The organism is Curtobacterium sp. 8I-2 (assembly GCF_902506155.1).
In the GTDB taxonomy this organism is placed as follows: Bacteria; Actinomycetota; Actinomycetes; order Actinomycetales; family Microbacteriaceae; genus Curtobacterium; species Curtobacterium poinsettiae.
Window position 1 is genome coordinate 1,822,033 of the sequence record NZ_LR732827.1, and the last position, 57,671, is coordinate 1,879,703.

Sequence of the window (57,671 nt, forward strand, 5' to 3'; positions counted from 1 at the left end):
ACGCCACGGCGTTCGGCTACGCCCTGGGCCAGGTCCCCGGCATGCCGACCGGCTACGCGCCGGACGCCCGGCTCGTCGAGCTCGCCATGGGGGCCGACATCGCGTGGCCACTGCGGTCGGCGACGATCGGGTCCAGCGAGGTCTTCGTCACCGAGGGCCGCGCCCGCACTCTCCGGGTCGCGTTCCCCGAGGTGGCCGCGGTCGACATGGAGTCGGCGGCGATCGCGCAGTTCGCCCACGTGCACGACATGCCGTTCGTGTCGGTCCGGTGCATCAGCGACCTCTGCGCGCCGGACGGTGCCGAGTTCCGTGAGCACCTGGACGACGCCGCGGCGCGCGCAGCGCGCGTGGTCCACGATCTGGTGCTCGGCCTGCGTTCCTGAGCCGACCCGGGCACCGGTCTGGAGGCGCGACTCGCCCCCGCCGGTCTGCCGGCGGTGATCCGGGCCTCCCGTCCGTCCCCGTGGGTCGCGTGAGCCGCGTTCCGCGGCCATCCCGCGGGCGGAACTGCGTTCGACGGACGTTCCGGGACGGATCGCGAACCCGGGTGGAAACCGCTCGTTAGCCTCCATCTCGGGGGGCCGAGGAACCACGGTTAATCACACAGGGAGATCAGCCATGAGCGCCTACACGAGCGACGAGAGCGTCGAACCAGCACGCATCACCACCTTCAAGCGCGTCCGCAAGCAGTGGCGTCGGACGGGTGAGGTCGGCTACACGCACAGCGGCAGCGACTTCTTCCGCGACGACGCGCCGGAAGCGGTCCAGCGGTAACCAGCGGCAGCGACGAAGTGCCCGTCAGGAGCGATCCTGGCGGGCACTTCTGCGTCAGCGACCGAGCTGGTCCCGCAGGTACGGCGCGGTCCGGCTGGTGGTCGAAGCGGCGACCTCGGCTGGCGTGCCGGAGGCGACCACCTGGCCACCCTCGACACCGCCGGACGGGCCCATGTCGATGACGTGGTCGGCACTCGCGACGACGTCCATCGCGTGCTCCACCACGACGACGGTGTTGCCCGTGTCGGTCAGGCGGGCGAGCTGGGCGGTCAGCAGCTCGACGTCGGCCGGGTGCAAGCCGGTGGTGGGCTCGTCGAGCAGGTACAGGGTGTGCCCGGTCCGCGCGCGCTGCAGTTCGGTCGCGAGCTTGATGCGCTGCGCCTCGCCGCCGGACAGCTCCGGGGCGGGCTGACCGAGGCGCAGGTAGCCGAGCCCGACCTCGCGCAGGGTCTCGAGTCCGCGCCCGGCTGCGGGCAGCGGCGCCAGGAACGGCGCCGCTTCGTCGACGGTCATGCCGAGGACGTCGGCGATGGACGCCCCGTTCCACCGGACCTCGAGCGTCTCGGCGGTGTACCGGGAGCCGTGGCACTCGGGGCACGGGGCCCAGCTGCCGGGCAGGAAGAGCAGTTCGACGGACACCGACCCTTCGCCCTGGCAGACCTCGCACCGGCCACCGGCGACGTTGAACGAGAACCGTCCGGCGCCCCAGCCGCGGGCCTTGGCCTCGTCGGTCTGGGCGAAGGCGGCTCGGACCGCGTCGAACAGGCCCGTGTAGGTGGCAAGGTTCGAGCGGGGTGTGCGGCCGATCGGCTTCTGGTCGACCTGCACGACCCGGTCGATGATCGGGTGCGACGTCGCGGCGCCGGGCAGGACACCACCCACGAGCGACGACTTGCCCGAGCCGCTCACCCCGGTGACCGCGGTCAGGACACCGAGCGGCAGGTCGACGTCGAGCCCCCGCAGGTTGTGCAGGGTGAGGTCACGGAGCTCGAGCGTGCCGATCGGGGCGCGGACGGCGCGGTCGACGGTCGGCTGCCGGGGTTCCAGGAAGCGGCGGGTGACCGAGGCCTCGACCTCGGCCAGGCCGGCGACCGGTCCGCTGTACAGGACCGTGCCACCGCCGCTGCCCGCCCGGGGGCCGACGTCGACGATCCAGTCGGCTCGGCGCACGATGCTCATGTCGTGCTCGACGACGAAGACACTGTTGCCGCCGGCGCGCAGGTCGTCGAGGACGTCGACGAGTGACTCGGCGTCGGCGGGGTGCAGTCCGGCACTCGGTTCGTCGAGCACGTAGACGACGCCGAACAGGCCGGAGCGCAGCTGCGTCGCGATCCGCAGTCGCTGGCTCTCACCGGGGGAGAGCGTCGGTGTGGCGCGGTCGAGCGCGAGGTAGCCGAGCCCAAGGCCGACCAGGACGTCGACGCGGGTCAGCAGGTCGCGGGAGATCGCCACGGCGACCTCGGTGTGCTCGCCGGACGACGCCCGTGACGTCGCCGCTGCCGCGTCGGTGATGCTGGCGATCGGGCGCAGGACGTCGGCCAGGCCGGTCAGCGGCAGGGCGTTCAGCTCGGCGATCGAGTGGCCGCCGATCGTGACCGCGAGAGCCGCACGGGTCAGACCCGTTCCGCCGCACAGCCCGCACGGGCCGGACTCGACGAACTGCAGCACCTTCTTGCGCTGCGTCTCGCTCTGCGAGTCGGCGAGGGTGTGCAGCACGAACTGGCGGGCGCTCCAGAACCGGCCCTTGTAGGGCTTCGCCACGCGGTCGCGCTTCGGCTGCACCTGCACGACGGGCTGTTCCTCGGTGAAGAGCAGCCAGTCACGGTCCTCACGCGACAGCTCACGCCACGGGCGCTCGATGTCGTAGCCGAGCACCGCGGTGACGTCCCGCAGGTTCTTGCCCTGCCACGCACCGGGCCACGCGGTGATCGCACCGTCGCGGATGCTCAACGACGGATCGTGCACGGCCGAGGCCTCGGTGACCTCGTGCGCGGTCCCGATGCCGTGGCACCGGGGGCAGGCTCCGGCGACGGTGTTCGGCGAGAAGGAGTCCGACTCGAGCCGGTCCGCGCCGGACGGGTAGGTACCGGCGCGCGAGTAGAGCATGCGCATCGAGTTCGACAGCGTGGTCATGGTGCCCACGGTGGAGCGGGAACTCGGGGCGCCGCGACGCTGCTGCAGGGCGACGGCGGGCGGGAGTCCGGTGATCGAGTCGACGTGCGGGGTCGAGCCCTGCGCGATCAGGCGCCGTGCGTACGGGGCCACGGACTCCAGGAACCGGCGCTGGGCCTCGGCGAAGACGGTGCCGAAGGCGAGCGAGGACTTGCCGGACCCGGAGACACCGGTGAACGCGACGATCCGGTCGCGGGGGATGTCCACGTCGACGTCGCGCAGGTTGTTCTCGCGGGCACCACGGACGCGGATGAAGTCGTCCGGCCCGGGTCGGTCGTCGGTCTTGGTCGAGCGAGGAGCGGGCATTCGCTCGATCGTAGGCTCGGCCACTGGGAGAAGCAGGGCCGCCGGCGGAACCGGGAACGACGAAGAGCCGCTCCGCCCTGATCGGCGGAGCGACTCTCCGTGTCGCGCGTGGTGCTGGTGGTGCGGTGGTGTTACTTGATCTGTGCGGTGATGGTGGCGGTGCCGACGAGGAGGCCGCGCTTGACGGCGTCGGTGCCGAAGGTCTTGTTCAGCAGGCCGGCGGCGTCTTCGCTGATGTGGACGGTGGTGCCGGTCAGGATGGCGTTGTCGCCCTCGAGCTGGAGGGGCTTGAGGGAGCCGCCGTGCAGCTCGAACAGGAACGCGTTGTTCACAGCGACCTTGCCGTTGACCAGGACGTCGCCGTAGAGCTTGGACGAGCCGGGGTTGACGACGAAGTTCTCGAGGGTGACGGTGGTGTCGCCGCCCTTGAGGGTCAGGCCGGAGTCGTCGTGGTTGAGCAGGCCCTGGACGTAGGGGCGGTAGTTGCCGTCGGGGGACCAGTAGGTGACCGATCCGGCGGTGATCGGGAACGACACGGATCCGTCGGCGAGCTTGGCGGTGCCGGAGACGCCGGGGGTGAGCTTGAGGGAGGTGAGGGCGTCGGTGAAGCCGGAGTCGAGCTTCACGGCGGTGGAGCCACCGAGGACCTCGGGCACCGAGGCGACCGGTGCGGGGATCTTCGACGACGACGAGGACACCGTGTGGATGGCGGGGGTCGCGGCCTGGGCGGAGGAGATGCCGAACGCGGCACCGCCCAGCACGAGGGCACCGGTGGTGGCGAGGGTGATGGAGGTCTTGAGGCTCTTACGCATCGTGATCAGTCCTTTGCTGTTGTCGCGCTCGGCGCGGCTGCTGTGTGCGCGCCGAACACACCCTGGTGCAGGGTGGAGAACCAGCGGTGTGCGGCTGGTGAGCGCTCCGGGTGGTTCCCGGTCGTTGCAGGTGATTCGGCACCCTCTGGCGAAGGGTTTGGACGGATCTGACGTCGTTACCGCTCTGTGACCTTTCGGCTGCTGCGGGTCAGGACGCCTTACCGGACGGGAGGCGCGGTGCCAGGCCGCCACGGGCCTCCCGTCCGTCGCGCAGTCGCGTCAGTGCTGCCCGCCGCGCAGGCGGCCGATGCCGAGCACGATGCCGACGACGACCATGCCGAGCACGAGGCCGGCCACGGCCGACACGGCCGTGTCGGCGATCCAGACGACGACGGGGCCGGCGGCATCGAGCGCGTGCTCGATCCCGTGCAGCAGGTCGTACGGTCCGTGCCAGATCGTCTCGGCCAGGTTCGCGATGACCAGGTGTCCGCCGACCCAGAGCATCGCGACGGTGCCGATGACGCTGATGACCCGGAAGACCATCGGCATCGCGCGGACGATCCTGGCACCGATCCGGCGGGTGCGGCGGACCGAGTTCTTCATCATCTGCAGGCCGATGTCGTCGACCTTGACGAGCAGCGCCACGGCGCCGTAGACGACCGCCGTCATGACCAGGCCGATCACGATCAGGGCGCCGAGCGTCGGCCAGAGCCCGAGGTCGGGGTCGAGGCCCGCCAGCGCGATGAGCATGATCTCGGTGCTCAGGATGAGGTCGGTGCGGATGGCGCCGAAGACGAGCTTCGGTTCGGTGACGGCCTCGTCGGACCCGCCCTCGTGGTGGACCCCGAACCACTCGGTCACCTTCTCGGCACCTTCGAAGCACAGGTAGGTGCCGCCGAGCAGCAGCAGCCAGGGCAGCACCCCGGGGGCGAACGCCGTCAGCAGCAGGGCCAGCGGGATGATGATGACGAACTTGTTGAACAGGCTGCCGAGGGCGATGCGCCCGACGACCGGCAGTTCGCGGGCGGGCTCCAGGCCCTGCACGTACTGGGGTGTGACGGCGGCGTCGTCGATGACGACCCCCGCGGTCTTCGCGCTGGCCTTGAGGGCTGCGGAGAGGATGTCGTCCACCACGGCGAGCAATCCGACTGACAATGTGTTCTCCACTCGTCTGACCTGTGACCGTGCACAGCGTAGTGGCCGCGGAGCATCCTGAACGCCAGCCGCGGGGCGTCCGTAGGCTCGCGACATGGCTGACTTCACCGCATCCCAGGCCGCCGTCGTCCGGATCGAGCGTTCCGAGCAGGGCCGCTGGGACCTTTCCGTGATCAGCGACGCCGGTGTCGCGATGGGCCACGGCGTCTACTTGTTCGACGCAGCGCACGACGACGCCGAGGACGAGCGGGCCGCGGCACTCGACTTCGTACGCGAGTACGGCTTCCGGTTCGAGCCGGACGCCGTGCAGGCCGATGGCCCCGACGCCTTCTGGGCGCCGCTGCTGCCGTCCGACCAGCAGTAGGCGCTGCTGCGCGCGGGACTCAGCGCGGGACTCAGCGCGCCGAGTCCTCGAACCCGATCAGCCAGGCGACCCCGAAGGCGTCACGGACGGTGCCGTCCCAGTCGCCCCACGGTCGCTGCTGCAGTGGGTCGACGATCGTGCCGCCCTCGGCGAGCTGGTCGAACCACCGGCGCAGGACGTCCGGTTCCGCGGCGCCGAGCAGTGAGAAGAGCAGCCCCGTCGCCGAGAACGGGGTGTCGCCCTCGCTCGCGTCCGCGGCGAACAGCTGCAGCTCGCCGGTGAGCTGGCCGTGCGCGACGGCGTCGGCCGGGCCGTCCGTGCGGGAGAAGTCCGCGTAGGTCGCGATCTGCACCTGGCCACCGAACACCCGCTGCCAGTGCTCGAGGGCCTGCCTGGCGGTGCCGGCGAACTGGAAGTACGGCGCGGGTCCCGTTGTGTGCATGCCCGGCAAGGTACTCCGGAGTGCGGACTGGGGAAACCCCAGGGCTCGTCAGTCGAGCAGTGCGAGTGCGCGACGGCTGGGAGACGCCGTCGTCACGCCGAGACGCCTCCGGAAACGGGGGCGTCTCGACGACTTCCCGGCGTCGGGCGGACACGACGGCGTGTTCGCACCCGGCCACGGTGCGGACGGGAGGCCCGTGGGGACGCCGCCACGGGCCTCCCGTCCGGCACCGGGGCACGCGCACGGCGCGACGTTCCTTCCCATTGCGCCTGCGCTGGAAAGCGGAAACGGGCGTACCTGGCGGGAAGTTCCTGCCAGGTACGCCCGATTCGACCAGGTACGCCCTGCGCCCCCGCGCCCCGCGGCTCAGGACGCGAGCGCGGCCATCTCGCGCACGACCGCACGGAGCCGGTCGGCGAGCTCGTCGTTGCTCCGCACGGTTTCGCGGTGCGCGACCTCGCTGAGTGCCGACATCACCAGGGTCACGGCGGTGCGGGCGGTCTGGGCGTCCGTGCGGGTGCCGACGACGCTGAGCAGGGACTGGCGCGACTCGGCCATCCACTGCATCACCATCGACGACATCTCCGGCCGGAGCACGAGCAGCTCCTTCATGCGCCTGCGGTCCTGCGAGAGCGGCACGGTCGCCGCGACCAGGGTGCACAGGTCGGCGACCAGGGCGCCGTCGGCCTCGGCGAACCAGGCCGCTGCGCGCTCCGGCACCTCGACCGAGTCGAGCCCGAGTGCCGCGTGCGCCTTCGACGAGAAGTAGTTGAAGAAGGTGCGGGGCGAGACGTCGGCGTCGGCGCAGATCTGCTCGACCGTCACGCCGTCGAGCCCGTGCGCGGACACGAGCGTCAGTGCCGCGTCGTGCAGCGCCTGCCGGGTCTGCTGCTTCTTCCGTTCACGCAGCGTGCACGGCTCCGTTGCCGCAGCCGCTGCCGGGGTGGTGATCACGTGGACTCCTGGTGGATCGATGTGGGTGGGAGGGGCGCCCGCCCGGAAAGGGGGCACGGGCGGACGCCCCGGTCGGTCACCGACGGTGCGTCGGCGCGGATCCGGTCGAACCCGAACCGGTCGGAACGGACCCGGTCATCGGGCCCGTGAACGAGCCGGCCTCGGCTGCGGCGGCGCCCGCCTCGGCCTCGAGCTGCGCCTCGGCGGACATGTCGGCCTGCTCCTGCAGCGCGGAACGCTGGCGCAACGGCGGCACCCGGAAGAACCAGGTCAGCACGAACGCGAGCAGGATGACGCCGAGACCGACCCAGTAGATCGTCACGGACGAGGCGTTGAAGCCCGCCATGAACGGCCGGGTCAGGCGGCTGTCGGCACCGGTCAGGAACGAGGTGTCGTTCGTGCTGGTGGCGCTGTCGCTCGTGGTGTTGCCGTCGTCGATCTTCTTCGCGAGCTCGGGGGTGAGCTCTTCGACCCAGTAGGAGCGCTGCGCAGCGTCCGACCAGTCGACGGACACGGTGCCGTCCTGCACGCTGGCGTGCGCCTGGTCGGCGACCTGCTCGAGGGCGGACTGCTCGGCGGCCGGCGTGGCCGCGGCGACCTGCTGGTCGATCACGGTCTGCGCTGCCGCTGCGGGCACGGCACCCGCGGCGACCTGCTGCTGCACGGCCGCGGTGACCTGCTCTGTGACCGCGGCGTCGGCGGCCTGCTTCGCCTTGGCCGAGGCGGCGTCGAGCTGTGACTGCACGGTCTTCGTCAGCGGGGTGACGACGGGCGTCCAGATCTTGTCCATGGCGCCCTGGTTGGCCTTCGCGCTGGCGACGGTCGGGTTGAGCGCGGCGTCGAGTGCCGGACCGAGGTCCTTCTGGTTCGCGGTCGCGGTCAGGATGTTCGCCGGCATCACCGAGAACAGGATGGACAGCAGCACGGCGGTGCCGAGCGTGCCACCGATCTGGCGGAAGAACGTGGCGGACGACGTGGCGACGCCCATGTCACGGGCCTCCACCGAGCCCTGCGACGCCAGGGTCAGCGACTGCATGACCGATCCGAGGCCGAGACCGATGAGGAACATGCCGATCATCAGGAACCAGAGCGGCTTGTCGATCGACATGAAGGTCAGGACGACGTAGCCGGCGGAGACGAGCGCGGTGCCGATGACCGGGAAGATCCGGTAACGGCCGACGCGGGCGACGATCTGACCCGAGGTGATCGAGGCGATCATGAGACCGCCGACCAGGGGCAGCGTGGCGAAGCCGGACTCGGTCGGGGTGAGCCCGACGACGATCTGCAGGTAGAGCGGGATCGTGAGCATCGCACCGAACATCGCGAAGCCGACCAGGAACCCGATGACGGTCGCCATCGAGAACGTGCCCGAGCGGAACAGCTTGAGCGGGATGATCGCCGCGTCGCCCATCTTCGACTCGATGAGCAGCAGACCGATCAGCCCGACGACACCGACGACGTAGCAGGCGATGGCGGCGGGGGAGCCCCAGCCCCAGATGCGGCCCTGTTCGGCGACGAGCAGGAGCGGCACGAGGGTGACGATGACGGCGGTCGCGCCCCACCAGTCGACCTTCGGCTTCGCGTCGCCGGCGCCGTGCACCTTCGGCAGGTGCAGGAACACGATGACCATGAGCAGCGCCGCGACACCGATCGGCACGTTGATCAGCAGGACCCAGCGCCAGCCGGTGATCCACAGGATCTCGGAGGAACCGGCGAGCAGACCACCGATGAGCGGGCCGATGACGGACGAGATGCCGAAGACGGCGAGGAAGTACCCCTGGTACTTGGCGCGCTCACGCGGGGCGAGGATGTCGCCCATGATCGCCAGCGGCAGCGACATCAGCGCACCGGCACCGATGCCCTGCACCGCGCGGAAGGCGGCGAGCATGAGCATCGAGGTGGACATCGACGACAGGACGGCGCCGAGGATGAAGACGACGATGCCGAAGATGTAGAGGGGACGGCGGCCGAAGATGTCGGAGAGCTTGCCGTAGATCGGCGTCGCGATCGTCGAGGTGATGAGGTACGCGGTGGTCACCCAGGCCTGCTGGTCGAGCCCGTGCAGGTCGTCGCCGATCGTGCGGATCGCCGTGCCGAACACCGTCTGGCCGAGCGAGGACAGGAACATGCCCGCCATCAGGCCGTAGATCACCAGGAGGATCTGACGGTGGGTCATCAGCGGCTGCTGGCCGGCGCCTCCGGAGGCCGCGGGGGCCTCGGCGGTGTGCCGACCGTGCTGCACCGAGACGGGTGCGGTGGCGGTCATCGAACTCCTTTTTCTGGCTGTGAAACTTTGCAGACCGCGCAACGATACATCTGTTGCTTCCGGCAAGCAACTAAATGTGCCCGCTACGCTGGGCGCGTGACCGACGACCGGCGTGCCGCAGAGCGACTCCTGCGATCCCAGCTCGACCGGCTGTGGGTCCGGCAGACCCTGCGCTCCTCGCTCATCGAGTCGCGCGGCGGGCTCGACCCGACCGCCCGCGTGATCCTGCGTGCCGTGGCCGGCCACGGCCCCGTCCGGGCGACCGCGATCGCCGACGCGACGGGGTTGTCCCGCCCGGTGATCAGCCGGCGGGTGGCCTCACTGATCGAGGCCGAGCACCTGATCGGGTCGCCCGATCCCGCGGACGGTCGCGCCACGCTCGTCACGCTCGCCCCCGCCGGCCGGCGGCTGCTCGACGAGCTGGACGCCGCCGGCGCCGAGGTCTTCGACGACCTGACGGGGGAGTTCGCCTCGGACGAGCTGCGCGCGCTCGCCGAGATGCTGACGCGGCTGAACGACCGGGCGGACGCGGTCCTGGGGATCGGCACCACGCGCTCCTGACGTGACCAACGGGGCGGACAGGAGGCCCGTGGCGGCGTCGCCACGGGCCTCCCGTCCCTGCGGAGCGCGCATTCGAGATACCGTTGGTGGTATGAGCACGGACACCACCCCCACCACTGAGACCCTCGACGACGGGCCCGTGGTGACGTTCGCCGATCTCGGCCTGAGCGACGCTGTGCTCAAGGCCGTCAAGGACATCGGTTACGAGACCCCTTCCGCCATCCAGGAAGCCACCATCCCCACCCTCCTCGCCGGGCGCGACGTCGTCGGCCTGGCACAGACCGGTACCGGCAAGACCGCGGCCTTCGCGCTGCCGATCCTGTCCCGCATGGAGTCCGGCAGCAAGAAGCCCCAGGCGCTCGTGCTGTCCCCGACGCGCGAGCTCGCCCTGCAGGTGTGCGAAGCGTTCGAGCAGTTCGCGTCCCACATGAAGAACGTCCACGTCCTGCCCGTCTACGGCGGCCAGGCGTACGGCGTGCAGCTCTCCGCCCTGCGCCGCGGCGTCGACGTCATCGTCGGCACCCCCGGTCGCATCATGGACCACCTGGCGAAGGGCACGCTCGACCTGTCCGAGCTGAAGTACCTGGTCCTCGACGAGGCCGACGAGATGCTCAAGATGGGCTTCGCCGAGGACGTCGAGACGATCCTCGCCGACACCCCGGACGACAAGCAGGTCGCGCTCTTCTCGGCGACGATGCCCGCGCAGATCCGCCGCATCTCGCAGCAGTACCTGACCGACCCGGCCGAGATCACCGTCAAGACCAAGACGAAGACCGCCGCGAACATCACGCAGCGCTACCTGATGGTCTCGTACCCGCAGAAGGTCGACGCGCTCACCCGCATCCTCGAGGTCGAGGACTTCGAGGGCATGATCATCTTCGTCCGCACCAAGAGCGAGACCGAGACCCTGGCCGAGAAGCTCCGTGCCCGCGGGTACGCCGCCGCCGCGATCAGCGGTGACGTCGCCCAGGCCCAGCGTGAGCGCACGGTCAACCAGCTGAAGTCGGGCAAGCTCGACATCCTGGTCGCCACCGACGTCGCCGCCCGTGGTCTCGACGTCGACCGCATCACGCACGTCGTGAACTTCGACATCCCCGTCGACATCGAGTCCTACGTGCACCGCATCGGTCGTACCGGTCGTGCCGGCCGCTCGGGTGACTCGATCAGCTTCGTCACCCCGCGTGAGCGTCGCCTGCTCGCCGCGATCGAGCGCCACACCAAGCAGCCGCTCACGCAGATGCAGCTGCCGACCATCGACGACGTCAACGAGACGCGCCTGACCCGCTTCGACGACGCCATCACCGCGGCGCTCGAGGACCAGGGCCGGATCGCCGCGTTCCGCGACGTCATCGCGCACTACGTCGAGCACCACGACGTCCCGTCGGACGACGTCGCTGCCGCCCTGGCGGTCGTGGCGCAGGGTGACTCGCCGCTGCTGCTCACCGCAGCCGACGACGCGCTCCGCTCGCAGATGGAGCGTGACGCCCGCCGCAGCGAGCGCGACGACCGTGGTGCCCGCGACGACCGCGGCGGCCGCAACGACCGTGGTGCCCGCGACGACCGTGGCGGCGACCGCGACCGTGGCGACCGCGCCCCGCGTCGTTCGCAGCCGATGTCCCCGTACCGCATCGAGGTCGGACGTCGTCACCGCGTCGAGCCGCGCCAGATCGTCGGTGCGCTGGCCAACGAAGGTGGCCTGCGCCGCGACGACTTCGGTGCGATCCAGATCCGTCCGGACTTCTCGATCGTCGAGCTGCCGGCCGACATGGACCCCGGTGTGCTCGACCGCCTGACCGACACCCGGATCAGCGGCAAGCTCATCGAGATCCGTGCGGATCGCCGTGGTGGCGGACGCCGTGACGACCGCGACGAGCGTCCGGAGCGCAAGCCGCGCTACTGAGACGTGCCGCGTTCGAGACGCGACCCCCTTCGGACGGGAGGCACGGTGCCAGCTGGCACCGTGCCTCCCGTCCGTCGTCGGTGCGCGTTCCGGGCCCGCGAGACGCCGTCGTGTCGCTTCCACGCCGCCGAGTCGGCGAGACGCCGCCGGATTCCGCGGCGTCTCGGGAACGCGACGGCGTGTGCGGGGCTACCAGGCGGCATCTTGCGGTGCGGGGAACCGCACATCCCGCCCGCAACCGTTCCCCTGCGGTCGGCACGGTGCTGTGATACCCGGAGCCGTGACGCAGGGAGCCGCGGAGAAGGCAGGGGAACATCGTGCACCGAGCACTCATCACCGCGGTCGCCGCCGCGGCGCTCGTCTTCGGAGGTGTGGCGCCTGCGACGGCGCACACCTCCTGGTCGTCGGTGCCGGGAGCACCGACCGCCGTCCGCGTCACCGGCGACGCCGACAGCGCCACGCTGACGTGGCGTGGCCCGAAGCACGGCGCGAAGGTGACGGGCTGGAAGGTCGCGGTCGCCGCCGTCGCGAACCGGCACGACCGTCAGGTCGACCGACTCCACCAGCGTGCCCGCTCCGACCGCTTCGACGAGCTCTCGCCCGCGACCACGTACCGGTTCTCGCTCCGTGCCCTCGGACACCGGGGGACCGGCCGCACGATCACGCTGCGCTGGACGGCACCACCCGCACCCGAGCCGGAGACGACGCAGTCGCTGTTCGGGCTCGACGGCAACGGTGACGTCGTGCGGTTCGCGGACTCCGGCAGCGGTGCGAAGACCGTCGTCGCGAGGGACGTCGAGGGCTTCGCCGCGAATGCCGACGGTGACGTGTTCACCCCGACGGCGGACGGCACCGCGATCCTGCTGCACCCGGCCGACGGCGGCGGGATCTCGGTCATCGCGTCCGGCCTGCACCTGACCCCGGACCTGCGGGCGGACGTCGCCGGCAACCTGTACTGGACGGACTCGGTGACCGGCGCGGTGCAGCAGTTGCCGGTCGGCACCTCGACCCAGAAGACCGTGCTCGACCTGGGTGGCAAAGCCGTCGGGAGCGATCAGCGTTTCTGGACGGTCACCCCGGACGGCAAGGTCGTCGTGCTCGGCGGAACGGTCAGCCAGCCGTACGTCAAGGGCACCGGCATCGCACCCCGCACGTTCACCGGGCCGAGCGGCATGATCGTCGGCTACCCCGCCGGTGTGCTCGCGGACTCCCAGGGCAACGTCTACGTCGACATCCGATCGACCGGTGCCGCCGGGTCGTGGATCTGGTACCAGCTCAAGCCCGGTGCGACCGAACTGACGAAGATCGAACCGCGGTACGCGTTCGACTACGCCGCCGCGAACGCGGATGGCTTCTCGCTCCTGCAGTCGGCGCAGTTCTGCCCCGCCCCGTCGGAGTACCGGCCGGGCGGGTGCACGATCGACCGCGGCATCCCGGACAAGCTCGTGGTCGGCAGCGGCGGGACGTCGACCGTGCCGGTGACCGGGCTGACCGCCGGGTCGCGTGGCGAGCACCTGGGTGCCGCCTCCGCCGACGGGGACGTGTTCGTCTCGATCGAGAGCGGCCCCTCGGTCGGGCTGTGGAAGGTCCCCGCCGCGGGTGGAGCTGCGCAGCAGCTCGACGTGGCGCAGTACTCGAGGCTGCTGGTGATCTGACCGGCGGTGCGAGGCGGAAGGGGGTGGGACGCAATGGTGCGTCCTACCCCCTTCCGTGTGTGGCTCGCGGTCAGGCCACGCCGGCGGCCGTGCGGCGGCACACCTCGTCCCACGGGGTCGGCTCGATGCCGAAGCGGGTGCGGCTCTCGGCGTCGTCGACCACGTACGGCGCGGTCCACTGGTAGGTCAGGTCGGCCAGCTCGCGCAGCATCGGCGACACGAGGGCGCCGACGCGGAACAGGGCCGCGGGCATCCGGCGTACCGGCACCGCGGGCTTCCCCGTCGCCGCGAGGACGTCGGTGAGGGCCTGGCGCTGCGTTCGCGCGGGGTTGCTCGGCACCATCCACGTGCGGCCGTGGGCGCTCTCGTCCTCGGCGGCGGCCACGAGGGTCCGGGCGACGTCGAGCACGTCGGTGAAGGTGTGCGGCAGGTCTGTGCGGCCGACCATCCACACCTCCCGGCCCCGCAGTGCCGCCGGCAGCACGCGCGTGACGTGCCCGTTCGCGCCGATCCCGGGCCCCAGGTAGTCCGAGGCGCGGACCTCGACGGCGCGGATCCGGCCCGCGTCGTGCGCGGCGAGGGCGTCGGCCCACATCCGCGCCCGGAGCACGCCCTTGCGGTCCGTGGCGGCGTCCGGCAGTCCCTCGTGCATCGGCCCGTCGACCGGGCCGTACGGGTACAGGTTCCCGGTGATGGCGTACGTCGCACCGGTCCGTTCGGCCGCGGTGAGCAGCGCTGCGGCGAGCGGGGGCCAGGTGCGTTCCCACTGCGTGTAGTCGCCGGGGTTCGCGCAGTTGTACAGGACGGCCGCTCCCTCGGCGGCGCGGGTGAGCGCGTCGGCGTCGGAGGCGTCGAGCGCGAGGTGCTCGACCCCGGCGACGCCGGTGCTGCGCCCGGAGCGGGAGACGACGGTGACGCGGTCGCCCCGGGCGTTCACGAGTCCGGCGACGTGGCGGCCGACCGGGCCGGCGCCGATCACGATGTGGTGGGACATGGTCTCCTGCTTCCTGGTCGATGCGAGAGCAGTGCTCTCGGAAGCGAGCATGACCGCTCCTGCGCGGAAAAGCAAGAGCACTGCTCTCCTTTGTGTGCGCTGCTCTCTCGTGCCAGGATCGACGGATGGCACCCACCGCCCGAGCGCTCGCACGGCAGACGGTCACCGCCGACATCCTGGCCGCGGCACGCACCCGTCTGACCGACGAGGGTCCTGCGGCCCTGAGCCTGCGTGCCGTCGCCCGTGACGTCGGGATGGTCTCGTCGGCCGTGTACCGGTACTTCCCGAGCCGCGACGACCTGCTGACCGCCCTGCTCATCACCGACTACGACGAGCTCGGTGCCGCGGTCGAGGCCGCCGGTGCGGCAGCCGGACCCGATGCCGGGTCGCGCTGGGTCGCGATGTGCCGGGCGATCCGTGACTGGTCGATCGCGCACCCGGGGGACTTCGCGTTGCTCTTCGGCTCGCCGGTACCGGGCTACGCCGCGCCGCGCGAGACGGTCGCACCCGCGACACGGACGACGCTCGCCCTGGTGCGCGTGGTCGCGGACGCCGTCGGCTCCGGTGCGCCCGGTGCGTCGGGTGCGTCGGGCGGATCGGGTACGTCGGGCTCGCCCGTCACGTCGACGCCGGGGACGGCCGGGAGGCCCGGATCACCCACCGCGCCCACGGCGGCTCCCGGGGTGGCCGGTCCCGCCGTCGCGGACGGGGTCGCCACCCTGCGCTCGTTCGGCATCTCCCTGCCCGACGAGGTCCTGGTCCGGACGCTGATGGCCTGGACGACGGTGTTCGGGACGATCTCGTTCGAGCTCTTCGGGCACTTCGTGGGGTCCGTGTCCGACGGTGCGGCGTACTTCGACCAGGTCATCGCACGCCTGGCCGACGACCTGGGGTTCACCGCCGTCTTCTGAGACGCCGTGTCCCCAGATCGGGTGAGCAACCTGACAGACTCCCCACCCGTGCGGTAGACAGGTCGTCACGCCCAGGTCGTGCCCGACGACCGAAGCGGACGACCGGCACGGTGGCCCCCGGGTCAGCTGCCGGACGGAACCACTCTCGGGCGTGCGCTGCGGCCGGGGCCCGCGGATCAGGAGGCATGCTTGCGACGCAGCACGTGCGACGGCACCACGGTCGGGGCGACCCGGTGACCGCGCTCGACGTCAGCCGACAGGACCGCCGCCGACTCACCACCGGAACGGCCCGCCGGCGCCTGGTCACCGTGCGGACCGTGGCGCTCCTGGCGTCCCTCGCCGGGGTGAACTACATCGTGTGGCGCTGGGCGGCCTCGGTGAACTGGCACTCGTGGTGGATCGCGGTGCCGCTGATCCTCGCCGAGACCTACAGCGTCATCGACTCGCTGCTCTTCGCGCTCGGGGCCTGGCGGCTCCGGGAGCGCGGCGAACCGCCGGCGAAGCCGTCCACCGACGTCACCGTCGACGTCTTCATCACGACCTACAACGAGCCGGTCGACCTGGTGGAGCGCACCGCCCGCGCGGCGAAGGCGATCACGCACCCGCACACCACCTGGATCCTCGACGACGGCAACCGCCCCGAGATGCGCGCGGCGGCCGAAGCGCTCGGCATCGGCGTCATCACGCGCGGCGCCGACTGGGTGGACCGGCCACGGCACGCGAAGGCCGGCAACCTCAACAACGCCCTGCTCGCGACCCAGGGCGAGTTCCTGCTCATCCTCGACGCCGACCAGGTGCCGGACCCGGCGATCCTCGACCGCACCCTCGGCTACTTCAAGGACCCGCAGATGGCGCTCGTGCAGACGCCGCAGTGGTTCGAGAACGTCCCCGCTGCCGACCCCCTCGGCAGCCAGGCACCGCTCTTCTACGGCCCGATCCAGCAGTCGAAGGACGGCTGGAACGCCGCGTTCTTCTGCGGGTCGAACGCGATCCTGCGGCGTGAGGCACTCATGCAGCTCGGCATCTCGCGCTACGTGGCCGAGGTCGAGGCGTCCGTGCAGCGCACCCTCGCCACGTCGCGCAAGCTCCTCGCCCGTTCCCGCGAGACCGAGACCGACCCGCGCGTGCTCGATGCCCTCGACGACGCCGAGGGCGTGGTCGACCGCGCACGCGAGCAGGTCCGGTCCGGCGAACCCCTGGGCGACGTGACCTACGCGTTCCAGCGGGGGATCGACGCCATCGCGTTCCGGTTTGCCGCCGCCGACCTCGAATCGGTGCGGAACGACCTGCAGGAGCTCGCGGCGATGTCCACCGACGCGAACACCTTCGCCGGACTCGACGACGCCGCCCTCGACGTGCTCGGGCGGCGCGAGGCCTCGCCGGTCGCCGCCATCGAGTCGATCGCCGTGCTCGCCCGTGCCCTCGACGTCAACCGTGACGACGAGGCCCAGCCGATCATGCCGCTGGCGACGATCTCGGTGACCGAGGACATGGCCACCGCGATGCGCCTGCACGGCCTCGGCTGGAAGTCGGCGTACCACGACGAGATCCTGGCGACGGGCCTGGCCCCCGAGGACCTGCCGACGATGCTCGTGCAGCGACTGCGCTGGGCGCAGGGCACCATGCAGGTGTTCTTCCGCGAGAACCCCCTGGTGCAGAAGGGGCTGTCGTGGGGGCAGCGGCTCATGTACTTCTCGACGATGTGGAGCTACCTGTCGGGGTTCGCCGCGATCGTCTACATCGCGGCGCCGGTGCTCTGCCTGTCGTTCGGGGTCGTGCCCGTGCAGGCCTACAGCGTCGACTTCTTCGCCCGGCTCATCCCGTTCCTGGTGTGCAACCAGCTGCTGTTCTGCGTGGTGGCCGCCGGCAGACCGACCTGGCGCGGGCAGCAGTACTCGCTCGCCCTGTTCCCGATCTGGATCGAGTCGGTGACCAGCGCCTTCCAGAACGTCTTCCGGGGCAAGCCGCTCGGGTTCCGCGTCACCCCGAAGGTGCGCGACGAGACCGAGCAGAAGCCGCGGTGGGACCTGGTCAAGCCGCAGCTCTGGGCGATGGGTGCCCTGGTCGCCGCCCTGGTGATGATCGTCATCCGGTACCTGACCGGTCAGGCCGAGGGGATCGCGCCGCTCGTCAACACCGCGTGGGTCGTCTTCGACCTGTTCATCTTCAGCATCGTCATCCGCGCGGTCCGGTACCGCGGCCCGGCCACCCCCGCACAGTCCGAACACGAGTCGAGCACCGCCGGAGGGCCCCTGTGAGCACCGAGACCACGTTCGAGGTCGCCGCGACGCCCGACTCCCTCAACGAGGTGCAGGACCGCTTCGCCGCGTGGTGGGACGGGCTCGGCATCGACGACGTGCGGCTCCGCTTCGCACTCGAGACCGCCCTGGCCGAGGTCGCCGCGAACATCGTCGAGCACACCGTCCGCGCCGACCGGGGGACCGGGCGCCGGTACTCCGTGCGCCTCCAGGCCACCGACCAGGCCCTGACCGCGGTGCTGACCGACAACGGGATGCCCGTCGACATCGACCTGAGCGCCGTCACCATGGCCGACGTCGAGCAGGAGAGCGGGCGTGGGCTGGCGCTCGCGATCGCCGCGCTCGACCGGCTCGAGCACCGGCACGAGTCCGGCCACAACGTCTGGATCCTCGCGTGCGACCGGTGAAGCAGCAGGTGGCCCGCGCCCTCGCCCTCCTCGTCACGATCGCCACGCTCCTGCTCGGTGGTGCGCTGCCCGCGTCCGTGGCGTCCGCGGCGTCGGCGTCACCCGTGCAGCGGGCCGCCGCCGTCGAGCCGGCGGGGGGCTCGACGTGGTTCGGCCCCGACCTCGACTGGGCGAGTGACTCGCCCGAGGGCTACGAGGGACGGCTCGGCGCGACGCCGTCGATGTACGGCGTCTCCGTCGACTACCCGCTCGACGGCCCGGCCAAGCAGGAACTCCTCCGGTCGGCGCGCGCGGCGGCGACCCAGGGTGCGGTGCTCGTCGTGAGCCTCGAACCCGACCGCAGGCTGCGGTCGCTCGACGCCGGGGACGCACGCGCCGTCAACTCCGTGTTCGAGGACCTGCACGACCAGTACGACACCCAGGTGCTCGTCCGGTTCGCACCGCAGATGAACGGCACGTGGGTCCGGTGGGGGCAGCAGCCGACCGAGTTCGTCCGGGCGTTCCGGGCGCTCGCCACGACCGTGCACGCGGGCGCGTCGGACGCGCTCATGGTGTGGTCCCCGGGGTACGGTGCCGGCTACCCGTTCGGCGAGTCCGCCGGGCGGCTGCGGGACCTGTCGGTGATCGACGTCGCGAAGGCGGACACCAACGGCGACGGACAGCTCACCGGTGCCGACGACCCGTACGGCCCCTACTGGCCGGGGGCCGAGGCCGTCGACTGGGTCGGGCTGTCGATGTTCTCGTACGGCAAGGGCGACCCGACCGAGGCCGCCGGTCGTGCCGTGCCACTCACCCGCAGCGGTGAGGTCGAGTCGCGGTTCGACGAGGACTGGGGCTACGACCAACCCCAGTCGGAGACGTTCTACGACCGGTTCGCGGTGGCCGACGACCGCCCGATGCTGCTCGACACCGGAGCCCTGTACAACCGGGAGCTGCAGGGCGACGCCGAGCTCCAGGTCAAGCGGAGCTGGTGGCGGCAGGTGCTCGCCGCCGTGCAGGAGCGTCCGCTGATCCGGGGCATGACCGTGCTCGAGGCGGAGCGCCGCGAGCCCGAAGCCGGCAACCGCGTGGCCGACTGGCGACTCACCGCGGACCCGGACGTCGCGAAGGCCTTCCGCGCCGACCTCGAGCGGTCCGGGGACTTCGCCTTCGGACCGGTCACCGACCGCGTCACCGTGCAGCAGGGCAACGCCGCGATCTCGCAGGAGTACGAGACCGGCGGCGACCAGATGGCGTGGATCGTCTGGCTGGCCGCGGGCCTGGCGATCGTCTTCCTGCTGAGCGGGGTCTTCGGGCGGCTGCTGCCGAGCTGGCGCTACCCCGACGACGGCAAGCCCGGCCGTGACCTGCGCCTCGACCTGTTCCGCGGGTTCATCATCCTCGCCGTGGTGATCACCCACATCGAGATCGGCGGACCGTACTCGTACCTGACGCTGCACGCCGTCGGGGCGATCACCGGCGCCGAGATGTTCGTGTTCCTGTCCGGCATGGTGCTCGGCATGACGTACCCGTTCGCCGTGAAGAAGTTCGGCGAGTGGGCTGCGGCGATCGGGGCGTGGAAGCGCGCACGCAAGCAGTACGTCGTCACGCTCGTGGTGATCGCCGTCGTGTTCGTGCTGAGCTTCGTGCCGTTCCTGAACACCGACGCCATCACGACCTTCACCGACCGGGGCACCGGCCTCGGTGGGGTCGACGCCGAGGGACGCGTCTACGACCTGTACCCGAACGTCATGCAGCTGCTCGCGTACCCGCCGCCCTGGTACGCGATCCGGCAGTTCCTGCTGCTCGAGATGGGGCCGTGGCCGTTCAACATCATGGGGCTGTTCGTGGTGCTGAGCCTGTTCATCCCGGCGTTCATCTGGGTGATCCGCCGCGGGTTCTGGTGGGCGCTCCTCGCCGCCAGCTGGGCGCTCTACGTGTTCCAGGCGCTCAACCCGGACTTCCGCCCGCTGAACTCGCAGTTCGAGGCGGTGTTCCCCCTGTTCACCTGGCAGGTCGTGTTCACCCACGGGCTCGTGCTCGGGTACTACCGGCGGCAGATCGTCGGCGCGCTCACCGGGCGTCTCGGCAAGGTCCTGGTCGGCATCGCGGTCGGCGGGTACGCGGCGTTCCTGGTCTACGTCTGGGCCGGTGACCACTTCGGGTTCACCCCGGTGCCGTTCCCGGCCGAGATGTACCAGTCGCTGTACAACACGGCGTACCAGCGGGTGGACCTGCAGTGGGGCCGCCTGGCGGACATCGCGTTCTTCGCGGTCGTGTCCTACGCGATCCTCACGGTGTTCTGGAAGCCCATCGCCGCCGCCATCGGCTGGCTCTGGATCCCGCTCGGGCAGGCGAGCCTGTACGTGTTCGTCTGGCAGGTGTTCTTCGCCCTGGCGATCGCGTCGATCCCCGGTGTGCCGTGGGGCGACTTCTGGATCGGGTTCGTGGTGCACACGGCGCTGATCCTGCTGGCCTGGTACATGGTCCGCAAGAAGTTCCTGTTCTCCGTCATCCCGCGCTGATCGCGCGCTCCGACGGACGGGAGGCCCGTGGCGGTGTCGCCACGGGCCTCCCGTCCGTCCTGCGGTCGCGTCTCAGGACGCGGGCAGGCGCGCACGGAGCGCGCCACGGACCGACTGCCACGCCGCCAGGCGGTCGCGGACCGCGTCGTCCTGCTCGGCGGCCAGGGCGTCCCGGTGTGCCTGCTCGAGCACCTCGTCGATGACGACCCGGCGCCCGCTGCGCGCCGACGTGATCGCGGCGTCGACCATCGTGAGGCTCATGACGTTGCCGTGCACCTCGCCGTCCGGCACCTCGCCGGAGCGGACGGCCCGGACGAAGGACGCCAGCGACCCGGCGATCTCGTGTCCCACCGACGGTGCCGTGACCGGGGACCCCGGTGTGCCGTCGAGGTCGCTCGACGGGTCGTGGTCGCCGTCCCAGAGTGCCGTGCCGGCGGCTCCGGAGGCGCGCCAGTCGCCGTTCCACGAGGTCTCCGCACCCGGCGCACACCAGGAGCCGTCGTAGACGTAGCGGACGTCGTCCTCGAACGTGAAGACGGCGGCGGCGGCCGCGTCGCCCCGGTACCAGGACCACGACGGGTTCCACGACTCGCAGTACACCGACACCGGATCGCGCTCGAGCACGTACCGCGCCGAGTCGAAGGCGTGGATGGCCATGTCGAGCAGCAGGACGTCGTCCATCTCCTCGCGGAAGCCACCGAAGTGCGGTGCCTTCGCGAACCGGGTGCTCAGCCCGCCCACGACACCGAGGTCGCGGACGTGCTGCCGGAACGCGACGAGCTGGTCGTTGTAGCGGCGGGACTGCGACACCATGAACAGCTTGCCGGTGGCCTCGGCGGCTGCCGCGAGCGACAGCGCCTCGGCGACGGTCTGCGCGGCGGGCTTCTCGCCGAGCACGGGGAGCCCGGCACGGAGCGCCTGCATGGTGACCGGGTGGTGCGCGACCGGCACGGTGATGTCGAGCACGGCCTCGGCCCCGGTCTCGGCGGCCAGCGTGGTCAGGTCCGTGCCGACCGGGATCGACGGGTCGCCGGCGTGTGCGGCGCCGGCACGCGCGGCGTCGAGGTCGAGGTCGACGATGCCGACCAGCTCGACCTCTGGGTCGGCGGCGACGGTGGCGAGCCAGGCCCGCCCCATCCCGCCGGCGCCGATCTGCAGGACGCGCAAGGGGCTCACGCCTGCGCCCCGTCGCGCTCGGCAGCGGGCGCACTGGCTGCCGGCTCGGTGACCGCGGGCTCGGCGGCCGCCGGGGCGGCCGTCTCCGGCTCGGCGTCGTCGAACGGGCCGCGGTAGTGCTGCCCGTCGAAGTACTCGCCCAGGTCGTAGCGGCGGAGCGTCGGCATCTCGCGCTCGCGCTCCGGCCGTGCCCACTCGGCGCCGTTCGCGATCACCCGGCGGACGTCCGGGTGGTGGTAGACGGGGAAGTCCTGGTCACCGGGGGAGAAGTAGAAGATCTTCCCCAGGCCGCGGCGGTACGTCATGCCGCTCCGGAACACCTCGCCGCCCGTGAAGCCCGAGATGAACACGAGCTCGTCGGGCGTCGGGACGTCGAAGTACTCGCCGTACATCTCCTGCTCGGGGATGACGATCGGGTTCGGCACCCCGCGGGTGATCGGGTGCTGGGGGTTGACGGTCCAGACGAGCTCCTGGTCGTGCTCGCTGCGCCACCGCAGGGTGCAGGTGGTGCCCATGAGCTTGCCGAAGATCTTCGACCAGTGGCCGGAGTGCAGCACGAGCAGCCCCATGCCGGAGAGCACGTGCCGGTGCACCCGGTCGACCACGGCGTCGTCGACGTCCTGGTGTGCGGCGTGCCCCCACCAGGTGAGCACGTCGGTGTCCGCCAGGACCTCGTCGGTGAGGCCGTGCTCCGGTTCCTGCATGGTGGCGGTCCGGACGACGGCCTCGGGCAGGTGCTCGCGGATGCCGTCCGCGATCGCGCCGTGCATGCCGTCGGGGTACCGCTCGGCGACGTGCTGCTCGACCTGCTCGTGGACGTTCTCGCCCCAGACGGTGATGCGGAGCGGGGTGGTGGTCATGGTGTGTGCCTTTCTGGCTGGGATGCGTGGCGGCTTCGGTCCGGTGCCGTCACTTGACGGCACCGCCGAGGGCACCGGCGGAGATGTACTTCTGCGCGAAGATCAGCAGGACGGCGGCGGGCAGGGACGCCAGCACCGAGGTCGCCATGACGGGACCCCAGTCGGTGACGTTCGAGCCGATGTAGTTGTAGATGCCGAGCGTGATCGGTCGGACCGCGGTCGTCGACGTCAGGGTCAGTGCGATGAGGAAGTCGCCCCACGCGCCGAGGAACGTGAAGAGCGCCGCGGTGACGATGGCGTTCCGGCTGATCGGCACGACGATCGACACGAACGCCCGGAAGTCGCTGGCGCCGTCGACGAGTGCCGCCTCGACCAGGCTCGGTGGGATCGACTCCATGAACGCCCGCATGAGCAGGATGGCGAAGGGCACCTGGACCGCGCTGTCGGCCAGGATCAGCCCGACGTAGCTGTTGAGCAGCCCGATGTTGTTGAACAGCGTGTACAGCGCGTTCGCGATGACGATCGCCGGGATCATCTGCGTGATCAGCAGCACGAGCAGGAACACCCGGCCGCCGCGCATCCGGAACCGTGCGAGCCCGTACGCGGCCGGTGTCGCGATGGCGAGCGTCAGCAGGACGGTGCCGAGTCCGATGATCATGCTCGAGACGAAGTTCTGCCCCTGCTGGGCGAACGCGGCCTGGTAGCCGGCGAAGGTGGGGGAGAACGGGAACCACGTGGCCGTGGCGGCCCCGGACGTCGCCTGCAGGCTGGTGTTCACCATCCAGTAGACGGGGAACACCATGATCGCGAGGAACACGCAGCCGAGGATCGTGAACGGGATCCCCTTCGCCGAACCGCGTGGCCGGGGGGCACGGGCGCTCTTGGTGGTGATCGCGCGGGTGGCGGTGACGGTCTGGTTCGCGAGTCCGACGCTCATTCGTCGACCGCCTTCCGTGAGATCGCGATGTAGACCATCGCGAAGACGAACGAGACGACGATGAGCACGTTGCTGACCGCGGCTCCGATGCCGAACTGGAAGTTGATGAACGACTGGTGGTAGGCGTTCGTGGCCAGGGTCTGGGTCGAGTTGGCCGGGCCGCCGCCGGTCAGGCCGAGGATGATGTCCACGACCTTCAACGTGTAGACGACCCCGAGCACGATCACGACGCTGACCACCGACCGGATGCTCGGCCAGGTGATGTACCAGAACGCCTTGAACCCGGTGGCGCCGTCGAGCGAGCCGGCCTCGTAGAGTTCCGGCGGCACGGACTGCAGACCGCTGTACAGGATCGTCGTGTTGAACGGGATGCCGAGCCAGACGTTGACGCCGATCACGGCGATGAGCGCCAGGCTCGGGCTGACCAGCCACGGCACGGGGGCGATGCCGACCACACCGAGGAGCTGGTTGAGCGCGCCGCTGTCCTGGTCGAGCAGCCACTTCCACACCGCGCTGGACGCGATGAGCGGCAGCAGCCACGGCAGGAGCAGCAGTCCCCGCAGGAAGCCCGACAGCGGGAAGTGCCGGCGGAAGAACAGCGCCAGGCTCAGCCCGATGACGAACTGCAGGATGATCGAGCCCGCCGTGAACAGCGCGGTGTTCACGAGGCTCGTCGTGAACACCGAGCTCTGGAACACCGAGATGTAGTTGGCGAGTCCCACCCAGGGGGCCTCGCCGGTGAAGAATGTCGCCGTCGTGTAGTCCTGGAAGGACATGACGATGTTCTTCACCACCGGGTAGCCGAAGAAGACGGCCACGAAGACCGCCGCTGGCACCACGAAGAGCCATCGGGTCACGCCGGATCGGAACCGGGCTCGTCGTTGCCCGGGTCGGGGTGTCGTCACGGGCGGGATCGTCCGTGGTCGTGTCTGTGTCGAGGCGCTCACGCCGGGGTCCTTTCCTAGTCGCCGGAGGGAGCCGACCGGTCGGCCGGCTCCCCGTGGACTACTGCTCTTGGGACTGCGCCTGCTTGAGCGCTGCCTCGGGGCTGGCCTTGCCGGTGAGGGCGAGCTGGACGGCGGTGTAGATCTTCGTGGCGGCCTTGGGCCAGTCGGGTCCGAGCTCACCGGTGCGAGCGCGAGCGGTCTGCACCGTGGTCACGAAGGACGCGACCTGCGGGTGGTCCTTCGCCCACGCGGCGCCGGCCTCGAGGTTCGTCGGCACGTTGCCGCTCACCTCGGACAGGGCCTTCTGCATCTTCTGCGTGTGCAGGCAGCCGACGAACTTGCCGGCGAGCTGCATCTTGTCCTTGTCACCGGTCTGCGGGACGGTGAACGCCTCGCCGCCGAGCGGTGCGACCGTGGCCTCGCCGGTGCGTGTCGGGATCGGGACGCTGTCGAACTCGAGGCTCTTCTTCTCGTTGAGCGCCGGGAGCTGCCAGGGGCCGTTGATCATCATCGCGGCCTTGCCGGCCAGGAACTGGTTGTTGACGTCCGCCTGGGCCCAGTTGATCGAGCTCTTGGACATCGAGCCGTCGTCCTGCAGGTCCTCGACGAGCTGCAGGGCCTGGGCGGCGTCCGCGGTGGCGATGTCCTTCTCGTCACCACCGTTCGACCAGAAGAACGGCAGGAACTGCCAGGTGCCCTCGTACGTGTTGATGTTGCTCATCGCGAAGCCGTAGGTCGAACCCTTGGTGAGCTGCTTCGCGGCGGCCTTGAGCTCGTCCCACGTCTTGGGCGGCTGGACACCGGCGTCCGCCAGCAGCTTCTTGTTGTAGTAGAGCGCGATGGAGTTCGTGTTCGACTGCAGGCCGTAGAGCTTGCCCTTGTAGGTGCTCGCCGCCTTCACGCCGGGGACGTCGCCGTCGGCGTCGAGCCCGTAGGCCGACAGGTCGGACAGCGCACCGGACGACGCGATCTGCTGCACGTCGGGGTTGTCGAGCATGAGGACGTCGGGCAGCGTCTTCGACGACGCCTGCTGCAGCACCTTCGAGATCAGGCCGGCGCCGGCGACGTGGTTGATCGTGACCGTCGCGCCGACTTCCTTGGCGCACTGCTTGTAGACCGGGTTGTAGTTCGCGTCGTAGTAGTCCTCGATCGTCAGGGCCTTGCTGCCGCCCGACGAGGCCGATCCGGAGCCGGAGCACCCGGACAGGACCAGGGGGACCGTGGCGAGCACGGCGACGGCGCCGACGAGGGCGCGGGTCCGGCGCGACTGGGAGGGGAATCTTTGCTTCATTGCAGAGCTCTTCTCTTGACGGATGCTGGGACAGGCACGCATCGACGAGGCCGCTGACGTCATCGTCGCTGTGCTCCTGGGGCGAGAAGCTAACAGATAAGCGCTTCACCTGTAAAGCGCTTTTCTGACACGGCGAGCGCTAGGATCAGCGGCATGGCCACGATGCAGCAGGTCGCCGATCGGGCGGGGGTCTCGATCGCCACCGTGTCCTTCGTGGTGAACGGGACGAAGTACGTGACCCCCGGAACCACGGCGCGGGTGCGGACCGCGATGCGCGAGCTGAAGTTCCGTGGCAACGTCGTCGCCCGTGCGCTCGCGAGCCGACGCACCCGGATCATCGCGCTGCTGTTCCCGACCACCGGCAACCGCTTCAGCCCGACCACCTCGCAGTTCTTCATGAGCGCGGCGGAGCGTGCGTCCGAGCGGGGGTACCACCTCGTGCTCTGGCCCGTGGACCCCGCCGGCGACGACCTGGACGACCTCGTGTCGGGCGGACTCGTGGACGGCGTCATCCTGATGGAGGTGCGGATGGACGACCCCCGCGTCGCCGTCCTCACCGACCTCGACGTGCCGTTCACCCTGATCGGCCGGACCCGCGACAGCAGCGGGCTGCCCTTCGTCGACATCGACTTCGAGACGACGATCGAGGACAGCCTCGACCACCTCCAGGCCCTCGGGCACCGGCGGTTCGGGCTCGTCCTCGAGGACCTCGAGGGCACCCCGATGGCCGGCTACGCACCGCACCTGCGCGTCGAGTCGACGTTCCGGCAGGCGATGGTCGAGCGCGGACTGACCGGGACGATCGTCACGGCGGGGCCCGGCAGTGACGGCGGCCGGCAGGCCGCGAGTGACCTGCTCGCGGCGGACCCCGACGTCACCGCCGTGCTCGTGATGAAGGACGACTCGTCCGCCGGCGTCCTGGTCGGGCTGTACACCGCCGGGCGGCGGGTCCCCGAGGACGTCTCGGTGCTCAGCATCGCGTCGTCCGAGGCGAACGCGGACCAGCACTACCCGCGGCTGTCGACGATGGTCGCCCCCGGCCCGGAGCTCGGCGTGCGGGCCGCCGACGCCCTCATCGAGCAGCTCGACGGCACCTCGGAGGACCTGCCGCACTTCCTGCTGCCGTGCACGCTGCGGATCGCCGAGTCCACGGCCCCCGCCCCGGCCTGACCACCCGCCGGTCCGGAGGCGCGGGTCGTCCCTGCCACGCGCCTCCAGGCCGTCGCCCCCGGCCCCACGGAGCCACCAGCGAAAGCGACAGATCCCTGCGGACAGCCCAGGCTCCGCCTGGTTGTGTGGATGCACAGGTTCGCAGCACCACACGTCGAGGAGGACGGATGGCCATCGACCGGAGGACGTTCATGCTCGGGGGAGCGGGGGTGCTGCTGCTCGCCGGCTGCTCCACCCGACCCGAGCGCACGCGGGTCGAGGACTGGCCCACCGAACCGCCCGAGGGCGAGGCGACGATCAGCTGGTGGGCCGGCCAGGTCGCCTCGAAGGACGGGGGTGACCTGCGCCGTCGGCTCATCGCGGAGTTCCAGAAGGAGCACCCGAACATCCGGGTCCGGATCGTCAGTGCCCCGAGCGACACCGACACGAACCGGACCAGCCTGACGACCCAGATCGCGGCGGGCAGCAGCACGCCGGACGTCTACCTGGGTGACGTCGCGTGGCCCGGGCAGTTCGCGAAGAACAAGCTCGCGACCCCGGTGAACCAGCTCGTCGGCGAGGACTTCTTCGACCAGTTCCCCGAGGGGCTCCGGCTCGCGGCGAGCGTCGACGGCACGTACTACATGTTCCCGCTCTACATCGACGAGTCGTTCTTCCTGTACCGGAAGGACCTGCTCGCGAAGCACTCCCTGCAGGTGCCGGCGTCGTGGGAGGAAGTGCGCGAGACCGCCGCGAAGCTCGTCGACACCGGTGACGTCAGCTACGGGTTCGCGTTCCAGGGCGACGTGTACGAGGGGCTGACCTGCAACGTCACCGAGTTCGTCGCGGACGCGGGCGGGTCGTTGCTCAACGACGACCTGACCAAGCCCGAGACGACGAGCTCCGAGACCAAGCGCGCCTTCGAGTTCATGCGCTCGCTGATCACCGAGGGGGCGTCGCCGCGGGCCACCCTGACGTACCAGGAGCAGGACACCAACGACGCGTTCTCCGGCGGCCGTGCGGCGTTCCTCCGCAACTGGTCGTACGCGTGGGGGATCGCGAACGGTCCGGACAGCCGGGTCGCCGGCAAGGTGGGTCTGGCCGCCCGGCCGACGTTCGACGGCATGGACGAGCACCACTCGACGATCGGCGGGTGGGGGAACTACATCAACCCGCACACGCAGGAGCCCGCGGCGGCACTGACCTTCGCGCGCTGGATGTCGAGCGAGACCGCGCAGCAGTTCCTGACCCGCGAGGGCGGCGTCCTGCCGGCGCGGAGCGCCTCGCTCGTCAGCGAGGACGCGAAGCGCCAGGAGCGTCCCACCTACGACACGGCGGCGGGCATCACGCTCGTGCCCCGCCCGACCTCGACCGCCTACTACCCGAAGGTGTCGCAGGGCATCTACCAGAACGGCAACAGCATCCTCGGTGGGCAGGCGTCCGTCGACGGCGGCACCAGCGCGATGGCCTCCGCCATCTCGCTGGCACTGCAGGGAGCTGCGCTGTGAGCGCCGGCACCGCGACACGTCCGGCACGGCCTGGAGGCACGGGTCGCGTCGATCCGCCGCCCCGGCCGACGGGGCGGTCGCGTCTCGACCGCATCCGCTCGCGGGGTGCGTGGGGCTTCGCGGCCCCGGCGCTCCTGGTGGTCGCCGCGGTCACGATCTTCCCGGTCGTGTACTCGGTCGTCCTGAGCTTCGCGGACGTCGAGGTCGGCTACGAGGGCTTCACCATCCAGTCGTTCGGGTTCGACAACTACGCGGCCCTGCTGCAGAGTGCCGACTGGTACCGGGCGCTCGGGTTCACGGTGCTCTACACGGTGGTGACGGTCTCGGTCGAGCTCGTGCTCGGCATGCTCGTCGCGCTGGTGCTCGAGCGGCTCGGGGCCACCCGCGGCTGGATGCTCGCGCTCATGCTCATCCCGTGGTCGCTCGTCACCATCGTCAACGCGCAGCTGTGGAAGTACATCTACGACAGCACCTACGGTGTCGCGACGTGGTTCTTCGGTCTGTTCGGGGACGCTCCGGTGATCCTCGGTGAACCGGTGCCCGCGATCACCGGGCTGATGGTCGCGGACATCTGGAAGACGACGCCGTTCGTCGCGATCATCCTGCTCGCCGGGCTGGTGCAGATCTCCGAGGACCACTACGAGGCCGCCGAGCTCGACGGCGCGAGCACCTGGCAGACGTTCTGGCGTGTGGTGCTGCCGCAGCTCACCCCGACCCTGACGATCGCGGTGCTGTTCCGCATCCTGCAGGCGTTCGGCGTCTTCGACCTGCCGTTCGTGCTGACGAACGGCGGACCGGGCACCGCCACCCAGTCGCTCGCGATCATGGGCTACAAGGTGCTCTTCCAGGACATCAACATCGGTCCGGGCGCCGCGATCGCGACCTCGACCGCGATCATCGTCGCGGCCGGGTGTCTGCTGTTCCTCCGGGCGTTCCGGAACCAGGCGAAGGGAGGGGACGACTGATGCCCCGTCAACGTGTGCGCAAGGGCTGGCGGAAGTGGGTCAACACCGTGAACGTCAGCGGTGTCGTCATCGCGGTGCTCACGGCGCTGCCGCTGTACTGGCTCGTCACGACGTCGCTCAAGCCGGCGTCCGAGATCGGGCAGTCGCCGCCCACCGTGTGGCCGCAGTCGTTCACCTTCGACAACTTCGTGGTGGCCTTCCGTGACAACGCGCTCGGCCAGTACATGGTGAACAGCGTCATCGTGTCGGTGTCGACCACGGTGATCGTGCTCGCGCTGGCGTTCCTGGCCGGGTACGCGCTGGCCGGCCGGTTCATCCGGGGCCGCACGGCGATCATGACCTCGTTGCTCATGCTGTCGGTGTTCCCGGCGATCGCGGTGCTGACGCCGCTGTACCTGCTCGAACGCAACCTCGGGCTGCTCAACTCGTACCCGGGTCTGATCGTGCCGTACGTCGCGTTCAACCTGCCGTTCGCCATCTGGATCATGCGGAACTACCTGCAGGGGATCCCGTCGACGATCGAGGAGGCGTCCGAGATCGACGGGGCCGGGGCGTGGCGCACCGTGCTGAGCGTGATCCTGCCGATGGCCAAGCCGGGCCTGTTCACGGTCGGCGTCTTCACCTTCACGGCATCGTGGAGCGAGTTCCTGATGGCGCTGACCTTCAACAGCGAGAACTCGTTCCGGACGATCCCGGTCGGCATCGCGCTCTTCGGGACGCAGTTCACGGTGCCGTTCGCGCAGATCTTCGCCGCGAGCGTGGCCGCCACGGTGCCGATCGTGATCCTGGTGCTCGTGTTCCGCCGCTCGATCGTGTCCGGTCTGACCTCCGGCGCCGTCAAGGGGTGACGGGTGTCCGGCATGCGGAGATAGGTAGAGAACTTACCTAGCTGCGCATGCTGGACATTCGTCCGAGCGTCGCGCTGACCGCCCGTACCCTGCCGTCAGGGGCTCGGTGCGCCGAGATCGACGGCTGCGACGATGCGGTCGATGATCCGCACGAACCTGGCCCGCTCCCGTTCCGAGAAGGAGGCCATCAGGTCGTGCAGGTGCTTGTTCGTGCCGTCCATCGCGCGCGTGTAGTCGCGGCGGGCGGCATCGGTCAGCTCGATGTACCGGCTCCGGCCGTCGTCGGGGTTCGGGACGCGACTGAGGTGTCCGCTGTGCTCGAGTCGGTCCACCATGCCGGTGACCGCCGGGCCGGTGAGTCCCAGGTGCTTCGACAGGTCCTTCACGCGCACGGTCCGGCCCGCTGCTTCGGCGCGGGACACGAACTGCAGCAGCGTCAGGTCGCCGCCGGAGACGCCGAGTTCGTCGCGCAGCCGCCCGCGGAGTTCGGAGACCGCGGCCTCGAGCCGGGTCAGCGCTGCGTCGAGGTCGACATCGCTCACGACAGCGCCCCCTCTGCACGGGTCTCGTCCGGGTCACGATACGCCGCAGTCACCACCCCAGCGTATCCACATAGCGCGGTTCGTGGAACGGTCCGGGTGGCGGCGTCGGGAGCAGGGCGCCGTGGCTGACCCCGTCCCGGACCCGCAGGGTGCCGACCGGGCCGGCGAACCGGTGCGGTTCGAGGTCGCCGGCGGGGACCCCTACGCCGCCGAGCGCGACCTCGCCGCCGTCCACGGTGCCGATCGGTGGTCCGTCCGGCGCATCGACGACGACTTCTCGTACCGGTACACGGCCGTCGGCGACTCCGAGGTGAGCATCCGGCGTTCGCGGCTCCGCGGTGCCGTGCGTGGCTCGGTGCCCGTCGGGGCGGACTACGTCGTGACGTGGATCACGAGCGGCACCGCGTCGCTCGACTCCGGGCGTGCGCGGATGCAGCTGCGCCGCGACGTCCCCGTGCTCCTGCCGCCCGAGGACGACTTCGTGTTCACGGCCGAGGACCACGACCAGCGGCTGGTGCACTTCGGGCGTGACTACGTGCACCGCGTCGCGTACGAGCACCTGGAGGTCGAGACGGCGCCGCTGCGGTTCGACCCGACCCGGGTACCGGAGCCCGACACCGCGGAGCGCTGGCAGGAGGCGCTCGTGGCGCTGTCGCGTGCCCTGCGAGCCGAGGGGCCCGACTCCGACGCGTGGCACGAGGCCAAGCGGTCGGCCGCCACCGCGTTCCTGGACACGTTCCCGCCGCAGGCCGACGACCTGCCCGCGGTGCTCGGTCTCCCCCGGAACGCCCGGTTGCGGGCCGCGGTGGAGTACATCCACGCCCATGCCGCCGAGCCGGTCACCGTCCAGGAGCTGTCCGAGGTCGCCGGCCTGAGCGTGCGGTCGGTGCAGGAGTCGTTCCGCCGGGTCTTCGACGTGTCGCCGCTGACCTACCTGCGCGAGGTCCGGCTCGACCGGGTCCGCGGCGAACTGCTCGAGCTCGACCCGCAGGCCGGGGTCGTCGGTGACGTCGCCCGACGGTGGGGGTTCGCCCACCTCGGCCGGTTCTCGGCGGCGTACGCGGCCCGGTTCGGCGAGTACCCGAAGCAGACCCTGCGCCGCTGACGACGACGGGTGCTCAGCGGCCTGCCGTGGGTCGCGGCGCCGGGCCGGTGCTCGCCCGCACCCGCAGGGTCGTGGGGAGCCGGACGTGGTCCGTGGTCGGCTCGCCACGGAGCATGGTCAGGAGCATCTGCACGGCGTGCGACCCGAGCTCGTCGAGCGGCTGCGACACCGTGGTGAGCGGCGGGGTCGTGGTGGAGGCCTGCGGCACGTCGTCGAAGCCCACGACGGACAGGTCCTGGGGAACGCGGAGCCCGACCTCGGCCGCGGCGCGGAGCACACCGATCGCCGACGAGTCGTTCGCCGCGAACACCGCGGTGGGGCGGTCGTCGAGGGCCAGGAGTTCCCGGGTGACGGCCGCGGACTGGTCCTCCTGGTAGCCGCCGTCGCGCAGCAGGCACTCGTCGACGGTGATGCCGGCGGCGGTCAGGGCGGAACGGTAGCCGGCGGCACGGAGCTGGGCGGACGCCAGGTCGGCGCGACCCTGCAGGTGCGCGATGCGGGTGTGCCCGAGCGCGAGCAGGTGCTCGACGGCCTGGACGGCTCCGGCTTCGTTGTCGGCGTCGACGGTGGCGTGGCCCTCCGGCCCGGTGTGGGGGTCGATCGCCACGACGGGGATCGAGGAGCTCGACAGGGCCGTGGTCGGGGTGACCACGATCGCGCCGTCGATCAGGGTGCCGGACAGTCGGGACAGCGACCGGCGTTCCCAGCCGGGTCGGTCGGCGCCGGTCATCAGGCCGGCGTAGGCGAGCAGTTCGTAGCCGGTGCCGGTGGCCGCCCGCGAGATGCCTCGGAGCAGCTCGGTCGAGAACGGCTCGAACTCGGGCACCAGGATGCCGACGACCCCGGTCCGCGAACTGCGCAGGCTCCGGGCGACCAGCGAGGTCTCGTACCCCAGGTCCTCGACCACCTGCTGCACGCGGAGCATGGTGGCGGCGGCGACACCGTCGCGCTGGTTGATCACCTTGGAGACCGTCGGGATCGAGACCCCGGCCGCTCGTGCCACGTCGCCGATCGTCACCCGGCCGGCACCGGGACGCGCGCCGAGTGCCGAGTCCATGTGCACACCGTACCGCTGCGACACCCTGCGATCGGTTAAGAAAACGTTATCGATATCGATTGACACCGCCCCCGAGCAGCAGGCATGCTCTCCGCAGCGGCAGTCGATGTCGCGCCATGTCAACGACGACACTTCAGGAGTTCCACGATGACGAGGAAGATCCGTGCCGCGGCAGCCATCGCGCTGATCGGGGCGACCGCACTGGTGGCCAGCGGGTGCTCGGCGGGCAGCGATGCCTCCGAGGACGGCGGGAAGGTCACGATGACCTTCTGGCACAACTCGACGACCGGACCGGGCAAGGCCTACTGGGCCTCGACGGTCAAGGCGTTCGAGGAGAAGTACCCGAACGTCACCATCAAGACCCAGGCGATCCAGAACGAGGACCTGGACGGCAAGCTCCAGACCGCCCTCAACTCCGGCGACGCCCCCGACGTGTTCCTGCAGCGTGGCGGCGGCAAGATGGACGCCATGATTGCCGCCGGGCAGCTCATGGACATCTCCGACTCCATCAGCGCCGACGCCAAGAAGTCCATCAGCGCGGGCACGTTCGCCGGCTACGAGAAGGACGGCAAGACCTACGCCATGCCCGGCGCGGTGCTCCCCGAGGGCATCTGGTACTCGAAGGACCTGTTCAAGGAAGCCGGCATCGAGGGCACGCCCACGACCATGGACGAGCTGAACGACGCGATCACGAAGCTCAAGGCCAAGGACATCGACCCGGTCGCCGTCGGCGCGAAGGACGCCTGGCCGGCCGCCCACTGGTACTACAACTTCGCACTCCGCGAGTGCAGCCAGAAGACGCTCGAGGACGCGGCGAAGTCCCTGAAGTTCGACAACGCCTGCTGGACGAAGGCCGGCGAGCAGCTCGAGGACTTCAACGCCACCAAGCCCTTCAACAACGGCTTCCTGACCACCGCGGCACAGCAGGGTGCCGGCAGCTCCGCCGGTCTCCTCGCCAACCACAAGGCGGCCATGGAGCTCATGGGTGCGTGGGACCCGGGCGTGATCGCATCGCTGACGCCGGACGCCAAGCCGCTGCCCGACCTCGGCTGGTTCCCGTTCCCCGCGACCGACGGTGGCAAGGGTGACCCGAAGTCGATGATGGGTGGTGTCGACGGCAACTCCTGCTCCGCACAGGCCCCGAAGAAGGCGTGCACCGACTTCCTGAACTTCATCGTGCAGAAGGACAACCAGGAGGCGTACTACAAGGCCTTCAACGCCATCCCGGTGAACAAGGACGCCCAGTCGGTCGTCGACTCGGACTACCTGAAGTCGGCCCTGGCCGCCTACCAGGACGCCCCGTTCGTCTCGCAGTACCTGGACACCCTGTACGGCCAGAACGTCGGCAACGCGCTGAATACCAGCGTCGTCGACCTGCTGGCCGGCAAGGGTGACGCGAAGGACATCGTCGAGACCACCAACCAGGCTGCGGCCAAGGGCTGAGCATGGCCCTCGACACCTCGCTCGGTACGACTCCGGCCACCGGGTCGGACACGGCCGCGGGGACGTCCCCGGCGGGGAGCGGTTCGCCGCTCCCCGCCGGTCGGCGGACCACGCGCCGCATCGCGGACTGGCGGAAGCGCGTCGAGATCGCGGTCCTCGCCGGACCCGCGGTCATCGTCTTCGTCACGTTCGTGATCCTGCCCGTGGGCCTCGCCGCCTACTACGGGTTCTTCAAGTGGCAGGGCTACGGCCCGCCCACCGACTTCGTCGGGCTGCAGAACTACCTGATCATCTTCCAGGACAAGGCGTTCCACGCGGTCCTGATGCACAACGGCTTCATCGTCGTGCTCTCGCTGGTGCTGCAGGGGCCGATCGCGATCGTGCTCGCCCTGCTGCTCAACCAGAAGATGCACGGCCGCGGGCTCGTCCGCGTGCTCGTCTTCGTGCCGTACGTCATCTCCGAGGTGATCGTCGGCACCGGGTGGAGCCTCATGCTCCAGTCGAACGGCGCCGTGAACGACCTGTTCCAGAGCATCGGCCTGGGCGGACTCCGTGCGGACTGGCTGTCGAACCCCGACATCGCCATCTGGACGCTGCTCGTGATCATCTCGTGGAAGTACATCGGCTTCGCGGTGATCCTGTTCCTCGCCGGCCTGCAGAGCATCCCCGAGGAACTGTTCGAGGCCGCCGCCATCGACGGTGCCGGCTACTGGCAGATCCAGCGGCGCATCACCCTGCCGCTCCTCGGACCGACCATCCGCATCTGGGCGTTCCTGTCGATCATCGGCTCGCTGCAGCTGTTCGACCTCGTCTACATCATCTGGGGCCAGTACATCGCCTCGACCGCGGGTACCTCGACGATGGCGACGTACATGGTCGCCAACGGCCGGACCTCGGGCAACTTCGGCTTCGGCAGCGCCGTCGCGGTCGTGATGTTCGTGATCTCGCTCGTGGTCGCCCTGATCTACCAGCGCTTCGTGCTCCGCCGTGACACCGCGGGTGCACTCACCGAGAGGAAGAACTGATGGCCACCACGAGCATCGTCGCCCCCGGGCGCCGGGCCGTGCGGGAGCGCCGGTCCAGTGCCGCGATCGGACGCGCCAACCCGCTGACCTACGTCGTCGCGATCCTGTTCGTCGCCGCCAACCTGGCACCCGTGCTCTACATCGTGCTGGGCGGCTTCCGGACCAACTCACAGATCACCACGAGCCCCGCCGGGCTGCCGGCACCGTTCGAGTTCGGCAACTACGGCTCCGTGCTGTCGAGCGGCATCTTCTGGCAGCAGCTCGGCAACTCGACGATCAGCGCCGTCACGACCACCCTCGGGGTCGTCGTGCTCGGGCTGATGGTGAGCTTCGTGCTCGCCCGCTACCGGTTCGCCGGCCGCGGGGCGCTCTACGCCCTGTTCGCCGCGGGGCTGATGTTCCCGATCACCGTCGCGATCACCCCGCTGTACCTGCTCGTCAAGGACCTCGGTCTGACGAACAGCCTGGCCGGCGTGATCCTGCCGCAGATCGCGTTCGCGCTGCCGACCACCGTGATCATCCTGGTGCCGTTCCTGCGCGCCATCCCCGACGAGCTCGAGGAGGCCGCGTCGATCGACGGGGCGAGCCGTCTCGGGTTCTTCTTCCGGATGGTCGTGCCGCTGTCGCTGCCCGGCGTCGTCACGGTCGGCATCCTGGCGTTCATCGCCAGCTGGAACAGCTACATCCTGCCGCTGTTCATCCTGAACAACGAGGCCGCCTACACGCTGCCGCTCGGGGTCCAGTCGTTCTCGTCGCAGTACTCCGTCGACACCGCCAAGGTGCTCGCGTTCACCTCGATGTCGATGATCCCGGCGCTCGTGTTCTTCACGATCTTCCAGCGCCGCATCGTCGGCGGCCTGACCGGGGCGGTGAAGGGGTGACCGCGACCGACGCGACGCGGACCGCCGGACGCGACCCGCGCCTCCAGGCCGACAGCGCGACGGACGCGACCGCGACGACCGCGACCGCGACCGCGACGGACGCGACCGCGACCCCCTCCGGCCCCCGCGCCGACGCCCTGCTCGCCGAGATGACCCTCGACGAGAAGGTCGCCCAGCTCGTCGGCTACTGGCTCGACCAGAACGGCGTCGTCGCCCCCATGCAGGGCGAGATGGCGGCCGTGCAGCAGGGCGGCACCCTGGCGGACATCACCCGCGACGGCATCGGGCAGTTCACCCGCGTCTACGGCACCCGCCCCGTCGAACCCGACGAGCGTGCCGCCTGGCTCTGGGCGGAACAGCGCCGCCTGCAGTGCGAGACCCGGCTCGGGATCCCGGCGCTCGTCCACGAGGAGTGCCTGACCGGCCTCGCCGCGTGGAAGGCCGCGACGTTCCCGACGCCGCTGGCGTGGGGCGCGTCGTTCGACCCGGAGCTCGTCGAGCAGGTCGGCGCCGCGATCGGTGCGTCGATGCGGCAGCTCGGCGTCCACCAGGGCCTCGCGCCGGTCCTCGACGTCATCCGCGACCCGCGTTGGGGGCGGGTCGACGAGTGCATCGCCGAGGACCCCTACCTGGTCGGCACGGTCGGCACCGCTTACGTGCGCGGGTTGCAGTCGGCGGGGGTCGACGCGACCCTGAAGCACTTCCTCGGGTACTCGGCGTCGCAGGCGGGGCGGAACCACGCCCCCGTGCACGCCGGGGCCCGTGAGGTCGCGGACGTGTACCTGCCGCCGTTCGAGATGGCGCTGCGCGACGGGGGCGCCCGGAGCGTCATGAACTCGTACGCCGAGATCGACGGCGTGCCCGTCGCAGCGAACGGCGAGCTGCTGACCGGCCTGCTCCGCGACCGGCTCGGTTTCGACGGCACGGTCGTCGCGGACTACTTCTCGGTGGCGTTCCTCGAGGTCATGCACGGCATCGCCGCCGACCGTGGCGAGGCCGCGGCGCTGGCGCTCGAGGCCGGCATCGACGTCGAGCTCCCGACCGGTGACGCGTACCTCGCACCGCTCGTCGAGCGGGTCCGCAGCGGGCAGGTGGACGAGGCTCTCGTCGACCGTGCCGTGCTCCGGGTGCTCCGGCAGAAGGAGCGGCTCGGCCTGCTCGAACCGGACGCCTTCGCCGAGGACGCCCCCACCGGGATCGACCTCGACACCCCGCTGCACCAGGCGCTCGCGAAGCGGCTGGCAGCCGAGTCGCTCGTGCTGCTGTCGAACGAGGGCGGCAGCGTCAGCGTCGACAGCGGCACCGCCGACGGCACCACCCCCGTCCTCCCGCTCGCACCGGGGGCCTCGGTCGCCGTCATCGGCCCGAACGCCGACCGCGCCGAGGCGCTGCAGGGCTGCTACTCGTTCGCCAACCACGTGCTCGCCTCGCACCCCGACCTGCCGCTCGGCTTCGCGATCCCGACCGTCCGCGAAGCCGTCGCCCAGGCGCTCGGTCCGGCAGCGGTCCGCTTCGCCACGGGCTGCGCCGTGACGGGGAACGACCGGGCCGGCTTCGCCGAAGCCGTTGCGGTCGCATCCGCCTCGGACGTCGCGGTGGTCGTCGTCGGCGACCAGGCGGGCCTGTTCGGCCGGGGCACGGTCGGCGAGGGCAACGACACCGAGTCGCTCGACCTGCCCGGCGTGCAGCGCGAGCTGGTCGAGGCCGTCGTCGCGACCGGCACCCCCACCGTGATGGTGCTGCTCACCGGCCGGCCGTACGCGATCGGCTGGGCGCTCGACGGCGACCAGCCGCGCCCGTCCGCGGTCGTGCAGGCGTTCTTCCCGGGCGAGGGCGGCGGGCTGGCGATCGCCGACCTGCTGACCGGCGTGGCCTCGCCCTCGGGCCGGCTGCCGCTGTCCCTGCCCCGGTCCGCCGGCGCGCAGCCGTTCACGTACCTGCACCCGCGGCTCGGCGGTCCGTCCGACGTCACCGCCGCGGACTCGACGCCGGTGCGACCGTTCGGTTTCGGCCTCGGCTACACCGACTTCGCGTACGACGAGCTCGTCGTCGACCCGGACGTCCGGTCCGACGGCGTCTTCACCGTGTCGGTGACGGTCCGGAACACCGGGGTGCGCGACGGCGAGGACGTCGTGCAGCTCTACGGGCACGACGTGCACGGCAGCGTCACCCGGCCCGAGGTGCAGCTCCTCGGCTACGCGCGCGTCGCGGTCGCAGCGGGGGAGTCCGTGCGGGTCCGCTTCCGCGTCCCGGTGCAGCGCTTCGCGTTCACCGACCGTCGGATGCGCAGGGTGGTCGAGCCCGGCGACGTGCAGGTCTGGGTGGCGTCGCACGCGGCGGCGTCGCGGCCGTCAGGCTCGGTGGCAGCGGGTGGGATCGTCGCCTCGGGCGACGGTCCGGTCCGACACCCCGTCCCCGGCACCGCCACCCAGCGCGCCACCGTCGCGGTCACGGGCGCGGTGCACGAGGTCACCCCGGGCGACCCCCGCCTGGTGGCGTGGTCGCTCGTCTGACCCGGTGACGGACCACGTGCCCTGGGCGTGACCGGGTGACGGACAGGAGGCGCGGTGCGGGCTCGCACCGCGCCTCCTGTCCGTCAGCGGGTCCTGATCACCCGACCGGCTCGAGCCGGTCGGACAGGTCCAGTGACCAGACGGCGACGCCCGTCAGGCCGAGCCGCTCCGCCAGCGCGACCCGCGCACGCAGTGAGCGTGCGTCGGACCACCAGAGCACCTCGCCGCTCGGCAGGGTCGCGGTCCACTCGCCGACCGTCGCGTCCCAGCGGGCGGTCGCGCCCGCCTTCCGGACCCGGAGCCGGGCCTGGGCGTCGGAGAGCTGACCGGCCGGACGCTTCCCCTTCCAGTGGTAGCCGTACCCGGCGACACCGAGCACGATCTGGTCGGCGGGAGCGAGGCTCACGAGTGCACGGGCGGCCTTCGACGACCACGCGAGCGAACCGACCGGACCGGGTGCGTCCGGCTCCCAGGGGCCGTGCTGGTCGTAGGCCATGAGCGTCAGGTGGTCGAGCGGGGCACGGAGGGCGCGCACGTCGTAGCCGAGGCGGGCGTACCCGGCCGCGGTGGTCGACGCGGACAGGGCGATGTCGAGCCGGACGTCGTCGCCGACGGCGGCCCGGAGCTCGCGGGCGAAGGCGGTGAGACCGGGCTTCTCGGCCTTGGTCAGCGCCTCGAGGTCGATCATGACCGAGTCCCAACCGCCCGTGGCCACGTCGGCGGCGAGTGATCGGACGACCCGGGCGCGGTTCGCGGGCGAGGTGAGCAGCCTGCGGGCGATCGGCTCGCTGAAGTCCCCGTCGGCCTCGGAGTAGTTGCTGACGAGCAGCTGCGCGGTGAGCCCGTTGGCGTGTGCCCGGTTGCGCTGGGCCTTGGCGGCGCGCGACGGTGCCGTGACCTTCGACCCCGTGCGGTTCAGCAGCAACCCGTCGACGCCGACCACGTCCATCGCGGCGGCGTTCGCGTCCACCAGGACGGTGTCGGCGTTCTCGGGCTGGAAGCCGGTCACGTCGAACCCATCAGCGTGGGCGGCGGTCGGGGCCGTGCAGCCGGCGAGTGCGAGTCCTGCGGTGAGCGCGGCGGCGAGCAGTGCGGAGCGGCGTCGACGCGGGGTGCCGGTCATGCGGTGGGTCCGTCCGGTCGTCCGGGGTGGCCGGGTGCCGACCACGGCGGGAGCTCGGCCGACGGGTACCCGCCGTGCTGGTCGGGCGCCCGCAGCATCGGGTTGACGGCACGCAACCGGATGCCGGAGGTGTCACCGGCGACCCCGCGGACGGCGCTCGCCAGCAGGAACGCGACGACGTCAGCGGTGCTGCCGTCCGGGTCGTAGCCGTGCCAGGGGTGGTCGTCGCCCTGGGCGCGGCGCAGGGCGCTGGCGAACGTCGCGTCGGCGTCCTCGATCTCCACCTCGCAGTCGAGCACGACGCGGAAGCGCGAGCCCTCGCCCGGGGGGACACCGAGGTCCGTCGTGGCGCGGGGGTCCGGGTCCGCCGGGTCGAACGACCGGAGCGCCGCCGACGGTGCGGTGCCGAACGCGGCGCGGTACTCGGCCGCCATCCGCCCGGCGTTGCTGAAGTGCCAGTGCTTCGCGACGTCCGCGATGGTGCGACGGTCCGCCGGTGTCATGGAGAGCAGGTCGCGGCGGACGCCCTCGAGCCGGACCCCGCGCAGGTACGACGCTGGCGAGGTCTGCAGCTCCCGCCGGAACGCGCTCTGCAGGCCTCGGGTCGACAGGTTCGCGGCGGCGGCGATGTCCGGTACCGAGATCGCTTCGCGGGCGTGTGCGTGCACGAACCGCAGCGCCTCGTGCACGGTGCGGGACAGCCGTGCTCCGCCGTGCTCGGGACCACTCGCCGTGATCGGTGCCTGGTCCATACGTGGGAGCGTACGAGGCGCTCGTGTGGATCGGCCTCCGACGCCACGACGCCGTCGGTATCCGAGGTGCGCGGATGTGACCCGCACCCGTTCGGGGGGCATCGTGGACGCCGCGGGAGACGTTCACCGTCCAAGAGGTACTCAAACTGTCCTCCTCCGAACAGGGTCGGAGGCTCGGGGACAGATCGGAGGATCTGATGAGTGGTTACGAGCGTGCACCGGGGGTCGCCCCGGTCCACATCACCTCCTACCGGGCGCGGGCGCGGGCACGGTCTGCCAGACGCGGCTGGATCGTGCAGTCCGAGGACGACGTCGACCGCGAGCGCTTCCCCTTCGGGGACCTCCGCGCGCAGCGTGGACCGAACCCGTGAGCAGCGACCGCTGACGCGCGACGTCCGTCAGCGCAGGCGGTCCGCCAGGAACGCCGCCTGACGCTCCCAATGCCGGAAGCCGCCGCCCTCGTGCCCGTTGTACGGGTACACGGCGATCTCGCGGTCGGTGGAGCCCAGGGCGTTGAACGCGGCGAAGGTCGTGCGCGGCGGGACGACGTCGTCCATCAGCGCGACCGAGAACAGCGCCGGTGCGGTGATGCCGGCGGCGTGGTTCACCCCGTCGAAGTACGCGGCGGTCTCCCACACGCCCTCGGCTGCGTCGCGGTGCACGGCGAGGTACTGCGCGAGCTCCAGGTACGGACCGCCCACCGCGACGTCGGTGCCGTTCCGCCAGTCGGCCAGGAACGCCACGTCGGGCAGCACCGCGGTGATCGGTCCGACGTGTGCCTCGACCAGGGCCGCTGCGGCGATGGCGATCCCGCCGCCCTGGCTCCCGCCGGTCAGCGCGATGCGATCGGGGTCGACGCCGGGCAGCGTGCGGACGGCGTCGACCAGGCGGACCGCGTCGGTGTACACGCGGCGGTAGTAGTGGTCGGCAGGGGAGCCGATGCCGTTCGTCATCCACCCGCTGGCGTGCGGTGCGGAGCCGTGCGGGTCCGGGGTGTCGCCGCCGGCCCACCCGGAGCCCTGGCCGCGGGTGTCCATCACCACGTGCACGTACCCGGCGAGGGCCCAGTGCACGCGCTCACCCGGGCGACCGCGGCCACCGCCGTAGCCGAGGAACTCGACGACGACCGGCAGTGCGCCCGGGTCGTCGGTCACGGGACGGTTGACCCACGCCCGCACCGGGTCACCGGCGAACCCGGGGAACGTCAGGTCCTCGACGACGAGACCGGTGACCGGGGTCTCGGCCGGCGCGAGGGCCAGCTCGACCCCCTCGCCCGCGGTCCGGGCGGCGGCGATCGTGTCCGCCCAGAAGGCGTCGAAGTCATCTGGGCGCCGGACGTCGGAGCGGTGGGCGCGGAGCGCGTCGAGGGGCAGGTCGGTCAGTGGCATGGTGTGTCCTCCGGGACGATCGTGCCCCCGGCACCGTCGAGGACGGCGCCGGGGGCACGGAGTGTCGGTTCAGCGCGCCGCCGCGCGGTACTGCTCGAGCACCTCCGGGTGCGGGTCGGACGGCACGGTGGTCGTCGCGGTGTCCCACGTCGGCAGGGCTCCGGTGAGCGCCCACGCGGCCTGCTTCGCAGCCCCCGCGGCGACGTACTCGCCGGGCTCCGGCACCAGGACGTCACGGCCGAACACCTGCGCGGCGACGGCGCGGACCGCCGGGTTCCGTGCAGCGCCCCCGATGAGCAGCAGCCGCTCGACGGTCACGCCGGTGTCCTGCACCGCGGCCAGTCCGTCGGCGAGGGCGCAGAGCATCCCCTCGACGGCCGCCCGGGCCAGGTGCGCCCGGTCGGTGGTCGCCGGCGTCATGCCGAGCAGCGAGGCGGTCGCGTCCGGCCGGTTCGGCGTGCGCTCGCCGACGAAGTACGGCACCAGGACGAGGCCGTCGGCCCCGGCCGGCGCCTGCAGTGCCAGCTCGCCGAGCGCGTCGTGGTCGACGCCGAGCAGGCCGCCGATCACCTCGAGCACGCGGGCCGCGTTGAGCGTCGTGACGATCGGGAGGCGCGACCCGGTCCCGTCGGCGAAGCCCGCCACGGTCCCGCTCGGGTCACGCACCTCGGCGTCGCTGACCCCGAAGACCGTGCCGCTCGTGCCGAGGGACACCGCGACGTCGCCCGGGCCGAGACCCAGGCCGAGCGCTGCCCCGGCGTTGTCACCGAGCCCGGCGCCGACGACGAGGCCGGAGGGCGCGACCGCGCCGCCGGGCAGCTCGACGTCGGTGGACAGGGTGCCCATCGCCTCGTCGGGAGCGACCACGCGGGGCACGACCACGGCGTCGTCGTCACCCATCGACGCCGGCCGCATCGGCCGCCCGAGTGCGAGCTCGAACAGTTCCGGGTCGTACTCGCGGCGCACCGGGTCCCAGTACGCCGTGCCGCTGGCGTCGGACGCGTCCGTCGCCAGAGCCTCCAGGTCGGGGCCGAGCGGACTCTCGTCCGCCGGACCGTACCCGCGGAGCCGCCATGACAGCCAGTCGTGGGGGAGCGCCACGGCCGCGACGCGGGCCGCGTTCTCGGGCTCGGCGTCGCGGAGCCACCGCAGCTTGGTCCCGGTGAACGACGCGACCGGCACCAGCCCCGTCCGGGCGACCCACGCCTCCTGGCCGAGCTCGTCGACCATCTGCGCGGCCGCGTCCGCACTGCGGACGTCGTTCCAGAGCAGGGCGTCGCGGACGACGCGGCCCTCGGAGTCGAGCGCGACCATGCCGTGCTGCTGCCCGGCGACGGCGACGGCACCGACGTCGTCGAGGCCGTCGGCGTCCGCGACGGCGGCACCGAGGGCGTCCCACCAGTGGCGGGGGTCGACGGCGGTGCCGTCCGGGTGGGAAGCGCGGCCCTCGCGGACGACCGCACCGGTCGCGGCGTCACGGATGGTGACCTTGCAGGACTGGGTCGAGGAGTCGACCCCGGCGACGAGTGCCATCAGTTCTCCTCGGCGGCAGGCCGCCTCGGCGCGCGGAATGCGGCCGCTGGCGCGTCCGCGTTCAATTCCGCGCGCCCATGAGGTGCTCCATCGCGAGCTGCTGCAGGCGGACGAAGCCGAAGCCCTTGCCGCCGAAGTAGGCGTCGGTGTCGAAGTCCTCGTAGGCGGAGCGGTCGGCGAGGAACGTGTCGTACGACTCGCCGTCGTTCAGCGTCGGCGTCGACAGCTCGCCGACCTTCGACGCCTCGAGTGCCGCCTGCACCTCGGGGTCGGCGCGGAACGCCTGCGCACGCTCCTTGAGGAGCAGGTACATGCGCATGTTGGCCGACGCGGAGTCCCAGACACCGCTGATGTCCTCGGTGCGGCTGGGCTTGTAGTCGAAGTGGCGCGGGCCGTCGTACGCCGGGCCGCCCTGCGGGGCACCGTGCTCGAGCAGGTCGACGAGCGAGAACGCGTTCTGCAGGTCGCCGTGGCCGAACACCAGGTCCTGGTCGTACTTGATGCCGCGCTGACCGTTGAGGTCGATGTGGAAGAGCTTGCCCTGGTAGAGCGCCTGGGCGATGCCGGCGGTGAAGTTCAGGCCCGCCATCTGCTCGTGGCCGACCTCGGGGTTGATGCCGAACAGCTCCGGGCGCTCGAGCGTCTCGGTGAAGGCGATCGCGTGGCCGAGGGTCGGCAGGAGGATGTCGCCGCGGGGCTCGTTCGGCTTCGGCTCGATGGCGAACCGGATGCCGTAGCCCTTGTCGGTGACGTACTGGGCGAGCAGGTTGACGGCCTCGCGGTACCGCTCGAGCGCGGCCTGCACGTCCTTGGCGCTGTCGTACTCGGAGCCTTCGCGGCCACCCCACATCACGAACGTCGACGCACCGAGCTCGGCGGCGAGGTCGATGTTGCGCAGGACCTTGCGGAGCGCGAAGCGGCGGACCTGCCGGTCGTTCGAGGTGAAGCCGCCGTCCTTGAAGACCGGGGCGGAGAACAGGTTCGTCGTGACCATCGGCACGACGATCCCCGTCGACTCGAGGGCGCCCTTGAGGCGGTCGATCTGGGTCTGGCGCTCGGCGTCGGTGGAACCGAACGCGAACAGGTCGTCGTCGTGGAAGGTCAGGCCGTAGGCCCCGAGCTCGTCGAGCTTCTCGACCGCCTCGACCACGTCGAGCGCGGGGCGGGTCGGCCCGCCGAAGGGGTCCGAGCCGTTGTAGCCGATGGTCCAGAGACCGAAGGAGAACTTGTCTGCACGGGTGGGCGTCGTTGCCATGGTGGTCACCGTTCGTCGTCGAAACAAAATGTTGCCGCGCCCAACATAAGCGGTAGTGTTGGCTGTGGCAAGCACGTGATCGCAAAGGAGCGAGCGGATGGCACAGGAACGACTGCGGGTCGCGATGGTGGGGCACGGCTTCATGGGAGCCGCACACTCACAGGCGTGGCGGACCGCTCCCCGGTTCTTCGACCTCGGGGCCGACCCGGAGATGGCGGTGATCGTCGGGCGTGATCCCGAACGCACCGAGGCAGCCCGGCAGCAGTACGGCTGGCAGGCGGCGTCCACCGACTGGCGTGCCGTCGTCGCCGATCCGGACATCGACGTGGTCGACGTCGTGTCCCCGGGGTCCTCGCACGTCGAGGTCGCGATCGCCGCGCTCGAGGCCGGCAAGCACGTCCTGTGCGAGAAGCCGCTCGCCAACACCGTTGCCGAGGCCGAGGCGATGACCGCCGCTGCCGCTGCAGCCCGGGCGCACGGGGTCCGCGCCATGGTCGGGTTCAGCTACCGCCGCGTGCCTGCGATCGCGTTCGCCCGGCAGCTGGTGCAGGACGGCCGGATCGGCACCGTGCGCCAGGTCCGCGCGCTCTACCTGCAGGACTGGTTGTCGGACGAGGACGGCCCGATGACCTGGCGGCTCGACAAGTCGCTCGCGGGCTCCGGTGCGCTCGGCGACATCGGCGCGCACGCCATCGACCTGGTCGAGCACGTCACCGGTTCGTCGCTCGCCACCGTGTCGGGCACGCTCGAGACCTTCGTGACCGAGCGTCCGTTGATGGCCGAGGGGGTCGGGCTCTCCGGCACCGCGTCGAGCGAACGCGGGCAGGTCACCGTCGACGACGCCGCGTTCTTCACGGCACGGCTCAGCGGCGGCACGGCCGACCGCGCGATCGGCACCTTCGAGGCGACGCGCTACGCGACCGGGCGGAAGAACGGCCTGACGCTCGAGATCAGCGGTTCCGACGGCGCGATCCAGTTCGACCTCGAGGCGATGAACGAGCTGCGGTTGTACGAGTCGAACGCCCCGGCTGGGGAGCAGGGCTTCCGGCGCATCCTGGTCACCGAGCCCGAGCACCCCTACATGGCCGCGTGGTGGCCGACCGGACACCTCATCGGGTACGAGCACACGTTCAGCCACCAGGTGAAGGACTTCATCGACGCCGTCGCCACCGGCACCGACCCGTCACCGTCGTTCGCCGACGGCCTGCACGTGCAGCGGGTCCTCGACGCCGTCGAACGCAGCGCGGCCGCCGGCAGCACCTGGACGGCGACCTCGTGAGCGCCGCCGAGCAGACCCGCCGGGCGCTCGTCGTCCGCGGCGGGTGGGACGGCCACCAGCCCGTCGAGACCACCGACCTGTTCATCCCGTTCCTGCAGGAGAACGGGTTCGAGGTCCGGGTGTCGGACTCGACAGCCGTCTACGCCGACGCCGCCGTCATGGACGAGGTCGACCTGATCGTGCAGGTCGTCACGATGTCGACCATCGCCGACGACGAGTTCGCCGGGCTGCAGCGCGCGGTCCTGGGCGGCGCCGGACTGGCCGGCTGGCACGGCGGCATCGCGGACGCGTTCCGGAACACCGCCGACTACCTGCACATGGTCGGCGGCCAGTTCGCCCACCACGCCGGCAAGCACCCCGACGAGCGCGTCGGGGAACAGCCGGACAACTACATCCCGTACACGGTCCACCTCACCGACCTCGGGCACGAGCACCCGATCACGCAGGGCATCGAGGACTTCGACCTCGTCACCGAGCAGTACTGGGTGCTGTCCGACGAGTACAACGACGTCCTCGCGACCACCACTCAGGACGCGCGCGACTTCGACGCCTGGAACCGACCGGTCACCGCACCGGCGATCTGGACACGGCAGTGGGGCGAGGGCCGCGTGTTCGTCTCCGCACCAGGGCACCGCCTCGAGGTCGTCGAGTCGCAGCCACTCCGCACCATCATCGAACGGGGACTCCTGTGGGCAGCACGGTGAACGAGGGGGTGCTCCGGGTCGGCGTGGTCGGCGTCGGGGTCATCAGCCAGCAGTACTTCGAGCACTTCCCGGCCCTGCCCGGACTCGAACTCGCCGCGGTCGCCGACCTCGACGTCGCCCGTGCCCAGCAGGTCGGTGCGGCACAGGGCGTGCGCGGCACCACCGTGGACGACCTGCTCGCCGCCGACGACGTCGACGTGGTGCTCAACCTGACGATCCCGGCCGCACACGCCGACATCGCCACCCGGGCACTCGCCGCCGGCAAGCACGTCTACGGCGAGAAGCCGCTCGCGATGTCCACCGCCGAGGCCGCACCGGTGCTCGAGGCCGCCCGCACCGCCGGCCTGCGCGTCGGCAGCGCCCCGGACACCGTCCTCGGCACCGGCATCCAGACCGCGCGCGCCGCGCTCGACGACGGCGCGATCGGCACCCCGGTCGGCGCAGCCGTCGCCTGGAGCGCCCCCGGGCACGAACGCTGGCACCCCGCGCCGGCCTTCTACTACCAGCCCGGCGGCGGACCGCTGCTCGACATGGGGCCGTACTACCTGACCAGCCTCGTCACGTTCTTCGGGCCCGTCGTCCGGGTCAGCGGCAGCGCGACCCGCTCCACCCGCGAGCGCACCGTCGCCACGGGGCCGAACGCCGGCACCCCGATCCCGGTCGACATCGACACGCACGTCGTCGCGATCCTCGAGCACGAGGGCGGCGTGGTCTCCACCGTGACCGTCTCGTTCGAGGTCTGGGCCACCCGCGCCCCGCTGTTCGAGGTGTACGGCACCGCGGGCACCCTGGGCGTCCCCGACCCGAACCGGTTCTCGGACACCGTGTCGATCGCCACCGCCGACGACCGCTCGTGGCGGGACCTGCCGGTCGCCGCCGGGTACGCCGACGCCGGTCGCGGCTACGGCCTCGCCGACATGGCCCACGCGATCGCGACGGACCGGCCGCACCGGGCCTCCGGCGACCTCGCGTTCCACGTGCTCGAGGTCATGGAGGCGGTCTCCGCCGCCGCCCGAGACCACTCGGTCGTCGATGTGCACTCGCGCGTCGAGCGACCCGCCACCGTCCCGGCCGGGTCCGCGCCCGGATCCTGGTGACGGAACCCGACCACCGCGAAGAAGGACGACGACGATGACGACGACGGACGCGAGCGACACGACGGACACGACCCGGGCCTCCCGGCCGGTCACCCTGTTCACCGGACAGTGGGCCGACCTGCCCTTCGAAGAGGTGGCCCGACTCGCCGGCGAGTGGGGCTACGACGGGCTGGAGATCGCCTGCTGGGGCGACCACTTGGACGTCCGGCGCGCCGCGACGGACCCGGAGTACGTCGCCGGGCGCAAGGCGATCCTCGAACGCAACGGGCTGCAGGTCTGGACGATCGCCAACCACCTGGTCGGCCAGGCCGTGTGCGACGACCCGATCGACCAGCGGCACGAGGACATCGTGCCGCCGCACGTGTGGGGCGACGGCGACCCCGAGGGCGTGCGGCAGCGTGCGGCCGAGGAACTGCAGTGGACCGCCCGTGCCGCCGCCGCGCTCGGGGTGGACACCGTCACCGGGTTCTCCGGCTCGTCGATCTGGAAGACCGTCGCCGGGTTCCCGCCCGTGCCGCCGGCGATGATCGACGCCGGGTACCAGGACTTCCACGACCGCTGGTCACCGATCCTCGACGTCTTCGAGGAGGTCGGGGTCCGGTTCGCGCTCGAGGTGCACCCGTCCGAGATCGCCTACGACTACTGGACCGCGAAGCGCACGCTCCAGGTGTTCCAGGACCGCCCGGCGTTCGGGTTCAACTTCGACCCGTCCCACTTCGTCTGGCAGGACCTGGACCCCGCCGCGTTCCTGCTCGACTTCGCCGACCGGGTGTACCACGTGCACTGCAAGGAGTCGGTGAAGCAGCTCGACGGTCGCAACGGCCGGCTCGGGTCGCACCTGCCGTGGGGCGACCCCCGGCGCGGGTGGGACTTCGTCACCGCCGGCCACGGGGACGTGCCGTGGGAGCGGGTGTTCCGCGTGCTGAACCACATCGGGTACGCCGGCCCGACCAGCGTCGAGTGGGAGGACGCCGGCATGGACCGCCTCGTCGGCGGGCCCGAGGCGCTGGCGTTCGTGCGGCGGCTCGGCACCATCGCGCCGCCGGACGCGTCGTTCGACGCCGCGTTCTCGCAGTCGCGCTGACCGGGCCGCCTGCGTTCGAACGCCCCCACCGCTTCCGGGCGTACCTGCTGAATCCGGGCGTACCTGGTCGTTCGTTTCGACCAGGTACGCCCGATCCCGCTCTCCATCGCCGGCGTTCTGGGAAGGACCGAGCACGCGAAGATGGGCAAGCAAGCAAGCAAGCAAGCAAGGACCGACCGAGAGGACCCGATGGCACGCACAGCTGCAGCACCCGGTGGCGCGCAGACCCCGGCGCTGCGCAACGCCGCACGTGTCCTCCGCCTGGCGCACGAGGACGGTCCGATCACCCGCGCCGAGCTCACCCGCCGCACCGGACTCAACCGCTCAACCACGCTCACGCTCGTCGGCGAACTGGTCGAACTCGGGCTGGTGCACGAGGACGTGCCCGGGACCGGCAGCACGAGTGCTGGCGTCGGCCGCCCGAGCCCGGTGGTCCGTGCCTCGGCCGAGGTGGTCGCGGTCGCCGTCACGGTCGAGGTGGACGCCGTGACCGTCGCACTCGTCGGACTCGACGGCAGCGTGCGCACCCGCGCGGTGGCGGCGAGCGAGAGCGCCCCGACCGCTGCCGAGGCGGTCGAGACCATCGCCGGACTCCTGGACGAGTTGATCGCCGGGGAAGGCCCGCCCACGCGGATCGCCGGAATCGGTGTCGCGGTCCCCGGGACCGTGCGGGTCGAGGACGGCGTGGTCCGCTACGCGCCGCACCTCGGCTGGCACGACGAACCGATCGCCCGTCCCCTCGCCGAGCGCACCGGTCTGCCGGTCCGGGCCGCGAACGACGCGAACTCCGGCGCCTGGGCGGAGCGGCTGTACGGCAGTGGCCGCGGAGTCGACGACCTGATCTACCTCAACGGTGGCGCGAGCGGTATCGGCGGCGGCGTCATCAGTGCCGCTCGGCCCCTCAGCGGTGCGGACGGGTACGCCGGCGAGCTCGGTCACACCTTCGTCGCAGCGAACGGTGTCCGTTGTCACTGCGGTGCTGTCGGGTGTCTCGAGACCGAGGCGTCGCGTGATGCCCTGGTCGCTGCCGCCGGCGTCGCCTCGGACGACCCGTCAGCGCTCGCCGCGGCGCTCGCGCAGCGCCGTCCCGAGGTCGAGCGGGTGGTCGACCGCCAGGTCACGGCCCTCGCGACCGCACTCCGCAATGCCATCCACACCGTCAACCCCGAGGTGGTCGTCCTCGGTGGGTTCCTCGGAGTGCTCCTCGGCCACGTCGGGAACCGCATCGAGGCCGAGGTCCGGGCCCAGTCGATGGCTGCCGTGACCGAGCGGCTGCGCATCGCACCGGCGGCGCTCGGTGCCGATGTCCTGCTCCGAGGCGCTGCTGAACTCGGGTTCCGTGATCTGCTGCGCGACCCGACGGCAGCGCGGCTCAGACCGGCCACCGCGGCGCCAGCGGCGACCACGGCCACCACGCCCGCGGCATCCGCCGCCGCCCCCTCCACGGGTGGAGGTCATGCGGTTCTCGCTTCCTCGGCCGCGACGACGCGGCCGAGGAAGCGAGAACCGCATGACCTCCACCCAGCGCACCAGTGTCCTGCTCGGCACCCAGGACCTCACCGTCGAGGACCGCCCGGTCCCTGGCGTCGACGCCGGCGACGTGCTCGTCCGGGTCGCCGCCGTGGGCGTCTGCGGCTCCGACGTGCACTACTACCGCCACGGCCGCATCGGCGACTTCGTCGTCGAGGAACCCCTCGTCCTCGGCCACGAACTCTCCGGCACGATCGAGGCGGTCGGCGAGGGCGTCGACCCGTCCCGTGTGGGGGAGCGCGTGGCCATCGAGCCGCAGCGACCCTGCCACCGCTGCGCGCAGTGCCTGGCCGGTCGCTACAACCTCTGCCCGCACATGCGCTTCTACGCGACGCCGCCGGTCGACGGCGCCTTCACCGAGTTGGTCACGATCGAGTCCGAGTTCGCGCACGTCCTGCCCGACTCGGTGTCGTTCGAGGCCGGTGCGCTCCTCGAGCCCCTGTCGGTCGGCATCGCCGCCGTCCGCAAGGCCGGCATCGTGCCCGGTTCGTCGGTGCTCATCGCCGGTGCCGGTCCGATCGGCATCATCTGCGCGCAGGTCGCGAAGGCATTCGGTGCATCGCGCATCGTCGTCAGCGACCTGGTCCCGGAGCGCCGTGCGCGGGCCCTGGAGTACGGCGCCACCGAGGTCGTCGACCCCACCGCCGTGTCCGTCGCGTCCGACATCGTCCCCGTCGACGCGTTCATCGACGCCAGCGGGGCGCCCCGTGCGGTCTCGGACGGCATCAAGGCGGTCGGTCCGGCGGGTGCCGCGGTGCTGGTCGGGCTCGGCAACTCCGAGATGACCCTGCCGGTCGAGCACATCCAGAACCTCGAGGTCACGGTCACCGGGATCTTCCGGTACACGAACACGTGGCCGGTGGCGATCCAGCTGGTCGCGTCCGGGCAGGTCGACCTCGACTCGCTCGTCACCGGCCGGTTCGGGCTCGACGACGTCCGCGAGGCTCTCGAGAGCGACACCGACCCGGAGTCGCTCAAGTCCGTCGTCTACCCCGGCGGCGTCCCGGCCTGAGCCGGCACGGTGCGGGCTTCGCTGGCTCGGGCCGCGTTGCGTGCCTGGTGCTGCGTTGCGGCGGGGCACGGTGCGTGGAAGCGCGCACCGGGTGACGACGCGCGCACGGTGCGGACGGGAGGCGCGGTGCCAGGCCGCGACGTGCCTCCCGTCCGGCACGGTGCGGGCTTCGCTGGCTCGGGCCGCGTTGCGTGCTTGGTGCGGTGTTGCAGCCGGGCACGGTGCGTGGAAGCCCGCACCGGGTGACGACGTGGGCACGGTGCGGACGGGAGGCGCGGCGCCGGGCTGCCCCGTGCCTCCCGTCCGGCACGGTGCGGGCTTCGCTGGCTCGGGCCGCGTTGCGTGCCTGGTGCGGTGTTGCGGCCGGGCACGGTGCAGGCTTCGCCAGCCCGGGCCGCGTTGCGTGCCCGGTGCGGCGTTGCAGCCGGGCACGGTGCGTGGAAGCGCGCACCGGGTGACGACGTGGGCACGGTGCGGGCGGGAGGTGCGGGGCCGGGCCGCGACGTGCCTCCCGTCCGGCACGGTGCGGGCTTCGCTGGCTCGGGCCGCGTTGCGTGCTTGGTGCGGTGTTGCGGCGGGGCACGGTGCGTGGAAGCTCGCACCGGGTGACGGCGCGCGCACGGTGCGGACGGGAGGTGCGGGGCCGGGCCGCCCCGCGCCTCCCGTCCGGCACGGTGCAGGCTTCGCCGGCCCGGGCCGCGTTGCGTGCCCGGTGCGGTGTTGCGGCCGGGCACGGTGCGTGGAAGCGCGCACCGGGTGACGACGTGGGCACGGTGCGGACGGGAGGCGCAGGGCCGGGCCGCGACGTGCCTCCCGTCCGGCACGGTGCAGGCTTCGCCGGCTCGGGCCGCGTTGCGTGCCTGGTGCGGCGTTGCGGCGGGGCACGGTGCGTGGAAGCGCGCACCGGGTGACGGCGCGCGCACGGTGCGGACGGGCGGCGCGGGGCCGGGCCACGACGTGCCTCCCGTCCCGCACGTGACCCGGAACGGGGCCACCGCCGCGTCACCGGGACGCGCTACGGTTCGCGCATGACCGCTTCACCGGCCGCCGTCGTGCCGCAGCGCACCGACCGGCGCGCGCTCGTCTCCTGGGCGCTCTGGGACTGGGGGTCGGCCGCGTTCAACGCGGTCGTCACCACCTTCGTGTTCAGCACGTACCTGGCGAGCCGGGCGTTCGTGGACCCGGCGCTCGTCGGCGACACGTCGGCGGCGGGCAAGGCGATCGTGGAGCGGGAGCTCGCGCACAACGCCGCCGTCGTGTCGACCGCACTGACCATCGCGGGGATCGTCGTCGCGCTCGTGGCGCCGGCCATGGGGCGGCTCGCGGACTCGTCCGGACACCGCCGTCGCTCCGTCCTCATCGCCACGATCGGTGTCGCGCTGTCGATCGGCGGCATGGTCTTCGTCGCGCCGAGCCAGCCGTACCTGTTCCTCGGCGCAGCCCTGCTCGGCATCGGCACCGTGGCCTACGAGATCGCGACCGTCGGGTACAACGCCATGCTCGGGCAGGTCGCCTCCGGGGAACGCACCGGCCGGGTGTCCGCCATCGGGTGGGCGGCTGGGTACTTCGGCGGGATCGTGCTGCTCGTGCTGCTGCTCGTGCTCTGCATCCAGGACTTCCGGGGCGACGGTGTCGTCGGCGGGCTCCTGCAGCTGCCGGCGACCGTCGCCACCGGGCAGTGGGACGTCCGCGTCGCGATCGGCATCGCCGCCGTCTGGCTGGCCGTCAGCTCGATCCCGCTGTTCCTCACCGTGCCCGAGGCAGTGCCGGACCGCACCCGCGGCGGTGGCGTGTTCGGCGCCTACGCGGACCTCGGTCGCGACATCGCCCGGCTCTGGCGCGAGCGGCGCAACGTCCTGGCGTTCCTGCTCGCCAGCGCGGTGTTCCGCGACGGCGTCGGTGCCGTCTTCACGTTCGGCGGGATCGTCGCCGCCCAGGTGTTCGGGTTCACGCCGTCCCAGGTCATCCTGTTCGCCATCGCCGCGAACGTCGTGGCCGGCATCGCGACGTTCGTCTCCGGACGCCTCGACGACCGGTTCGGGTCGCGTGCGCTCATCATGGTCTCGCTCGTCGGACTCGCCGTCTGCGGGGTCGGGGTCTTCGCCGCCGGCAACGAGACGCAGTGGTTCTGGGTGCTCGGGCTGACCCTCGCGGTGTTCGTCGGCCCGGTGCAGTCGTCGTCGCGTGCCCACCTGGCGCGGTTGACGACCCCCGGCCGCGAAGGCGAGCTCTTCGGCCTCTACGCCACCACCGGCCGCGCCGCGTCGTTCCTCGCGCCGGCGCTGTTCGGCGTCGCGGTGACCGTCGGTGGGTCCACCCGGTTCGGGATCCTCGGCGTGGTCGTCGTGCTCATCGCCGGGCTGGTGCTCATGGCGTTCGTCAAGCGGGAGCCGCAGGTGGTGCAGGGCTGACAGCCGGCCTGGGCCTCGTCCGCGGCGTGCGGGGCTGAGGCACGGCGTGCCGTCGGCCCGGGCCTGGAGGCACGGTGCCGGTCCGTCCACAGGCTGCGGTTGTGCGCACGGTTGGGCACAGGACCGTGCTCGCGTCGGACGCCACGGGCTCGGGTGCGCCAGGATGGGTCCATGACCGACCAGCGCATCGCCGTCGTCGTCCTCGCCGCCGGGCAGGGCACGCGCATGAAGTCGTCCACGCCCAAGGTGCTGCACCGGCTCGCCGGGCTGCCGCTCATCGGGCACGTGCTGCGCACGGCGTCGTCGCTCAGCCCCGAGCACGTCGCCGTGGTCGTGCGGCACGAGCGTGATCGTGTCGCGGCCGAGGTCGTCGAGCGCGCCCCTGACGCGATCATCGTCGACCAGGACGCCGTCCCCGGCACCGGCCGTGCGGTCGAGGTGGCGGTCGACGCCCTGCCCGCCGACTTCGACGGTGCCGTCGTCGTGCTCTCCGGCGACGTGCCGCTGCTCGACGCGGCGTCGCTCCGCCTGCTCGTCGATGCCCATGTCGGTGCCGCCAACGAGGCGACCTTCGTCAGCGCGATCGCCCCCGACCCGACGGGCCTCGGACGGATCGTGCGTGATGACGCCGGCGCCTTCGTCAGCGTCGTCGAGCACAAGGACGCGACGGCCGAACAGCTGGCCATCACCGAGGCGAACGCGGGCATCTACGCGTTCGACGTCGCGCGGTTGCGGGCGGTCCTGCCGTCGCTCACCACGGCGAACGCGCAGGGCGAGAAGTACATCACCGACGCCCCCGCGCTGATCAGTGAGCGCGGCGGGCGCATCGACGTCGTCACCCTGACCGACCCGTGGCTCGTCGCCGGCATCAACGACCGTGCGCAGCTCTCCGACGCCGCGCGCGAGCTCAACGCCCGCATCGTCCGCGGCCACCAGCTCGCCGGTGTCACCGTGCAGGACCCGGCGACCACCTGGATCGACCTCGACGTCACCATCGAGCCCGACGCCGAAGTCCTGCCCGGCACCCAGCTCATCGGCGCCACCGCGATCGCCGCCGGTGCCGTCGTCGGTCCGGACACCACGCTGCGCGACACCGAGGTCGGTGCCCGCGCCACGGTCAACCGCGTCGACGCCACCCTCGCGGTGATCGGGGACGGCGCCTCGGTCGGCCCGTTCGCCTACCTGCGGCCCGGCACGATCCTCGGCGACGACGGCAAGATCGGCACCTTCGTCGAGACGAAGAACGCCCGGATCGGTCGCGGCAGCAAGGTCCCGCACCTGTCCTACATCGGCGACGCCGAGGTGGGCGAGGACTCGAACATCGGCGCGAACACCATCACCGCGAACTACGACGGCGTGCACAAGCACCGAACCGAGGTCGGCTCGAACGTCCGTACAGGCTCGCACAACGTGTTCGTCGCCCCCGTTAGGATTGGTGACGGTGCGTACACCGGCGCCGGGACCACCGTCCGCAAGGACGTTCCGGCAGGATCGCTCGCGATCAGCTACGCCCCACAGCGCAACACCGACGGATGGGTCGAGGAACACCGACCCGGCACACCGGCGGCCGAGGCTGCTCGGCTCGCGAACGGCGAATAGATCCTGGCGACCACCCGTCGCCGACATCGACCCCTCGTGGGTCAGGGAGTGAGCACCGCACTTGTCCGGAATCAAGACAACCGGCCAGAAACGACTCGTCCTCGTCTCGGGGCGAGCACACCCGGCGCTCTCTGCCGAGATCGCGGAGGAGCTCGGGGTCGACCTCGTGCCGACCGATGCACGGACGTTCGCGAACGGTGAGCTGTACGCCCGCTTCGACGAGTCGGTCCGTGGCTGCGACGCCTTCGTCATCCAGTCGCACACCGCGCCGATCAACGAGTGGCTCATGGAGCAGCTCATCATGGTCGATGCCCTGAAGCGTGCCTCGGCGAAGCGCATCACCGTCGTGGCGCCGTTCTACCCCTACGCCCGCCAGGACAAGAAGGGCCGCGGCCGCGAGCCGATCTCGGCCCGCCTCGTCGCCGACCTGTTCAAGGCTGCCGGCGCGCACCGCATCATGAGCGTCGACCTGCACGCTGCGCAGATCCAGGGCTTCTTCGACGGCCCCGTCGACCACCTGTTCGCGATGCCGGTGCTGCTCGAGCGCTTCCGCCAGATCCTCGACCCGAAGACGCTCACCGTCGTGTCGCCGGACATGGGCCGCGTCCGTGTCGCCGACATCTGGTCCGAGAAGCTCGGCGCGCCGCTCGCCATCATCCACAAGCGTCGCGACCCGCTCGTGCCGAACCAGGTCTCGGTGCACGAGATCGTCGGTGACGTCAGCGGTCGCGTCTGCCTGCTCGTCGACGACCTGATCGACACCGGCCGCACGATCGCGAAGGCTGCCGAGGCGCTCAAGGACGCTGGCGCCACGGGTGTCGTCGTCGCCGCGACCCACGCCGTGTTCTCCGACCCCGCCACCGAGCTGCTGCAGAGCGAGTTCATCGACCGCGTGGTCGTGACGGACACCCTGCCCCTGCCGATGGACAAGCGCTGGGACCGCCTCGAGGTGCTGCCGATCGCGCCGCTCATCGCCCGTGCCATCCACGAGGTCTTCGACGATGGTTCCGTGACGTCGATGTTCGACGGCGCAGCGTAGCGAGCCGTCGACCCATGGGCACAGCGCACGGCGCAGGACCATCTCCGCGACGTGACGTGTCCCGCTGCCCGTGGTGACCCATCCCGCGCGTGACGCCCTCGCGGCCCGGCTCCGGGCCGCGGGGAGCGTCTTCGCCGAGGATGAAGCCGACCTGCTGCTCGAGGCCGGTGACGGTGAGCCGGTGCGACTCCGCACCCTCGTGCAGCGTCGGCTGGCCGGTGAGCCGCTCGAGTACGTGCTCGGCTGGGCCGCCTTCGACGGGCACCGCATCCGGGTGACCCCCGGGGTCTTCGTGCCGCGCGCCCGCACCACCCTCGTCGTCGAGCAGGCTGCGCGTCGGCTGCAGCGCTACGACCGCGTGGTCGACCTGTGCTGCGGCGCGGGTGCGATCTCGGTCGCCCTGTTCGGACGCGTCGGCGCGCTCGACCTCGTCGCCACCGACATCGACCCGGATGCCGTCGACGTCGCTGCCGAGAACATCGGCGACCGCGGCATCGTCGTCGCAGGCGATCTGTTCGCGCCGTTGCCCGAGCGGTTCCGCGGGGCCGTGACGGTCATCGCGGTGAACGCCCCGTACGTGCCGACGGCCTCGATCGCGTTGATGCCGACCGAGGCCCGGGAACACGAGCACCGAATCGCCCTCGACGGTGGTGCGGACGGCCTCGACCTGCACCGTCGGATCGCCGCGAGCGCGGGGGAGTGGCTCCGGCCCGGTGGCGCGGTCGTCATCGAGGTGTCCGAAGCCCAGGCCGAGGCGTCCGTCGCTGCGTTCGCGGCCGCCGGCTTCACCACCGCTGTCGAGCGGGACGCCGAGGTCGACGGCACCTGCATCGTCGCGACCCTGCCCGCCTGACCGCACGCTGCCCGCCGGTGCTCGGTGCTCGGTGCCCGGCGCCCGGCCCCTGCCGCCGAGTGGTGACGACATGCTGCTCAGGTTCGCCGGGGCGGCACGAAGTGTCGCCTGCGCGTCCGCGAACCGACGCTTCCTGCACCCTCGGCGCGACGCATGTGGCGTGTCACGCGACCAGGGTGAGGGGCGGGGCGGGCCGGCACCGGGCCTCCAGGTCGTCGGGTACCGCAGCGACCCTGCCGCCGAGTGGTCACGACATGCCGCTCAGGTTCGCCGGGGTGGCACGAAGTGTCGCCTGCGCGTCCGCGAACCGACGTTTCCTGCACCCTCGGC

Annotated in this window: 47 protein-coding genes and 1 pseudogene (1 of these 48 running past the window's edge); 29 read left to right on the forward strand and 19 right to left on the reverse strand. The window is 71.4% G+C overall.

Translation table 11 applies throughout. The annotated features are described in order from the left end of the window. Positions 1-383 carry the 3' portion of a 5'-methylthioadenosine/S-adenosylhomocysteine nucleosidase gene (mtnN, locus tag BOSE127_RS12470; protein WP_082509451.1) on the forward strand. The gene continues 325 nt to the left of window position 1, outside the view, so only the last 383 of its 708 coding nucleotides appear in the window; its start codon lies beyond the left edge, outside the window; it ends in the stop codon at positions 381-383. Between the two features lie 235 nt (positions 384-618). Further along, positions 619-774: a hypothetical protein gene (locus BOSE127_RS12475; protein ID WP_017886146.1), complete on the forward strand. Its 156-nt coding sequence runs from the start codon at positions 619-621 to the stop codon at positions 772-774. 54 nt (positions 775-828) lie between these two features. Here the strand turns inward: BOSE127_RS12475 and BOSE127_RS12480 are convergent, their stop codons facing one another. From BOSE127_RS12480 to BOSE127_RS12490, 3 genes are all read right to left on the reverse strand, one after another. After that, positions 829-3,252: an excinuclease ABC subunit UvrA gene (locus tag BOSE127_RS12480; RefSeq protein WP_159557440.1), complete on the reverse strand. Its 2,424-nt coding sequence runs from the start codon at positions 3,250-3,252 to the stop codon at positions 829-831. A gap of 131 nt (positions 3,253-3,383) precedes the next feature. Further along, entirely contained in the window at positions 3,384-4,064 is a 681-nt protein-coding gene (locus tag BOSE127_RS12485) for a hypothetical protein (RefSeq protein WP_042537774.1), read from the reverse strand. A gap of 279 nt (positions 4,065-4,343) precedes the next feature. After that, positions 4,344-5,219, reverse strand: a complete 876-nt coding sequence (locus tag BOSE127_RS12490) for a DUF808 domain-containing protein (RefSeq protein WP_042537898.1) — start codon at positions 5,217-5,219, stop codon at positions 4,344-4,346. A gap of 94 nt (positions 5,220-5,313) precedes the next feature. On the opposite strand from BOSE127_RS12490, the gene BOSE127_RS12495 reads away from it, so the two are divergent. Beyond that, on the forward strand, positions 5,314-5,583 hold the full coding sequence (locus BOSE127_RS12495) for a hypothetical protein (RefSeq protein WP_042537772.1): 270 nt from the start codon (positions 5,314-5,316) through the stop codon (positions 5,581-5,583). 31 nt (positions 5,584-5,614) lie between these two features. Here BOSE127_RS12495 and BOSE127_RS12500 read toward each other — a convergent pair whose 3' ends face one another. The 3 genes from BOSE127_RS12500 to BOSE127_RS12510 form a co-directional block, all read right to left on the reverse strand. Continuing rightward, positions 5,615-6,025, reverse strand: coding sequence for a VOC family protein (locus BOSE127_RS12500; protein WP_159557442.1), 411 nt, complete (start codon positions 6,023-6,025; stop codon positions 5,615-5,617). A gap of 366 nt (positions 6,026-6,391) precedes the next feature. Continuing rightward, positions 6,392-6,979 carry a TetR/AcrR family transcriptional regulator gene (locus BOSE127_RS12505; RefSeq protein WP_056072745.1) on the reverse strand — a complete coding sequence of 196 codons (588 nt, stop codon included), beginning with the start codon at positions 6,977-6,979 and terminating at the stop codon, positions 6,392-6,394. A gap of 76 nt (positions 6,980-7,055) precedes the next feature. After that, positions 7,056-9,245 (reverse strand): MDR family MFS transporter, encoded by a 2,190-nt coding sequence (locus BOSE127_RS12510; protein WP_159557444.1) that lies wholly within the window; start codon positions 9,243-9,245, stop codon positions 7,056-7,058. Between the two features lie 96 nt (positions 9,246-9,341). On the opposite strand from BOSE127_RS12510, the gene BOSE127_RS12515 reads away from it, so the two are divergent. The 3 genes from BOSE127_RS12515 (at position 9,342) to BOSE127_RS12525 (ending at position 13,361) form a co-directional block, all read left to right on the forward strand. Next, on the forward strand, positions 9,342-9,806 hold the full coding sequence (locus BOSE127_RS12515; protein WP_159557446.1) for a MarR family winged helix-turn-helix transcriptional regulator: 465 nt from the start codon (positions 9,342-9,344) through the stop codon (positions 9,804-9,806). A 91-nt stretch (positions 9,807-9,897) separates the two neighbouring features. Further along, entirely contained in the window at positions 9,898-11,706 is a 1,809-nt protein-coding gene (locus tag BOSE127_RS12520) for a DEAD/DEAH box helicase (protein WP_017886812.1), read from the forward strand. Positions 11,707-12,023: 317 nt separating this feature from the next. Continuing rightward, on the forward strand, positions 12,024-13,361 hold the full coding sequence (locus BOSE127_RS12525; protein ID WP_159557447.1) for a fibronectin type III domain-containing protein: 1,338 nt from the start codon (positions 12,024-12,026) through the stop codon (positions 13,359-13,361). 70 nt (positions 13,362-13,431) lie between these two features. Here the strand turns inward: BOSE127_RS12525 and BOSE127_RS12530 are convergent, their stop codons facing one another. Next, positions 13,432-14,355, reverse strand: a complete 924-nt coding sequence (locus BOSE127_RS12530; RefSeq protein WP_236559546.1) for an NAD-dependent epimerase/dehydratase family protein — start codon at positions 14,353-14,355, stop codon at positions 13,432-13,434. A 125-nt stretch (positions 14,356-14,480) separates the two neighbouring features. Here BOSE127_RS12530 and BOSE127_RS12535 point away from each other — a divergent pair, with 125 nt between their 5' ends. The 4 genes from BOSE127_RS12535 (at position 14,481) to opgC (ending at position 20,435) form a co-directional block, all read left to right on the forward strand. Beyond that, positions 14,481-15,266 (forward strand): TetR/AcrR family transcriptional regulator, encoded by a 786-nt coding sequence (locus tag BOSE127_RS12535; RefSeq protein WP_017886809.1) that lies wholly within the window; start codon positions 14,481-14,483, stop codon positions 15,264-15,266. 185 nt (positions 15,267-15,451) lie between these two features. Further along, a complete protein-coding gene (locus BOSE127_RS12540) occupies positions 15,452-17,524 on the forward strand; it encodes a glycosyltransferase (protein WP_236559547.1) in 2,073 nt (690 codons plus the stop codon). Continuing rightward, positions 17,521-17,931 (forward strand): ATP-binding protein, encoded by a 411-nt coding sequence (locus BOSE127_RS12545; protein ID WP_017886807.1) that lies wholly within the window; start codon positions 17,521-17,523, stop codon positions 17,929-17,931. Before BOSE127_RS12540 ends, BOSE127_RS12545 begins: the two co-directional genes overlap by 4 nt. After that, a complete protein-coding gene (gene opgC, locus BOSE127_RS12550; RefSeq protein WP_159557451.1) occupies positions 17,928-20,435 on the forward strand; it encodes an OpgC domain-containing protein in 2,508 nt (835 codons plus the stop codon). The genes BOSE127_RS12545 and opgC overlap by 4 nt, the downstream gene beginning before the upstream one ends. A gap of 72 nt (positions 20,436-20,507) precedes the next feature. Here the strand turns inward: opgC and BOSE127_RS12555 are convergent, their stop codons facing one another. The 5 genes from BOSE127_RS12555 to BOSE127_RS12575 form a co-directional block, all read right to left on the reverse strand. Then, complete coding sequence (locus BOSE127_RS12555; protein WP_159558167.1) at positions 20,508-21,602, reverse strand: Gfo/Idh/MocA family protein; 1,095 nt, start codon at positions 21,600-21,602, stop codon at positions 20,508-20,510. A 5-nt stretch (positions 21,603-21,607) separates the two neighbouring features. Further along, complete coding sequence (locus tag BOSE127_RS12560) at positions 21,608-22,471, reverse strand: ThuA domain-containing protein (protein ID WP_017886804.1); 864 nt, start codon at positions 22,469-22,471, stop codon at positions 21,608-21,610. Between the two features lie 49 nt (positions 22,472-22,520). Then, positions 22,521-23,408, reverse strand: a complete 888-nt coding sequence (locus tag BOSE127_RS12565; RefSeq protein WP_017886803.1) for a carbohydrate ABC transporter permease — start codon at positions 23,406-23,408, stop codon at positions 22,521-22,523. Continuing rightward, a complete protein-coding gene (locus BOSE127_RS12570) occupies positions 23,405-24,265 on the reverse strand; it encodes a carbohydrate ABC transporter permease (protein ID WP_017886802.1) in 861 nt (286 codons plus the stop codon). The genes BOSE127_RS12565 and BOSE127_RS12570 overlap by 4 nt, the downstream gene beginning before the upstream one ends. A 148-nt stretch (positions 24,266-24,413) precedes the next feature. Beyond that, entirely contained in the window at positions 24,414-25,646 is a 1,233-nt protein-coding gene (locus BOSE127_RS12575; protein ID WP_159557453.1) for a sugar ABC transporter substrate-binding protein, read from the reverse strand. Between the two features lie 153 nt (positions 25,647-25,799). On the opposite strand from BOSE127_RS12575, the gene BOSE127_RS12580 reads away from it, so the two are divergent. The 4 genes from BOSE127_RS12580 to BOSE127_RS12595 all read left to right on the forward strand — a co-directional run bounded on the left by BOSE127_RS12580 (position 25,800) and on the right by BOSE127_RS12595 (position 30,116). After that, entirely contained in the window at positions 25,800-26,816 is a 1,017-nt protein-coding gene (locus BOSE127_RS12580) for a LacI family DNA-binding transcriptional regulator (protein ID WP_175470758.1), read from the forward strand. 167 nt (positions 26,817-26,983) lie between these two features. Then, the gene (locus BOSE127_RS12585; RefSeq protein WP_017886799.1) at positions 26,984-28,303 is read left to right on the forward strand and encodes an ABC transporter substrate-binding protein; all 1,320 of its coding nucleotides are present in this window, start codon (positions 26,984-26,986) and stop codon (positions 28,301-28,303) included. Further along, a complete protein-coding gene (locus tag BOSE127_RS12590) occupies positions 28,300-29,268 on the forward strand; it encodes a carbohydrate ABC transporter permease (RefSeq protein ID WP_175470757.1) in 969 nt (322 codons plus the stop codon). Before BOSE127_RS12585 ends, BOSE127_RS12590 begins: the two co-directional genes overlap by 4 nt. Beyond that, positions 29,268-30,116 (forward strand): carbohydrate ABC transporter permease, encoded by an 849-nt coding sequence (locus BOSE127_RS12595; protein WP_027464448.1) that lies wholly within the window; start codon positions 29,268-29,270, stop codon positions 30,114-30,116. The genes BOSE127_RS12590 and BOSE127_RS12595 overlap by 1 nt, the downstream gene beginning before the upstream one ends. 95 nt (positions 30,117-30,211) lie before the next feature. Here the strand turns inward: BOSE127_RS12595 and BOSE127_RS12600 are convergent, their stop codons facing one another. Next, on the reverse strand, positions 30,212-30,658 hold the full coding sequence (locus BOSE127_RS12600) for a MarR family winged helix-turn-helix transcriptional regulator (protein WP_017886796.1): 447 nt from the start codon (positions 30,656-30,658) through the stop codon (positions 30,212-30,214). A 121-nt stretch (positions 30,659-30,779) separates the two neighbouring features. Here BOSE127_RS12600 and BOSE127_RS12605 point away from each other — a divergent pair, with 121 nt between their 5' ends. After that, entirely contained in the window at positions 30,780-31,763 is a 984-nt protein-coding gene (locus tag BOSE127_RS12605; protein ID WP_159557455.1) for an AraC family transcriptional regulator, read from the forward strand. A gap of 13 nt (positions 31,764-31,776) precedes the next feature. Here BOSE127_RS12605 and BOSE127_RS12610 read toward each other — a convergent pair whose 3' ends face one another. Further along, entirely contained in the window at positions 31,777-32,820 is a 1,044-nt protein-coding gene (locus tag BOSE127_RS12610) for a LacI family DNA-binding transcriptional regulator (RefSeq protein WP_042537884.1), read from the reverse strand. A 147-nt stretch (positions 32,821-32,967) separates the two neighbouring features. Between BOSE127_RS12610 and BOSE127_RS12615 the strand changes: the two genes are divergently transcribed. The 4 genes from BOSE127_RS12615 to BOSE127_RS12630 all read left to right on the forward strand — a co-directional run bounded on the left by BOSE127_RS12615 (position 32,968) and on the right by BOSE127_RS12630 (position 38,682). Next, positions 32,968-34,263: an ABC transporter substrate-binding protein gene (locus BOSE127_RS12615; protein WP_017886793.1), complete on the forward strand. Its 1,296-nt coding sequence runs from the start codon at positions 32,968-32,970 to the stop codon at positions 34,261-34,263. A gap of 2 nt (positions 34,264-34,265) precedes the next feature. Further along, positions 34,266-35,288 carry a carbohydrate ABC transporter permease gene (locus BOSE127_RS12620; RefSeq protein WP_017886792.1) on the forward strand — a complete coding sequence of 341 codons (1,023 nt, stop codon included), beginning with the start codon at positions 34,266-34,268 and terminating at the stop codon, positions 35,286-35,288. Further along, positions 35,288-36,169: a carbohydrate ABC transporter permease gene (locus tag BOSE127_RS12625; RefSeq protein ID WP_017886791.1), complete on the forward strand. Its 882-nt coding sequence runs from the start codon at positions 35,288-35,290 to the stop codon at positions 36,167-36,169. The genes BOSE127_RS12620 and BOSE127_RS12625 overlap by 1 nt, the downstream gene beginning before the upstream one ends. 149 nt (positions 36,170-36,318) lie before the next feature. After that, complete coding sequence (locus BOSE127_RS12630; RefSeq protein ID WP_442873464.1) at positions 36,319-38,682, forward strand: beta-glucosidase; 2,364 nt, start codon at positions 36,319-36,321, stop codon at positions 38,680-38,682. A 97-nt stretch (positions 38,683-38,779) separates the two neighbouring features. On the opposite strand, the gene BOSE127_RS12635 is transcribed toward BOSE127_RS12630, so the two are convergent. The 5 genes from BOSE127_RS12635 to xylA form a co-directional block, all read right to left on the reverse strand. Then, entirely contained in the window at positions 38,780-39,805 is a 1,026-nt protein-coding gene (locus tag BOSE127_RS12635) for a glycosyl hydrolase family 18 protein (RefSeq protein ID WP_140448393.1), read from the reverse strand. Then, the gene (locus tag BOSE127_RS12640) at positions 39,802-40,557 is read right to left on the reverse strand and encodes a helix-turn-helix domain-containing protein (RefSeq protein ID WP_159557457.1); all 756 of its coding nucleotides are present in this window, start codon (positions 40,555-40,557) and stop codon (positions 39,802-39,804) included. Before BOSE127_RS12640 ends, BOSE127_RS12635 begins: the two co-directional genes overlap by 4 nt. Before the next feature lie 398 nt (positions 40,558-40,955). Continuing rightward, on the reverse strand, positions 40,956-41,945 hold the full coding sequence (locus tag BOSE127_RS12645; protein WP_159557459.1) for an acetylxylan esterase: 990 nt from the start codon (positions 41,943-41,945) through the stop codon (positions 40,956-40,958). A gap of 69 nt (positions 41,946-42,014) precedes the next feature. Then, positions 42,015-43,478, reverse strand: a complete 1,464-nt coding sequence (gene xylB / locus BOSE127_RS12650) for a xylulokinase (RefSeq protein ID WP_159557461.1) — start codon at positions 43,476-43,478, stop codon at positions 42,015-42,017. A gap of 61 nt (positions 43,479-43,539) precedes the next feature. Then, positions 43,540-44,733: a xylose isomerase gene (gene xylA / locus BOSE127_RS12655; RefSeq protein WP_031259514.1), complete on the reverse strand. Its 1,194-nt coding sequence runs from the start codon at positions 44,731-44,733 to the stop codon at positions 43,540-43,542. 97 nt (positions 44,734-44,830) lie between these two features. Between xylA and BOSE127_RS12660 the strand changes: the two genes are divergently transcribed. The 10 genes and pseudogenes from BOSE127_RS12660 (at position 44,831) to BOSE127_RS12705 (ending at position 57,341) form a co-directional block, all read left to right on the forward strand. Then, positions 44,831-46,012, forward strand: coding sequence for a Gfo/Idh/MocA family protein (locus BOSE127_RS12660; protein ID WP_159557463.1), 1,182 nt, complete (start codon positions 44,831-44,833; stop codon positions 46,010-46,012). Further along, entirely contained in the window at positions 46,009-46,716 is a 708-nt protein-coding gene (locus BOSE127_RS12665; RefSeq protein ID WP_159557465.1) for a ThuA domain-containing protein, read from the forward strand. The genes BOSE127_RS12660 and BOSE127_RS12665 overlap by 4 nt, the downstream gene beginning before the upstream one ends. Beyond that, complete coding sequence (locus BOSE127_RS12670; protein WP_159557467.1) at positions 46,701-47,813, forward strand: Gfo/Idh/MocA family protein; 1,113 nt, start codon at positions 46,701-46,703, stop codon at positions 47,811-47,813. Before BOSE127_RS12665 ends, BOSE127_RS12670 begins: the two co-directional genes overlap by 16 nt. Positions 47,814-47,847: 34 nt before the next feature. Continuing rightward, entirely contained in the window at positions 47,848-48,897 is a 1,050-nt protein-coding gene (locus BOSE127_RS12675; protein ID WP_159557469.1) for a sugar phosphate isomerase/epimerase family protein, read from the forward strand. 189 nt (positions 48,898-49,086) lie between these two features. Beyond that, positions 49,087-50,169, forward strand: a pseudogene (locus BOSE127_RS12680) (ROK family protein); the annotation flags it as partial. A gap of 238 nt (positions 50,170-50,407) precedes the next feature. After that, the gene (locus BOSE127_RS12685) at positions 50,408-51,439 is read left to right on the forward strand and encodes an NAD(P)-dependent alcohol dehydrogenase (RefSeq protein ID WP_042537745.1); all 1,032 of its coding nucleotides are present in this window, start codon (positions 50,408-50,410) and stop codon (positions 51,437-51,439) included. A gap of 1,028 nt (positions 51,440-52,467) precedes the next feature. After that, positions 52,468-53,850 (forward strand): MFS transporter, encoded by a 1,383-nt coding sequence (locus BOSE127_RS12690; protein ID WP_056072789.1) that lies wholly within the window; start codon positions 52,468-52,470, stop codon positions 53,848-53,850. 171 nt (positions 53,851-54,021) lie between these two features. Next, entirely contained in the window at positions 54,022-55,449 is a 1,428-nt protein-coding gene (glmU, locus tag BOSE127_RS12695; protein WP_159557471.1) for a bifunctional UDP-N-acetylglucosamine diphosphorylase/glucosamine-1-phosphate N-acetyltransferase GlmU, read from the forward strand. Between the two features lie 61 nt (positions 55,450-55,510). Beyond that, on the forward strand, positions 55,511-56,488 hold the full coding sequence (locus tag BOSE127_RS12700) for a ribose-phosphate diphosphokinase (protein WP_017886775.1): 978 nt from the start codon (positions 55,511-55,513) through the stop codon (positions 56,486-56,488). Between the two features lie 73 nt (positions 56,489-56,561). Further along, positions 56,562-57,341 carry a putative protein N(5)-glutamine methyltransferase gene (locus tag BOSE127_RS12705; protein WP_328698930.1) on the forward strand — a complete coding sequence of 260 codons (780 nt, stop codon included), beginning with the start codon at positions 56,562-56,564 and terminating at the stop codon, positions 57,339-57,341. Positions 57,342-57,671 lie beyond the last annotated feature (330 nt).

What these genes read in the sequence shown, in the direction of transcription:
- BOSE127_RS12535 (WP_017886809.1), top strand. Translation starts at nt 14,481, where the DNA reads ATGGCACCCACCGCCCGAGCGCTCGCACGGCAGACGGTCACCGCCGAC.
- BOSE127_RS12540 (WP_236559547.1), top strand. Translation starts at nt 15,452, where the DNA reads ATGCTTGCGACGCAGCACGTGCGACGGCACCACGGTCGGGGCGACCCG.
- BOSE127_RS12575 (WP_159557453.1), bottom strand. Translation starts at nt 25,646, where the DNA reads ATGAAGCAAAGATTCCCCTCCCAGTCGCGCCGGACCCGCGCCCTCGTC.
- BOSE127_RS12595 (WP_027464448.1), top strand. Translation starts at nt 29,268, where the DNA reads ATGCCCCGTCAACGTGTGCGCAAGGGCTGGCGGAAGTGGGTCAACACC.
- BOSE127_RS12610 (WP_042537884.1), bottom strand. Translation starts at nt 32,820, where the DNA reads ATGGACTCGGCACTCGGCGCGCGTCCCGGTGCCGGCCGGGTGACGATC.
- BOSE127_RS12645 (WP_159557459.1), bottom strand. Translation starts at nt 41,945, where the DNA reads ATGCCACTGACCGACCTGCCCCTCGACGCGCTCCGCGCCCACCGCTCC.
- BOSE127_RS12585 (WP_017886799.1), top strand. Translation starts at nt 26,984, where the DNA reads ATGGCCATCGACCGGAGGACGTTCATGCTCGGGGGAGCGGGGGTGCTG.
- BOSE127_RS12485 (WP_042537774.1), bottom strand. Translation starts at nt 4,064, where the DNA reads ATGCGTAAGAGCCTCAAGACCTCCATCACCCTCGCCACCACCGGTGCC.
- xylA (WP_031259514.1), bottom strand. Translation starts at nt 44,733, where the DNA reads ATGGCAACGACGCCCACCCGTGCAGACAAGTTCTCCTTCGGTCTCTGG.
- BOSE127_RS12635 (WP_140448393.1), bottom strand. Translation starts at nt 39,805, where the DNA reads ATGACCGGCACCCCGCGTCGACGCCGCTCCGCACTGCTCGCCGCCGCG.
- glmU (WP_159557471.1), top strand. Translation starts at nt 54,022, where the DNA reads ATGACCGACCAGCGCATCGCCGTCGTCGTCCTCGCCGCCGGGCAGGGC.
- BOSE127_RS12615 (WP_017886793.1), top strand. Translation starts at nt 32,968, where the DNA reads ATGACGAGGAAGATCCGTGCCGCGGCAGCCATCGCGCTGATCGGGGCG.
- BOSE127_RS12475 (WP_017886146.1), top strand. Translation starts at nt 619, where the DNA reads ATGAGCGCCTACACGAGCGACGAGAGCGTCGAACCAGCACGCATCACC.
- BOSE127_RS12530 (WP_236559546.1), bottom strand. Translation starts at nt 14,355, where the DNA reads ATGTCCCACCACATCGTGATCGGCGCCGGCCCGGTCGGCCGCCACGTC.
- xylB (WP_159557461.1), bottom strand. Translation starts at nt 43,478, where the DNA reads ATGGCACTCGTCGCCGGGGTCGACTCCTCGACCCAGTCCTGCAAGGTC.
- BOSE127_RS12675 (WP_159557469.1), top strand. Translation starts at nt 47,848, where the DNA reads ATGACGACGACGGACGCGAGCGACACGACGGACACGACCCGGGCCTCC.
- BOSE127_RS12500 (WP_159557442.1), bottom strand. Translation starts at nt 6,025, where the DNA reads ATGCACACAACGGGACCCGCGCCGTACTTCCAGTTCGCCGGCACCGCC.
- BOSE127_RS12640 (WP_159557457.1), bottom strand. Translation starts at nt 40,557, where the DNA reads ATGGACCAGGCACCGATCACGGCGAGTGGTCCCGAGCACGGCGGAGCA.
- BOSE127_RS12560 (WP_017886804.1), bottom strand. Translation starts at nt 22,471, where the DNA reads ATGACCACCACCCCGCTCCGCATCACCGTCTGGGGCGAGAACGTCCAC.
- BOSE127_RS12685 (WP_042537745.1), top strand. Translation starts at nt 50,408, where the DNA reads ATGACCTCCACCCAGCGCACCAGTGTCCTGCTCGGCACCCAGGACCTC.
- BOSE127_RS12625 (WP_017886791.1), top strand. Translation starts at nt 35,288, where the DNA reads ATGGCCACCACGAGCATCGTCGCCCCCGGGCGCCGGGCCGTGCGGGAG.
- BOSE127_RS12620 (WP_017886792.1), top strand. Translation starts at nt 34,266, where the DNA reads ATGGCCCTCGACACCTCGCTCGGTACGACTCCGGCCACCGGGTCGGAC.
- BOSE127_RS12690 (WP_056072789.1), top strand. Translation starts at nt 52,468, where the DNA reads ATGACCGCTTCACCGGCCGCCGTCGTGCCGCAGCGCACCGACCGGCGC.
- BOSE127_RS12480 (WP_159557440.1), bottom strand. Translation starts at nt 3,252, where the DNA reads ATGCCCGCTCCTCGCTCGACCAAGACCGACGACCGACCCGGGCCGGAC.
- BOSE127_RS12660 (WP_159557463.1), top strand. Translation starts at nt 44,831, where the DNA reads ATGGCACAGGAACGACTGCGGGTCGCGATGGTGGGGCACGGCTTCATG.
- BOSE127_RS12495 (WP_042537772.1), top strand. Translation starts at nt 5,314, where the DNA reads ATGGCTGACTTCACCGCATCCCAGGCCGCCGTCGTCCGGATCGAGCGT.
- BOSE127_RS12580 (WP_175470758.1), top strand. Translation starts at nt 25,800, where the DNA reads ATGGCCACGATGCAGCAGGTCGCCGATCGGGCGGGGGTCTCGATCGCC.
- BOSE127_RS12510 (WP_159557444.1), bottom strand. Translation starts at nt 9,245, where the DNA reads ATGACCGCCACCGCACCCGTCTCGGTGCAGCACGGTCGGCACACCGCC.
- BOSE127_RS12565 (WP_017886803.1), bottom strand. Translation starts at nt 23,408, where the DNA reads ATGAGCGTCGGACTCGCGAACCAGACCGTCACCGCCACCCGCGCGATC.
- BOSE127_RS12520 (WP_017886812.1), top strand. Translation starts at nt 9,898, where the DNA reads ATGAGCACGGACACCACCCCCACCACTGAGACCCTCGACGACGGGCCC.
- BOSE127_RS12630 (WP_442873464.1), top strand. Translation starts at nt 36,319, where the DNA reads ATGACCCTCGACGAGAAGGTCGCCCAGCTCGTCGGCTACTGGCTCGAC.